This is a genomic window from Cupriavidus sp. DF5525 (assembly GCF_040149425.2).
Classification (GTDB): Bacteria; Pseudomonadota; Gammaproteobacteria; order Burkholderiales; family Burkholderiaceae; genus Cupriavidus; species Cupriavidus pickettii_A.
In genome coordinates this window covers 2382870-2440540 of the sequence record NZ_CP168266.1, presented here as the reverse complement: position 1 = coordinate 2440540, position 57671 = coordinate 2382870, and the positions used below count along the sequence as shown (strand labels likewise).

General features: G+C 67.9%; 45 protein-coding genes and 2 pseudogenes (1 of these 47 only partly in view). 25 read left to right on the top strand and 22 right to left on the bottom strand.

Features of this window, described 5'->3' with window-relative positions; genetic code table 11:
• The 3 genes in view from ABNX08_RS32340 to ABNX08_RS32330 are tightly spaced (at most 37 nt apart) and all read left to right on the top strand, a layout consistent with a single transcriptional unit that may run on beyond the window.
• Positions 1 to 730, top strand: partial view of a polysaccharide biosynthesis/export family protein gene (locus tag ABNX08_RS32340; protein WP_349605200.1) — the 3' portion only. It extends 317 nt beyond the left edge of the window; 730 of the gene's 1047 nt are visible here — the last part of the coding sequence; its start codon lies beyond the left edge, outside the window; its stop codon occupies positions 728 to 730.
• Between the two features lie 37 nt (positions 731 to 767).
• Positions 768 to 1232: a low molecular weight protein-tyrosine-phosphatase gene (locus ABNX08_RS32335; protein WP_022537257.1), complete on the top strand. Its 465-nt coding sequence runs from the start codon at positions 768 to 770 to the stop codon at positions 1230 to 1232.
• Entirely contained in the window at positions 1229 to 3463 is a 2235-nt protein-coding gene (locus tag ABNX08_RS32330; protein ID WP_022537256.1) for a polysaccharide biosynthesis tyrosine autokinase, read from the top strand. The genes ABNX08_RS32335 and ABNX08_RS32330 overlap by 4 nt, the downstream gene beginning before the upstream one ends.
• A 381-nt stretch (positions 3464 to 3844) precedes the next feature.
• Here the strand turns inward: ABNX08_RS32330 and ABNX08_RS32325 are convergent.
• The 8 genes and pseudogenes from ABNX08_RS32325 to ABNX08_RS32290 all read right to left on the bottom strand — a co-directional run.
• A pseudogene (locus ABNX08_RS32325) lies at positions 3845 to 4434 on the bottom strand (transposase); the annotation flags it as partial.
• 333 nt (positions 4435 to 4767) lie between these two features.
• Positions 4768 to 7203, bottom strand: a complete 2436-nt coding sequence (locus ABNX08_RS32320) for a polysaccharide biosynthesis tyrosine autokinase (protein ID WP_022537254.1) — start codon at positions 7201 to 7203, stop codon at positions 4768 to 4770.
• Positions 7204 to 7310: 107 nt separating this feature from the next.
• Positions 7311 to 8033, bottom strand: a complete 723-nt coding sequence (locus tag ABNX08_RS32315; RefSeq protein WP_022537253.1) for a Crp/Fnr family transcriptional regulator — start codon at positions 8031 to 8033, stop codon at positions 7311 to 7313.
• A 357-nt stretch (positions 8034 to 8390) separates the two neighbouring features.
• The gene (locus tag ABNX08_RS32310) at positions 8391 to 10670 is read right to left on the bottom strand and encodes a hypothetical protein (protein ID WP_022537252.1); all 2280 of its coding nucleotides are present in this window, start codon (positions 10668 to 10670) and stop codon (positions 8391 to 8393) included.
• A complete protein-coding gene (locus ABNX08_RS32305; RefSeq protein ID WP_022537251.1) occupies positions 10667 to 11650 on the bottom strand; it encodes a DUF1839 family protein in 984 nt (327 codons plus the stop codon). Before ABNX08_RS32305 ends, ABNX08_RS32310 begins: the two co-directional genes overlap by 4 nt.
• Before the next feature lie 751 nt (positions 11651 to 12401).
• On the bottom strand, positions 12402 to 12680 hold the full coding sequence (locus ABNX08_RS32300; RefSeq protein ID WP_022537250.1) for a hypothetical protein: 279 nt from the start codon (positions 12678 to 12680) through the stop codon (positions 12402 to 12404).
• A gap of 267 nt (positions 12681 to 12947) precedes the next feature.
• Complete coding sequence (locus tag ABNX08_RS32295; protein WP_022537249.1) at positions 12948 to 13427, bottom strand: response regulator transcription factor; 480 nt, start codon at positions 13425 to 13427, stop codon at positions 12948 to 12950.
• A gap of 409 nt (positions 13428 to 13836) precedes the next feature.
• Entirely contained in the window at positions 13837 to 14646 is an 810-nt protein-coding gene (locus ABNX08_RS32290) for a response regulator transcription factor (RefSeq protein WP_022537248.1), read from the bottom strand.
• A 634-nt stretch (positions 14647 to 15280) separates the two neighbouring features.
• On the opposite strand from ABNX08_RS32290, the gene ABNX08_RS32285 reads away from it, so the two are divergent.
• Positions 15281 to 16999 (top strand): phage integrase family protein, encoded by a 1719-nt coding sequence (locus ABNX08_RS32285; RefSeq protein WP_022537247.1) that lies wholly within the window; start codon positions 15281 to 15283, stop codon positions 16997 to 16999.
• Between the two features lie 266 nt (positions 17000 to 17265).
• Here the strand turns inward: ABNX08_RS32285 and ABNX08_RS32280 are convergent, their stop codons facing one another.
• Entirely contained in the window at positions 17266 to 18282 is a 1017-nt protein-coding gene (locus ABNX08_RS32280) for a ParB/RepB/Spo0J family partition protein (protein WP_022537246.1), read from the bottom strand.
• Between the two features lie 2 nt (positions 18283 to 18284).
• On the bottom strand, positions 18285 to 18944 hold the full coding sequence (locus tag ABNX08_RS32275) for an AAA family ATPase (RefSeq protein WP_022537245.1): 660 nt from the start codon (positions 18942 to 18944) through the stop codon (positions 18285 to 18287).
• Positions 18945 to 19324: 380 nt separating this feature from the next.
• Here ABNX08_RS32275 and ABNX08_RS32270 point away from each other — a divergent pair, with 380 nt between their 5' ends.
• Positions 19325 to 19528, top strand: coding sequence for a cold-shock protein (locus tag ABNX08_RS32270; protein ID WP_006159056.1), 204 nt, complete (start codon positions 19325 to 19327; stop codon positions 19526 to 19528).
• Between the two features lie 221 nt (positions 19529 to 19749).
• Here ABNX08_RS32270 and ABNX08_RS32265 read toward each other — a convergent pair whose 3' ends face one another.
• On the bottom strand, positions 19750 to 20844 hold the full coding sequence (locus ABNX08_RS32265; RefSeq protein ID WP_022537244.1) for a replication protein RepA: 1095 nt from the start codon (positions 20842 to 20844) through the stop codon (positions 19750 to 19752).
• A gap of 1701 nt (positions 20845 to 22545) precedes the next feature.
• Positions 22546 to 22749 carry a cold-shock protein gene (locus tag ABNX08_RS32260; RefSeq protein WP_022539866.1) on the bottom strand — a complete coding sequence of 68 codons (204 nt, stop codon included), beginning with the start codon at positions 22747 to 22749 and terminating at the stop codon, positions 22546 to 22548.
• A 409-nt stretch (positions 22750 to 23158) separates the two neighbouring features.
• On the opposite strand from ABNX08_RS32260, the gene ABNX08_RS32255 reads away from it, so the two are divergent.
• The 3 genes from ABNX08_RS32255 (at position 23159) to ABNX08_RS32245 (ending at position 27286) form a co-directional block, all read left to right on the top strand.
• Complete coding sequence (locus ABNX08_RS32255; protein ID WP_022539865.1) at positions 23159 to 24529, top strand: NCS2 family permease; 1371 nt, start codon at positions 23159 to 23161, stop codon at positions 24527 to 24529.
• A gap of 799 nt (positions 24530 to 25328) precedes the next feature.
• Positions 25329 to 25793 carry a hypothetical protein gene (locus ABNX08_RS32250; RefSeq protein WP_022539864.1) on the top strand — a complete coding sequence of 155 codons (465 nt, stop codon included), beginning with the start codon at positions 25329 to 25331 and terminating at the stop codon, positions 25791 to 25793.
• A gap of 125 nt (positions 25794 to 25918) precedes the next feature.
• Positions 25919 to 27286, top strand: a complete 1368-nt coding sequence (locus ABNX08_RS32245) for a sigma-54 dependent transcriptional regulator (RefSeq protein ID WP_041681880.1) — start codon at positions 25919 to 25921, stop codon at positions 27284 to 27286.
• Between the two features lie 123 nt (positions 27287 to 27409).
• Here the strand turns inward: ABNX08_RS32245 and ABNX08_RS32240 are convergent, their stop codons facing one another.
• The 3 genes from ABNX08_RS32240 to ABNX08_RS32230 all read right to left on the bottom strand — a co-directional run bounded on the left by ABNX08_RS32240 (position 27410) and on the right by ABNX08_RS32230 (position 28923).
• Positions 27410 to 27787 carry a hypothetical protein gene (locus ABNX08_RS32240; RefSeq protein WP_022539862.1) on the bottom strand — a complete coding sequence of 126 codons (378 nt, stop codon included), beginning with the start codon at positions 27785 to 27787 and terminating at the stop codon, positions 27410 to 27412.
• 187 nt (positions 27788 to 27974) lie between these two features.
• The gene (locus ABNX08_RS32235) at positions 27975 to 28217 is read right to left on the bottom strand and encodes a hypothetical protein (protein ID WP_349605172.1); all 243 of its coding nucleotides are present in this window, start codon (positions 28215 to 28217) and stop codon (positions 27975 to 27977) included.
• Positions 28218 to 28722: 505 nt separating this feature from the next.
• Positions 28723 to 28923, bottom strand: a complete 201-nt coding sequence (locus ABNX08_RS32230; protein WP_349605171.1) for a hypothetical protein — start codon at positions 28921 to 28923, stop codon at positions 28723 to 28725.
• Between the two features lie 268 nt (positions 28924 to 29191).
• On the opposite strand from ABNX08_RS32230, the gene ABNX08_RS32225 reads away from it, so the two are divergent.
• From ABNX08_RS32225 to ABNX08_RS32210, 4 genes and pseudogenes are all read left to right on the top strand, one after another.
• The gene (locus ABNX08_RS32225; protein WP_051370046.1) at positions 29192 to 30082 is read left to right on the top strand and encodes a YihY/virulence factor BrkB family protein; all 891 of its coding nucleotides are present in this window, start codon (positions 29192 to 29194) and stop codon (positions 30080 to 30082) included.
• Between the two features lie 200 nt (positions 30083 to 30282).
• Positions 30283 to 31884, top strand: a complete 1602-nt coding sequence (locus ABNX08_RS32220; RefSeq protein WP_022539858.1) for a peptide chain release factor 3 — start codon at positions 30283 to 30285, stop codon at positions 31882 to 31884.
• 261 nt (positions 31885 to 32145) lie between these two features.
• Positions 32146 to 33393 carry an MFS transporter gene (locus ABNX08_RS32215; protein WP_022539857.1) on the top strand — a complete coding sequence of 416 codons (1248 nt, stop codon included), beginning with the start codon at positions 32146 to 32148 and terminating at the stop codon, positions 33391 to 33393.
• 587 nt (positions 33394 to 33980) lie between these two features.
• Positions 33981 to 34916 (top strand): annotated as a pseudogene (locus tag ABNX08_RS32210) (mechanosensitive ion channel family protein).
• Between the two features lie 10 nt (positions 34917 to 34926).
• Here the strand turns inward: ABNX08_RS32210 and edd are convergent.
• Positions 34927 to 36825 (bottom strand): phosphogluconate dehydratase, encoded by a 1899-nt coding sequence (gene edd, locus ABNX08_RS32205; RefSeq protein WP_022539855.1) that lies wholly within the window; start codon positions 36823 to 36825, stop codon positions 34927 to 34929.
• Positions 36826 to 36997: 172 nt separating this feature from the next.
• Here edd and zwf point away from each other — a divergent pair, with 172 nt between their 5' ends.
• The 6 genes from zwf (at position 36998) to ABNX08_RS32175 (ending at position 43392) form a co-directional block, all read left to right on the top strand.
• Entirely contained in the window at positions 36998 to 38455 is a 1458-nt protein-coding gene (gene zwf, locus ABNX08_RS32200; RefSeq protein WP_041681878.1) for a glucose-6-phosphate dehydrogenase, read from the top strand.
• 46 nt (positions 38456 to 38501) lie between these two features.
• Positions 38502 to 39182, top strand: a complete 681-nt coding sequence (gene pgl / locus ABNX08_RS32195; protein ID WP_022539853.1) for a 6-phosphogluconolactonase — start codon at positions 38502 to 38504, stop codon at positions 39180 to 39182.
• Between the two features lie 28 nt (positions 39183 to 39210).
• Positions 39211 to 40224: a glucokinase gene (gene glk, locus ABNX08_RS32190; protein ID WP_022539852.1), complete on the top strand. Its 1014-nt coding sequence runs from the start codon at positions 39211 to 39213 to the stop codon at positions 40222 to 40224.
• Positions 40225 to 40226: 2 nt separating this feature from the next.
• Positions 40227 to 40949: a response regulator transcription factor gene (locus ABNX08_RS32185; RefSeq protein ID WP_022539851.1), complete on the top strand. Its 723-nt coding sequence runs from the start codon at positions 40227 to 40229 to the stop codon at positions 40947 to 40949.
• On the top strand, positions 40949 to 42277 hold the full coding sequence (locus ABNX08_RS32180) for a HAMP domain-containing sensor histidine kinase (RefSeq protein ID WP_022539850.1): 1329 nt from the start codon (positions 40949 to 40951) through the stop codon (positions 42275 to 42277). Before ABNX08_RS32185 ends, ABNX08_RS32180 begins: the two co-directional genes overlap by 1 nt.
• A gap of 659 nt (positions 42278 to 42936) precedes the next feature.
• Positions 42937 to 43392: a YccF domain-containing protein gene (locus ABNX08_RS32175; RefSeq protein WP_041681877.1), complete on the top strand. Its 456-nt coding sequence runs from the start codon at positions 42937 to 42939 to the stop codon at positions 43390 to 43392.
• On the opposite strand, the gene ABNX08_RS32170 is transcribed toward ABNX08_RS32175, so the two are convergent.
• The 3 genes from ABNX08_RS32170 to ABNX08_RS32160 are packed head-to-tail and all read right to left on the bottom strand — an operon-like array spanning position 43389 to position 45746.
• Positions 43389 to 43859, bottom strand: a complete 471-nt coding sequence (locus tag ABNX08_RS32170; protein ID WP_022539848.1) for a MarR family winged helix-turn-helix transcriptional regulator — start codon at positions 43857 to 43859, stop codon at positions 43389 to 43391. The two genes, ABNX08_RS32175 and ABNX08_RS32170, sit on opposite strands and share 4 nt — an antisense overlap.
• 35 nt (positions 43860 to 43894) lie before the next feature.
• The gene (locus ABNX08_RS32165; protein ID WP_022539847.1) at positions 43895 to 44074 is read right to left on the bottom strand and encodes a hypothetical protein; all 180 of its coding nucleotides are present in this window, start codon (positions 44072 to 44074) and stop codon (positions 43895 to 43897) included.
• Positions 44064 to 45746, bottom strand: a complete 1683-nt coding sequence (locus ABNX08_RS32160; RefSeq protein WP_022539846.1) for an FAD-dependent oxidoreductase — start codon at positions 45744 to 45746, stop codon at positions 44064 to 44066. Before ABNX08_RS32160 ends, ABNX08_RS32165 begins: the two co-directional genes overlap by 11 nt.
• A gap of 196 nt (positions 45747 to 45942) precedes the next feature.
• Here ABNX08_RS32160 and ABNX08_RS32155 point away from each other — a divergent pair, with 196 nt between their 5' ends.
• The 3 genes from ABNX08_RS32155 (at position 45943) to ABNX08_RS32145 (ending at position 49611) form a co-directional block, all read left to right on the top strand.
• Complete coding sequence (locus ABNX08_RS32155; RefSeq protein ID WP_041682261.1) at positions 45943 to 47739, top strand: OPT/YSL family transporter; 1797 nt, start codon at positions 45943 to 45945, stop codon at positions 47737 to 47739.
• A gap of 121 nt (positions 47740 to 47860) precedes the next feature.
• Entirely contained in the window at positions 47861 to 49018 is a 1158-nt protein-coding gene (locus ABNX08_RS32150) for an acyl-CoA dehydrogenase family protein (RefSeq protein WP_022539844.1), read from the top strand.
• A 32-nt stretch (positions 49019 to 49050) separates the two neighbouring features.
• A complete protein-coding gene (locus tag ABNX08_RS32145; protein ID WP_022539843.1) occupies positions 49051 to 49611 on the top strand; it encodes a hypothetical protein in 561 nt (186 codons plus the stop codon).
• 130 nt (positions 49612 to 49741) lie between these two features.
• Here ABNX08_RS32145 and ABNX08_RS32140 read toward each other — a convergent pair whose 3' ends face one another.
• Both ABNX08_RS32140 and ABNX08_RS32135 read right to left on the bottom strand, forming a co-directional pair.
• Positions 49742 to 50119 carry a hypothetical protein gene (locus tag ABNX08_RS32140; protein ID WP_041681876.1) on the bottom strand — a complete coding sequence of 126 codons (378 nt, stop codon included), beginning with the start codon at positions 50117 to 50119 and terminating at the stop codon, positions 49742 to 49744.
• A gap of 213 nt (positions 50120 to 50332) precedes the next feature.
• Positions 50333 to 53191 carry a pitrilysin family protein gene (locus tag ABNX08_RS32135; protein WP_022539841.1) on the bottom strand — a complete coding sequence of 953 codons (2859 nt, stop codon included), beginning with the start codon at positions 53189 to 53191 and terminating at the stop codon, positions 50333 to 50335.
• Between the two features lie 187 nt (positions 53192 to 53378).
• Here ABNX08_RS32135 and ABNX08_RS32130 point away from each other — a divergent pair, with 187 nt between their 5' ends.
• From ABNX08_RS32130 to thpR, 3 genes are read left to right on the top strand one after another with little or no spacing between them, the layout of a single operon-like run.
• The gene (locus ABNX08_RS32130; protein WP_022539840.1) at positions 53379 to 54878 is read left to right on the top strand and encodes an AlkA N-terminal domain-containing protein; all 1500 of its coding nucleotides are present in this window, start codon (positions 53379 to 53381) and stop codon (positions 54876 to 54878) included.
• On the top strand, positions 54875 to 55435 hold the full coding sequence (locus ABNX08_RS32125) for a methylated-DNA--[protein]-cysteine S-methyltransferase (protein WP_022539839.1): 561 nt from the start codon (positions 54875 to 54877) through the stop codon (positions 55433 to 55435). The genes ABNX08_RS32130 and ABNX08_RS32125 overlap by 4 nt, the downstream gene beginning before the upstream one ends.
• A 28-nt stretch (positions 55436 to 55463) precedes the next feature.
• Entirely contained in the window at positions 55464 to 56033 is a 570-nt protein-coding gene (gene thpR / locus ABNX08_RS32120) for an RNA 2',3'-cyclic phosphodiesterase (protein WP_022539838.1), read from the top strand.
• On the opposite strand, the gene ABNX08_RS32115 is transcribed toward thpR, so the two are convergent.
• Entirely contained in the window at positions 56017 to 56640 is a 624-nt protein-coding gene (locus ABNX08_RS32115; protein ID WP_022539837.1) for a LysE family transporter, read from the bottom strand. The two genes, thpR and ABNX08_RS32115, sit on opposite strands and share 17 nt — an antisense overlap.
• 132 nt (positions 56641 to 56772) lie before the next feature.
• On the opposite strand from ABNX08_RS32115, the gene ABNX08_RS32110 reads away from it, so the two are divergent.
• Positions 56773 to 57660 carry a LysR family transcriptional regulator gene (locus tag ABNX08_RS32110; protein ID WP_022539836.1) on the top strand — a complete coding sequence of 296 codons (888 nt, stop codon included), beginning with the start codon at positions 56773 to 56775 and terminating at the stop codon, positions 57658 to 57660.
• The last annotated feature ends 11 nt before the right edge of the window (positions 57661 to 57671 follow it).

Sequence of the window (57671 nt, the reverse complement as noted above, 5' to 3'; positions counted from 1 at the left end):
GTTCCCGTATGCGGGCGTGATGAAGGTAGCGGGGAGCACCGCCAATGAAGTGCGCGACCGCATGGCCAAGGTGCTGTCGCGCGTGGTGCGCGATCCGCAGATGACGGTGCGCGTGCTGGGCTTCCGCAGCCAGCGCGTCTACGTCGACGGCGAAGTGAAGACGCCCGGCATGCAGGCCATCGACGATGCGCCGATGACGCTGGTCGAGGCGCTGAACCGCGCCGGCGGCGTGCTCAACACCACCGGCGACAACAGCCGCGTGCGCGTCACCCGCGGCGAGCGCTCCTGGCACGTGAACATGCCCGCGCTGCTGGCCAAGGGGGTCGATCCGTCACGCATCCTGCTGCGCTCGGGCGACATCGTGCGCGTCGAGCAGCGCGAGGACAACAAGATCTTCGTCACCGGCGAAGTGGTCAGGCCGACGTCGCTGCTGATGCGCAACGGCCGCATGACGCTGAACGAGGCGCTGGGCGATGCCGGCGGCGTGAACCCGAACTCGGCCAACGCCGAGCAGATCTTCGTGATCCGCAAGCAGCCCGACGGCGAGCCCAAGGTGTTCCACCTGGACGGCAATTCGCCGGTGGCGCTGGCGATCGCCGAAGGCTTCGAGCTCGAGCCCAAGGACGTGGTCTATGTCGATGCGCGCAACCTGGTGCGCTGGAGCCGGGTCATGAGCCTGCTGTTGCCGATCACGCAGCCCGCGATCAGCGCCGGCACGGGCTTCAGGTAAATCGAGCGGAAAAATCGAGCGAGTCACCGAGCCAAACATGGTCAAGACAATCCTGGTCGTCTGCGTGGGCAATATCTGCCGCAGCCCGATGGCGGCCCACCTGCTGCAACAGGCGGTGCCGTGGTGCACGGTCACTTCCGCCGGGCTCGCGCCGCCGGTGGGCGCGCCCGCCGACCCGCGCGCGGCACGCCTGCTGGCGGGTGCCGGCATCAGCCTGCGCGAGCACCGCGCACGCGCCATCACCGCCATCATGGTCAACGCGGCCGACCTGGTGCTGGTGATGGACAACGAACAGCGCGACGAACTCGAGTTCCTGTTCCCGCAGGCGCGCGGCAAGACTTTCCGCCTGTGCGAGTTCCTCAAGTCAGACGTGCCCGATCCGTACGGCTGCTCGATGAGCATGTTCACGATCGTGCTGGAGCTTATCAGGCAGGGCATTGCGTCATGGTCGGCACAGCTCGAGGCCACATCGCCGGTCAACACCCACGGAGAGGCATCATGAGAACGGTTGGAAACCGGGAAGACATCGCTCTTGGCCCGGAAGAGCGCGGCAAGTCGATCGATCTGACGGCATACCTGGACGTGCTGATGCGCTACCGATGGAGCTTCCTCGCCACGGTGGCGCTGGTGGTGGGCGTCGGGCTGGCCTATGCGTTCCTGGCCAGGCCTGTCTACCGCAGCGACGTGATGGTGCAGGTGGAGGAATCCAACAGCACGGGCAACACCAGCAAGCTGACGGCCGGTATCTCGCCGGTATTCGACCTCAAGCCCGCGGCCAGCGCCGAAGTGGAGCTGCTGCGCTCGCGCATGGTGGTGGGCAAGGCGGTGGACAGCCTGCGGCTCGATATCGAGGCGACGCCGCGCTATTTCCCGGTAGTGGGCGCCGCGCTGGCGAGCTTCAACCCGGAGCTGTCCAGCCCGGGCCTGTTCGGCTGGGGCGGCTTTGCGTGGGGGCATGAGTCGATCTCGGTGTCGCGGCTGCATGTGCCGGCCACGATGGAGGGCCGCCAGCTGTTCGTGACCTCCCTGGGCAATGGCAACTACCGGCTGCAGTTCGCCAGCGACAATGCCAGCGCCACCGGCAAGGTCGGCACGCCGCTGGCCGTGGCCACCGCCTCGGGCGAGGTCACGATGCTGGTCGACCGGATCGACGGCAAGGCCGGCGCGCGCTTCGTGGTGCGCCAGCTGCCGCGCAGCGCCGCCATCGCCAAGCTGCAGGACCGGCTGGTGATCAGCGAACGCGGCAAGCAGAGCGGCGTGATCGGGGTGGCGCTGGAAGGCGATTCGCCGCAGATGACCGCCGCGATCCTCAACGAGATCGGCAACGCCTACGTCGACCAGAACGTGCGTCGCAAGGCCGCCGAGGCCGAGAAGTCGCTGGCCTTCCTCGAGCAGCAGCTGCCGCAGCTGCGCCAGCAGGTGGAGACCGCTGAATCGCGCTATAACGCCATGCGGAACCAGCGTGGCACCATCGACCTGAGCGAGGAGTCGCGGCTGATCCTGGCGCAGTCGGTTCAGATCCAGACCCGCTTGCAGGAACTGAAGCAACGCCGCCAGGAACTGGCCTCGCGCTTCACGCCCAACCACCCGGCGATCACGCTGATCGACAACCAGATCGGCAGCCTGACGGGCCAGCTCAACGGCGTCTCCGGCCGCATCCAGAAGCTGCCGGATGTGGAGCAGAACGTGCTGCGGCTGATGCGCGACGTGAAGGTCAGCACGGAGATGCTGCAAGGCCTGCTCAACGACGTGCAGCAGCTGAAGCTGATGAAGGCGAGCAAGGTCGGCAACGCGCGCCTGGTCGATCTGGCGGAAGTGCCGGTGCGCCCGGTGAGGCCGAACCGCGAGATGATCGGTGCGATCGCCGTGCTGCTGGGGCTGATGGCCGGCGTGCTGCTGGTGATCCTGCGCCACTCGTTCGACGGCGGCGTGGCCGATGCCGACGAGATCGAGGAGAAGACCGGCATGACGGTCTACTCGACGATCCCGTTCAGCATGCAGCAGGCGCGGCTCGAGCCGGAGGGCAAGAGCCCGCAGGGACTGCTGGCGCGCGAACATCCGGACGACCCGGCTACCGAGAGCCTGCGCAGCTTCCGCACCGCGATGCAGTTCGCGCTCGCCGGCAGCGGCAACCGGGTGGTGGTGTTTACCGGGCCGGCGCCGGGGGTGGGCAAGTCCTTCGTCTGCTCCAACTTCGCAGCGATCGCCGCCAGCGGGCGCCGCGTGGTGCTGGTGGATGCCGACCTGCGCCGTGGCGAGTTGCATCAACGCTTCAATGACAAGCGCAGCCCGGGCCTGACTGAACTGCTGATGGGCGCGCCGCTGGACCGCGTGCTGCGCCGGCAGGTCGCTCCGGGGCTGGATTTCATCCCGACGGGCACGGAGCCGCCGCACGCGGCCGACATGCTGTCGAGCCCGGGGATGGATGCGCTGCTCAACGAATTGCGCTCGCGGTATGACCTGGTGTTGCTGGATACGCCGCCGGTGCTGGCGGCCTCGGATGCGGGCATCCTGGCCAGCAAGGCGGGGGCGGTGTTCCTGGTCGCGCGGGCGGACAGCACCACGGTGGACGAGTTGCTTGCCTCGCGGCGCGAGATCCAGAAGGCGGGGATCGATGTGAAGGGGGTGTTGTTTAATGGGTTGAAGGTGGAGGGGCGGTGGTATCGGTCTCACTATTACTTCGGGAAGTATCGGTATCTGAGCAAGTATGGAGCGCAGGCTAAGCGGGCCTGATGCCTCTGGTTGCTTTCTTGATGGATTCGCCGCCCCGTTGGGGCGGCGAATTGCATTTTTGGATGGGTGCGGGGCCGTGCCTGGCGGAGAACATCTGGTCGTTGGTCGACAGCACGCGAAGCTGGTGTCATGTTGTCGTCGGTCAACCGCTTGGTTCCGCCCTCCTGGGCTGGTCACTTTTGTCCGAGCGACAAAAGTAACCAAAAGCGCGTCGCCTGCGGGTGGCCTTGCGGTGATTTCCGTTCTATGTGGTCAGCCGTTCAACCCCGCTACGCCAGGTGAGTGAGTGGCAGTGCCTTGCGAAGGCCGGGCCTGTCAGTTTTTTTGTGTGCAGGGCAGTTAAAGGCTCACCATCATTTCGACCGGTGAGCCAGCATTATCTCAACGATGTGGATGGGTGAAGCGTTCCTCATAGAGGATCGCAAACTGGTTCATGGCGGCCTTCCAGTCATGCGTTGAACTGCCCCACTTCCCGGTGATGTTGCGCGGGGCCAGCCACAGCAGCTTGGTCGCCGCCTCATCGCTGGGGAAGTGACCCCGTGTCTTGATGATCTTGCGCAGTTGGGCGTTGATGCTCTCGATCGCGTTGGTCGTGTAGATGATCTTGCGGATCGCCGGCGGGAACGTAAAGAACGGGATCACCTGGTCCCACGCGCGACGCCAGGATGCGGCGATCGGGGTGTACCGCTTGCCCCATTCCCCTTGCTAGAAGGTCGCCAGCTCGGCCAGCGCAGCCTCCACGGTGGGTGCGGTGTACACGGGCTTGAGCGCCGCCGCCACGGCCCGGCGCTCCTTCCAACTGGCATATTCCAAAGGCCATCGGTCACCGCGATCAGGATGTCCTGGGTGCCACGGGTCTTCAGGTCGTTGAACACCTTCATCCAGAACTTGGCGCCTTCGGTGGTCTCGATCCACAGGCCCAGGATGTCGCGGGTGCCGTCTGGCAGCACGCCCAAGGCCAGGTAGGGCGCGTTCATATAAGTGACCCGCCCAGGAGGGCGGAACCAAGCGGTTCAACAGCGAAAACATGTCACCAGCAGCGAAGCCCGTCGAGCATCGACCAGATGCCTGCCTCAGGCACAAGCACACAGACGCGGAGGGTACCGAGCGGTTCAACAGCGACAACATGTCACCAGCAGCGCATGCCGTCGAGCATTGGCCAGATGCCAGGCCGCAGGCACAAGCACACAGTTACAGCCCCAACACCCACCAAAACAAAAACGCCGCTGCCAGCGCAAAAATGCCCCGGCAACGGCGATTCCAATAGCAGTACCCCCTCCGCAGAAACGGGTACGCTTCCCCTCTCACCCCTGTTTTTTCTCCCCTTGTTCGAGGGCCGGCACCCGCACCACACTAGCCGGCAACGGCATCCCCAGATAAGGATTGATCGTATTGAAATCCGTCCGGTTGCTACGCCGTGGCATAACCCCATTGAGGATGCCGCCAGCCAGCCGCGCATTGGCATGCGCCAGCCGCTTGAGCGTCTCATCAACCTGCGCCGTAGCCGTGACATCCGCGCGCACCACTACCAGCGTAGATCCTGCCAGGTTGGCAACAAGCGTGGCATCGGCCACCGCCATCACCGGCGGTGTATCGACCAGCACCAGGTCAAACCGCCCCGCACACAACCGCAGCGTCTCAGCCAGCGCCGGCAGCATCAGCAGCTCCGACGGATTGGCCGGGGCCACGCCACGGGTCAGCAGGAACAGCCCGTTGACCACGCTGGGCTTGACCGCGTCAGCGATCGCGGTGCGGCCTGCCAGCACTTCGGCCAGTCCCGGTTCGACAGGCTGGTCGAACCAGTCGGCCACGCGCCCGCGCCGCAGGTCGGCGTCGACCAGCAGCACGCGCTGGCCGGCTTCGGCGAACAGCACCGCCAGGTTGACCGCCGCAAAGGTCTTGCCGGCTCCGGCAGCAGGACTGGTGACCGCCACCACGCAGTTGGGCGCATCGCGCAGCGTGAAATGCAGTGCCGCGCGCAACGTGCGCAGACCCTCCACCGCCAGCGAATGCGGCGCGCGGCGCGCCAGCAGGTAATGGTCGTGCAGGCCGTGGCGCAGCAGCCGTTCGGCGCGCGCGTGCTCGCTTTCCGGCTCCGCGGCGGTGGTCGCGTCGATCACGCTGGTGGTGGGCTCGGGCCAGCCCAGTCGCGCGTTCGGCGGCAAGGCGAAGCCCGCGGCGATACCCAGGCGGCGCTTGCCCTCGATCTGGCGCTCCAGATCGGTCTGCTCGTTGCTGAAGGCGATATCGCCCAGCATGGCCATGCCCAGGCGCTCCTCCGCGTCGGCGGCGCTGGCCACCGAGGGGCGCAGGCGCTGCCGCAGGTTGATGCCGGCCACGCCCACGCACAGCCCGAGCAACGCGCCCGCAAACGCGAACGGCCAGGTGCCAATCCCGCTCGGCGCGACCGGCGCAATCGCGGCATCGACCACGCGCAGCTGGCTGGAGCTGTCGGAAAGCATCAGCGAGAGCTGCTCGACCTTGTTGCGCAGGGTCATGTACATGTCCTCGGCCACCTTGACGTCGCGCGTGAGCGCCACCGATTCGCGCTCGGAAGCCGACAGGCTCTGCATGCGCGCGTCGATCTCGGCGCGTTCGCGGATCATCTGCTGGATCTGGCTGTCGACGGTGCGCACCTCGTTGGCCTCGGGCGTGAAGCGCTGCAGCAAGCGCGTGCGCTCGATGCGCAGCGCGGCGATCTGGCGCTGGTACTCCATGCTGTTGTTCAGGAAGGACTGCGCGTCGCGGCTGGGCTGCAGCGAGCCGGTGCGGGCGCGGTAGCGCGCGAGCGCTTCCTCGGCGCGGGTGAGTTCGGTCTGAACCCGCGGCAGTTCGCTCGACAGGAACGCGAGCGTGCCGGCCGCGTCCTCGCGCCGCTTGGTGGTCTGGCCGTCGATATAGGCGCGCGTGACACCGTTGACGAGGTGGGCAGCGAGCTGCCGGTCGGGATACTGCCAGCTCACGCGCACGGTGCCGCTGGGCAGTGCGGTTGCCGCGGCAGCGCCGCCAAGGCTGGCCGGGATCTCCGCACTTTCGCTCTCCACCGTGAGCCCGCGGCGCACGGCTTCGGCGGTTTGCGCCAGGTCATGCCGCGTGAGCGTGAAGCGCGTGCCGGGGCCGGCCTCGATCTTGTCCACGCGCAGCATGATGCCATTGCCGCTGGCGGTCTCCCCTACGCTGCCTTCGAGCAGCAGCGCGTCCTGCTGGAAGACGCGGTAGCGGCCCTCGCGGCGCACTTCGAACGTGAGCGGCTGGTCCACCAGCTGCTCGGGCACGGTCATGCTGTCGATGACAAGACGCTCGCCGCCCCAGGAGTAGCCCAGGCTCGCGGGCCAGGTGCCGCCCAGGTGCCCGGGCGTGGAGAAGCGGTCGAGCAGCGCGCCCACCAGCGGCGGGCGCAACGGCTGCGCGGTGATGTCAAGCCGCAGCCGCTCCACCACCGGCCCGACCACGGCGCGGCTCTTGAGCAGGCCCGCATCGAAGCCGGCGGCGCCCTGTGTCTGCGCGACGCTGCGCGCGCCGCCGTCACGGCTCTCCACCTGCACCAGCGCCTGCGCGCGGTACTGCGGCGGCGCCGACAGCGCCACCAGCGTGCCCACGGTCGCGCCGGCTACGCCCACGGCAACAATCCAGCCCATGTGGTCCATCAGTACGCGCGCCTGGCGCGTCCCGGCCGGCTGGGCTTCGCGGCGGGGGGCGACACCTTCGGCCGGTGCACCGGCATATGACAGTCTGCTCACGGGTACTGCTCCTGAAATGGGATCAGCGCGGCGCTTATCGCGCCGCGCGTCGTCAGCCGTGCCTTGCCGGCCTTGCCGGTCGGGCAGGCTGGTCCGGCAGGTGCCGCTCAGGCGGTGGCCAGTGCCGGCAGCAGGCGGTCATATTCGCGCTTGACCAGCTTGTAGCACTCGCATGAGTGCTTCTCCAGCCCGCAACGATCCAGCACGGTGATATGGCCGCGGCTGTGGTGGATCAGGCCCAGGTCCTCAAGTTTGCCGGCGGCTTCGGTCACGCCTTCGCGGCGTACGCCCAGCATGTTGGCAATGACCTGCTGGGTGATCACCAGCTCGTTGGAGGCGAGTCGGTCGATGGCCAGCAGCAGCCAGCGGCACAGCTGCTTGTTGAGCGAATGATGGCGGTTGCAGGCCGCGGTCTGCGCGATCTGCGTGAGCATGGCTTGCACGTACAGCAGCGTCACACGCTGCAGCGTGTGCATGCGCGGCAGTTCGTTGCGCAGCATGCGCGCCGGGATGCGGTAAGCCAGGCCCGGGCTGCGCACTTCCACGCGGCTGGGCATGGTGTCGCCGCCGGTGACCACCGGGATGCCGACCAGGCCCTCGTTGCCGACCGCGGCGATCTCCACCGTCGCGCCGTCTTCCAGCAGCGACAGCAGCGACACCACCGCCGTGGTCGGGAAGTAGACGTGGACGATGCGTTGACCGGAGTCGGTGAGCAACTCGCCGGCGCGCAGCCGGACCAGCTCGAAGTGTTGTGCCAGCGTTTCCCACTCGCCGCGCGGCAATGCGCTGAGCAGGTAATTGACATGCAGATCCGATCGATGCGTAATCATTTTCGTACCCCCCTGTCCAAGCCCCGTGTTCGGGAACCACCTACTGCCGGCACGACGCGCCGCCACGGATGGAACCGGGCCTTTCCGCCTTGCCGCACAGCGCCGGCATGGGCCGGCATGTCTCCTGTCCGACTACTACCGCCCGCGGCGCCGCCGACCCTGGCTGCGGCGCTGAGTGCAAGCCAGTGACTCTATTTAGCGCCATGGCAATGCACTTCGACAGTAGGCGAACGGTTGGGAAGCGCTCATCCATCGGGAGGTTGGCCGGAAAGGCGATCACCGCGCGCGTGCACGCCTGCGGCCATGGGCCGGCAGCAGCTCGAGCATGGCTGCAGCGGGCAAGGAGGGGGGCGAGACTCAGCCGTAGCGCACGGGCGAGGGTTGATTCATGGCCTGAACCTCCCCTGTCGGCATGATCCCGGCGCCGGCGCGGGCCGGGCCATCATGCATAAGGCGGATATGGCGTGTGGCGCCCGGCGCGAGGTCAAACCAGTCCTGTGCCGCGCGCCAGGCGCGATCATCGATATGCACGCGGTGCGCGAAGCAGGTGGCGGAGACTTCCAGCGACCAGGCCTGCGGACCGCCGCGCAATACCGCGTGCAGGCCTGCCGTGGGCAACGTGGGCACGCTGCCGGGCGGCAACCACGTGGCCTCGGCCAGGCGCTCGCCGCTCTCGGCATCGGCAAGCGTGGCGAGCAGGATCGTGCCGGCCGCAGCAGGCAGTGCCAGCGTCGCCATCGCCACGCGTCGCATGCCGCGCGCCGGCAGCGACAGGCGCAGCGCGCGGCGTGCCGTCACGGCCTGGCCATTGCCCACGCAGCACAGGTCAAGCACCACGGCGAGGGCCGAACCGGTTTCATTGCGCAATGTCAGCGCGGGCGTGCCGGCTGCATCGGGCAAGAACACGGCCTGCACCGGTCCGCAATGCTGGCGCACCGCATGCCAGCCAGACTTGGGGCGCCCGCAGGCATCCACCAGCCCCGTGCCGCAGCCCGGCTGCGGATCGCGCAGGCGCGGCAGCAGCAGCAGTCGGGTGGCGGACTGGACGGCGGCCGCGGCGGCATCGGCGAGCACGTCGGCGGCGAGTGCGCGCGACAGCATCAGGTAGCGTTGCGGCGCCTCGCGGCGCAGCTGCGGTGGATCGACGCCGTAGCGCGCGCGCAGGCAGAGGTCGCGCAGGTCTTCCGCATCCCACGCATGGCCTGCCTGGCGCGGGATGCCGGCCTTCCAGCGTGCGTCGTGCGGCGAGGTCGCCGGACCTGCCTCGGCAAGCGTGCGCGGGCATGGCACCGCGGCGATCGGTGCGAGGGTCGACGCGATGGTTGACGAGCCAGCCGTCGGGACGGCCGACGCGACGCTCGAAGCAGCATCGGCCAGCGCCGCGGGCGCGCGCCAGACCAGCATGCCGAGCGCGTCGCAGGCGCGGTAGAAGCCCTCGCCAGGACGGCAGGCCGGATCGTCATCGACCACCACCAGGTTCAGGCCCGCATCGCGTGCGTGCGCGAGCCAGCGCCCGGCGGCCTGCATGTCCGCCACCTGCGGCAGGTCCTGCGCATCGAGCAGCACGCCGCGGCAGAACACCGGCACGCCGTTGACGCGCACGCCCTGCGCCGCCCCGGCACGTGACGGAGCGACGTGTTCGCACCAACCCGGGTGCCGCGCCGCGACCTTGGGAAAGGTCACCGCGCGAAAGCCGGCAAGCCCGCACTCGACGCTTTGTCCTGCCACATGGGCGCGTACCCGGTACAGGAACGGTTCGCCATGCGTATGCGGCCACCATCGCCGCGGGTCATTCACGCGCACGGTGCCGGCCAGCGTGCCGGGGCCCGCCGGCGTGAGCTGCCCAGACACGGGGCGCGCGCCACCAATGATTTCGAAGCGGCCCTGCGCGACAGCGCCTGCGGACACGCACACGGTCAGCGTGAGCGAGCCGGTATCGCCGTCCAGCGCGGTGGCAATCGATGTGGTGATCGCTATCGTGTTCGATGGCGCAACGGCGGCGATGGCCGTGTCGGCGCACCGGGTATCGCCGGGCGGCGCGAATGCCAGCAGCTCGAGCGGCTGGCACGGTCCCACCGCATGGAGCGGCAACGCGTGCGCAACGTAGCCGATGACCTGTGTCGATGGCATCGATGGCGCCGGCCTGCCGCCGCGCCAGACCAGCGCGGCGCACCCGGCATGCATCCGCGGACGTGGCGCGCGAAAGCACAGGTCGAGCGTATTGGCGCCGCACAGTTCGATCTCCGCGTCGCAGATGTCCGGGGCGTGGCCCGCACCGATCACCAGGCGGCCGTTGAACCAGGCCTCGGCGGCGCGATCCAGTCCGCGCAGGCGCAGCAGGCGCCGGCCGTGGCCGGCAAAGCGCAGGCGGTACCAGTAGTCGTGCTGGTGCAGCGGACTGGGCGCGCCCTCGTCCCAGCGGCCCGCGGCGCGCATCGCCGCGGCCACGCTGCCGGGCACCGGCGCCGGCAGCCAGCCGGCCGTGTCGTCCAGCACCGCGGGGGAGTCGGCGGCGCCAGGCAGCGTCTGCAGCCAGCGCCACCGGCCACACAGCGGCGCCGGATCGCCCGCTGGCTGAGGCAACGCGGGCGCGGCGCGCGGCACCGGAAGGGGAGCGGCCGCGCCCGGCTCGTTCACCGTGCGTGCTCACCGAAATGCGCGGCCAGCACCGGCACGCTGGCCTGGTATGAGGCTTCGAGCTGGTCCAGGCAGTCTTCGCAGCGGTCGGGCTTGCGGCTGATCACCGCGCGCATCAGCCGAAACTGCATCACCATCGCTTCCGAGGCCATGGTGTAGCAGGCTTCGGCCGCCTTGTCGGGCACCTCCTGCCCCTGCATCATCAGCCAGCGCAGGTAGCGCGCCAGCAGCTCGAAGTTGGCGCCGAGCTGGCGCAGCACGCCGGACGCGTAATGGTGGAAGCCCGGTTCGCCGCGCGCCATCAGCCGCTCGAGCTGTTCGGGAAAGGCGGCGCGGAACAAGGTCAGGGGGTTGTCCAGCGGACGGTTGCCCAGGTGCAGGCGCAGCAGCGCCAGCGATGCATCGAGCAGGGCCTCGTCGGGGCGCGCGCGCACGCCGCGGCGGACCCTGTCGGCATGCGTGAAGGGCAGCGTCTCGGCGCCGCGCGCCCCGGGAGCAAGGCGAAAGATCGCGGCGTAATCTTCGCCGCTGGCGGTGTGGTAGCCGTCGGTATGGTAGTAGCCGACCGCGCCGGCCTCGGGGATCAGCACATCGATGGCGATGCAGGTCGGCGTGCGATGGCGCTGGTAGCCCGCGCCGGGCGGCGGCGGCAGTTGGCTGCTGTCGAGCTCCAGCACGACGATATGGCCGCGCGCGGTCTGCGCCGCCACGTGCGACTCGAGCGAATCGTATAGCGTGAGTTCATGCATGGTCAGGCCATACAGTCGCTCCAGGTCGGCCGCCGGAAAGCGGCACTGCGTGAAGTGGTCGGCCTCGAAATCCTGACGCACCGCGCAAGGCAGTGCGGCGACCGGTGGCATGTCGAGTCCGTGCAGCAACTCGATCCACAAGTCGACATGGCAGTTGACGTGCGCCCACACTGGGTTGCCGCCGCGCAACCCGGGTCCGCCACGTCCACGCATCTTGGTGTCGCCGTACACTAATGACCTCCGCGCCTGCCCTGCCGTTCCATTTGCGGGTGCGCACGGCAGGCGCCGGGCTGGTGCCCTTGCGCTTGCAATACGGCAGCCCGTGCACTGACTCCTGTCATGCTCGCCTCTCCGCCAAACACCGAGCCAGATACTTGCGCCATCGGTCGTGTTGGCGATCTTGGCGCGCACCATTCAGCGCAGTCTGTTAGACGGCGCACAAACTCATGAAAACCCCGCGAGGCAGGCATCGCAGCGCCGCGGGGCAGCCGCGGCGCATGCAGTGGCTATGCAGACGTGCAGCGGGATACAAGGCATCGCCGCGCGAAGTTCAGATGGTTCAGCCGGTTCAGATGCACTCAGCCGCATGCGTGGGGCGCATGGTGCTTCTGGTTGATGGAGGCGCGCGTGCCGATTGGATATCGTCAAGGGGACGTGTGGGCCGGCAGTATCGCCCGCACGTCTTCAAAGCCCGCATGGTCCCCCGGTCGGCGGGCTTCTTTTTTGGGTTTCGGCATTGACGGGGCGAGGTGTCCGCAAGCGTCGTGCGGGCGTTGCCGCTGCCGCTGTCGTTGCCGATCTTCGCCGCGCAGCGGGCCAGGGCGCGCAGCGTTCAGGTACGCACGCGCAGTGGGCTCACGCAAGTCACGACCAGTGCAAGCGCAAGCCCCGCGGCACGCCTTGCGCGTGTCGCGTTGCATAGGCGTTCAGGGAGCATGCGTGCTGCGTACGCAGCGTTCGCCGTTCGGGGTGCTCAGGGCATTCAGGGAAGAGATGCGCCCGGCAGGCGCAGACGATGCTGGGCGATGATCAGTGCCCTCAGGCTTTCCACGCGCAGCTCGGCTTCACGTTCGCCGGCCTCGCGCGCGGCTTCGGTGGCGGCGTGCTCGCAATCGAATCGCCGTCCATGCAGCTCGCCCCGATACAGCAGCGGCTGGTCGCCCACGCCCGCCAGCCGGATCTCGAAGCAGCAGGCCCACTTGCCACGGCCCTCGCGCACGGCGAAGCCATGCACGACCAGGCATTCCATACCGCCTTTCATACGACCCCCTTGCATCCCGGCACAGTGGGCCTCTTACGGTGGGGCCGCTTACGTGCCTGGCGCTTTCCAGCATAGCTCGCGCGCGGCGTGGGCGCCCTCATCCGCTGGCCGTAATCCTGTTGGTGCAGACAACCAGTGGCCTGCTCTGCAGGGGTTGTCGAACCCAGGGCACGCGCGTGGCGGCGTCAGCGTCGAAGCGATGGCAGCGACGAACTGGGACGCATGGCAGGCATCCCCGCCATGTCATGGCCGTTGCGCAACAGGACGCTAGGCGCTGGTCGCGGCAATGCTGTCCGATGGCGAGGCCGGCAGCAGCGACAGCGCCATGCGCGGGAAGCACTGTCCGCCGGCCCATACCAGCGCGGTCGCGGCGCAGACCAGTTCCGCAGGGGCGGGCACGGCCAGGCAGCCGCTCGCGCCCAGCAGCGCGGCATGCACGATCAGCGAGGCATCGAGGTGGTCTGACAGCACCAGCCAGCGGCGCGGCGCCAGGCGTACCTGCAGCTGATCAAGCAGCTTGCGTGGATCGCCCTCCATCCCGCTGCAATCGATCAGCGCGACGTCGGCGGGGTCGGTGTCTTCGCCCCCGTGCAGCGGGGTCGGATGGGCTGCGGCTGTCAACGGACCGGGCTCGTGCAGCCATTGCGGCGCGCGCCACCGGATTGGGCGCGGCAGGCCGAGCGCTTCCAGGCGCCGCACCAGGGTGCGGCACATCATTTCATTGCTGGCGATGAGGTAGGTCGGCATCGATTCGGCGTGGCATCCGGCTGCCGTTGCGCGCGCAGGTGCGGGCGTGAGCGCCGGATGGTCGAGAGGTCGGATGGTCGGAAGTACGGAGATTCAGACGGCGGCCAGGTCGATCCGGGCCCCGACGGCGGCCCGGCGACATCCGCGGCACCGGGCATAGCCAGGCGCAACGAGTGTCTCCCTGTCAACGTAGCAAGCGCGGACGGGCAGCGCCTCATGCTTTTGGATGAGGCTTGCTCATCAAACGGATGACACTGCGGCGGCTTGACCTCTGGTGGTGCCCTTCCATCCGCCCGCAGCGCTGCGGCGGCGGGGGGATGAGGCTGACGACCGGCCCGAAGGCCGACGATGGGGCGCGCCGTTGCTTCCCGTGCCGCCGCCCCGCCGCTCCCTCGCCGCATCCGATCCTTCAGGCAGCCTGGCAGGTCCCGGCGGGCCTGGCGGCGGCCGGCGGGCCGGCCCAGTCGAGCGTGGCACCGCGCTGCAGCGCTACGTAGACGGCTTCGCCCTTGTTGCGCACATGCAGCCGCTGGTAGAGCGTGCAGGCATGCGTCTTGGCCGTGGCAATCGAGATATTGAGCAGCCGGCTGACGGTCTTGATCGGATAGCCGCGTGCCAGCAGTGCCAGCACTTCGTACTGGCGCTCGGTGATATTGAGCAGGTGCGCGCCTGCCGAAGGCGTCTCGCTCGCCTGCTGAGCCGGCGCGGCGGGTACCGCTGGCCTGCCATCGCCGCGGACCGCATGCAGTGGGATCACCACCGGCGCCTGGGCCGTGGCATCGACCACCAGCGTCGGATGCGCGCCAGCGCCGCCGGGGGCTGTCTCGCACTGCAGCTGGGACGGAAAGCACTCGCCGCCGGCCAGCACCAGCCGTACCGCGGCATCGAGCGCCTCGGCACTGGCGGTCTTGTGCACGCAGCCGCGTACCGGCACGGGCAGCGCCGGGCCGGACAGCACCGCGTTGGGCTGGTCGGTCAGCAGCAGCACGCGCCGCGGCCGCAACTGCTGGCACAGCGCATCGAGCTGGGCCCAGCCGGCGGCAGAGTCGGCCGGAAGTCCGTAGACAAGCAGATCCGCGTCGATCAGCCAGAGGTCGGGGTCGATCGGCGCGAGCGGATCGAAATCGATAAGGTCGCCAGGGAGGTGTGCTTGTGCCAGGAGATGACGAAGCCCCAGGCGCAGTAGTGGATGGTGTTCGACCAAGAGGATGCTGGCCATGGCCGCTCTCCTTCTTATTGATTTCGGCAAGCACAGGCTCTGCGAAGACCTGCGTTTGCTGTTGGAACGGCTGCCGCTATCCTGCGATTGGCCTTTCCATACGATCCCGCCTGGCTCCTGGCCGGTCGCAGCTTCCCGTCGGTTGCCGCTGCCGCCCCTTCCCATGGAGGTGCCGGATCGCCCCGTTTGCGCCCGTTCGGACGTCCCCGCCTGGGCGACGATTCACCCTGACGCTTATCGTTGACTGACGCTTTAGAAACTATTCAAGTCAGATTTAAACAAATCTAATTCTGGTGTTCAGCTTATGAAACAGGCTCTGCAAAAGCAAGGCTCTGTTGCATCGCGGCGGGTTTTCCCCGACCCAGGGCCGGCCGACCCTGAGCCGGCCCATTGGGCTGAGCATACGCACGCAAAGAGACGTTTGGTGCCGCTGCGGGTGCCCCGACTGCACGTAAAGTCGCATAGAATTATCGGCATTGCGTTTTGCTGTGCATTTCGGGTCGGATGGATTTGCGGCAATTTCAGGTGCCTTATAAATCAATAAGTTACCGCAGGTACCGCGCCCAGCACCTGCCAGCCCGAAGTCAGCCAGATTTGCCCCGTTCGTTGCCCTGACCAATTCATTCCGACGCCCATGTTGCCTCGCATCGAGCCGATCAGCCTGACCCGTTCCGAGTTTGCGGCAGTGCGCGCCTACGTCCAGGGCATGCCCGCGCCGATGGTGGTGGGCCGCTACCTGTCCGACGACAGCGACGACGACGATGGCGGCGAATCCGCGCTGCGGGTTCTGCTCGGCCTGCGCGACCGCATGGTGCAGCTGGCCCATCTGCATGGGCGCCAGGATCTGGCCGAACTGCTTGTGGCCGGCCCCGGCCGTTCCAACCGCGGCATGGACCGGCGCGTGGACGCGCTGGCCGAACTCGAACGGCTTGGCACCGCGGCGCCGCGCCCGGCGCATGGCGTCGAACTGTGGTTCGGCCCGGCGCTGGCGCGCCGCCTTCGCAGCGGCCTTATTGTTAGTCTTAAGTCACTTATTGAGCTAGTGAACCGGCGCGGCACCGCCTGGTGGCGCAGCGTGCCGCGGATCGGGGCCCTGGCCGGCCACGCCATCAACCGCTGGCTGGCCGAGCATCGGCAGGCTATCCGGGACGACAAAGGGCAGCCGTTGCTGGCGCAGCATGTCGGCAACCGCGAGCCGCTGGCGCACGGCCCGCTCTCCCCGGCCATGGCCCGGCTGCTGCCGCTCGAACTGATGGCGGCTGCAAGCGACGCGCCGCCGGACTGCCCGTTTGCGTCGGGCGTCGGGATGGTACGGCACTGGCTGCAGGCCAGCGGCGACGCCGGCAGCGCCACCTATGCCGCGTATCGCAGGGAAGGGGAACGCCTGCTGCTATGGGCCGCGATCGAGCGCCGCAAGGGCCTGGCCGTATTGGACGGGGACGATCGCCTGGCGTACCAGGCGTTTCTGGCCTCGCCTGAGCCGGCGTCGCGCTGGTGCGGCCCGCGTGCGTCGCGTCAGCTCGCGGCCTGGCGGCCTTTTACGGGTCCGCTGGGCGAGGCCAGTATCCGGCACAGCCTGCGGGTCCTGGCCGCGTTGTGGAGTTGGATGGAGCGCAGCGGTTATGAGGTCGCAGCGCGGTGGCAGCCACCGGCGGCGCGCGCGCTTGTGGTCGAGGATGTGGGCGCCATGCCAGGGAGCGCCGGTACAGGTGAACCGGGAGAAGGCGCCCCACCGCGCCTCGGTGCTGCTGAGTCGGTTGGTTCGGCCGGACTGGTCGATGCCGCTGCGGCGCTGGATCCCGCTGCTCCGACCGAGCCCGTCGGTCTGCTCGAACCCATCACCGTCCCGGGCTGCCGACGCGCTGACGATGCCGCGCTTGGCCGCTTTGTCGCATGGCTCGACGTGCAATCTCTGCATCCGGACGGCATGCGCTACCGGACGGCTGCGGCGGCGCTGGCGCTGATGCGTGAACTGCAGCCGAGGCTGGCGGAACTGGCCAGCCTGCGTGCGGTGCAATTGCTGCACGATTGCGGCCCGCTTGGCGCCCAGCCGCACAACGCCACCATGCGCGTCAGCGATGGCGCCCTCGCTACGCTGCGCCGGCACTGGCAGGACCGGCATCTGGATCTGGATGCGGCGCTTGCCCCGGACTCCGGGCTGGGGGATGTGCCCCTGCTGGGCCCACCCCGCTCGCCGCCTACCCGACGCGCCCAGCGCAAGCGCGAGGCGGACAAGCATCCGCCGTATTCGGTGCGAGGCCTGCACGCCCTGCTGGCGGCCGCGATTGCGCATTACCGCGAGCAACAGGACGGGGCCTTTCCCGTGCGTTCGCCGCGGGATCTGATTGGGTGATACGGTGATCTGGCTGCAGGCGGAGTTGCCAATGGCGGGCTACCGTTGGGGGATACCGGTGAAGACCGTGGTTGATTCCGCCGTTGGGAGCTGTAGGTGAGGCGCGGCGCTCAGAGTTGGCGCTCCGCCCGGCCGGTAAGCTGCTGTCGGGCTCGCGGTAGTGCTTGGCCGCGCCCCGAATGAAAAACGCCGGCCTCCATGCCGGCGTTTTTCATTCGGGAGCGGTGGGCCGTTGCCAGCCACCCGCGCGGGTCATCCCCTACGATTCAAAGCAAGGTCTTGTCCAGCCCGAAGCGGGCTTTCAATGCTTCCACCAGCGCCTCGCGCGCGCTGCGGTCAGACAGCTGGACGTCGAGCATCACGCGGCCCGAGTCCCATTCCTTGATAGTCCCGAGCAACTGCCCGCTGTCAGTCCGGATCTTGTATTGCCGGCTGATTTCCTTGACTTTGCGCGCCTTGCCTTCCTGCGCGTGCTTGCGGATCGCTTCGACTTCCCGGCTCGATAGGCCGTCATTGATGATCCGCGCCGCCAAGTCCCGCGTACGTTCCTCGCCGACCAGCTTGCAGTACAGCGTCAGCTCATAGCCGGCCGCGATGCCGATGGCGCTCGGGCGTTCGCGCATCACGCCCAGTACGGAGTCCGGCAGGCGCAACAGGGCCAGTGTCTTGTTGACCGTGCCGGCCGACATGCCGGTCAGCTCGCAGATCTCCTCTTCCTTCTGGACCTTGCCTTCGTCCAGCAACTGGCGCCACGCGATCGCATTGTCGAGCGCCGACTGGTCCGAGCGCTGCTCGTTGAGCATGAACGACAGCCGGTAAAAATCCAGGTCGCTCAGATCATCTTCGACAAAACATTCCATCTCGAGCTTGCCGGCGGATGCCAGGGCTCGCTTGCGGTAATGGCCGTCGATCAGGATGTAGTGGCCGGGACGCGCCGGGTCGGGTGCGGCCAGGCCCGGGGTCTTCTGGCCGTGCGTGGCGATCGACGCCGCGCGCTCCTGTACCACGGCGGGGTCGTAGATGCGCCGCGCATTGAGCGGGTTGTCATGCAGCTGGGCCAGCGGAATCCGGACGAGCTGGCGGCCGGAGGCTGCGACATCGCTGAAACTTTCAGCGCTGAAAGCGGGCGAGCCGTCGGCCGCCCTACCCTGCAGCAAACCGTTCGGGTGCTGGGAAATAGCTGCTTCAGCGCGCGCGAAGCGGTCAAGCGTATCACTGCGGCTCTTCTCGGCCGCCATGCCGGCGAGCATGCCGGCCTTGAGGCTTTTCAGTTTTGTAGCCATGCCTATTGCTCTATCAAAGACAACACTTCGTCGACCATCATGTCGACCTCCTGCACCGACTCGCGCGCGCCGACGACGCCGTGCACGGTGCAGCCGATCGCCTGGCATTCGCGGAATGCCGAGCGCGATCCGATCATCGAGTTCATCAAGGGCACTTCGCCGTCGTCGCCAAGAATCTCAAGGGCCTGCCGCGCGATCGAAACGCGTCGCTGGACCATATTGGCCATCACGCGAATAAGCAGCGATTCATTTTGTACCTGCGCATGCTGCGCCAGCGTCTTGGCTGCCACGGCTGCCCACAGATCCGGCGGCGAAGGCACCACGGGAATGATTGCCAGATCCGAGATCAACAGCGCACTGGACGGCGCGGCGGAATGCACCGCCGGCGGGCAATCCACCACGATGTAGTCGTAATCCTGGACGAATTTGCGAACCTCGCGGTGCATGGCGCCGCCCGAGGGGGCCAGTCCGATCACCGACGCAGGGAATGGCCGTTCATCGCTGGCCTGGGCAGCCCAGCGCGTGGCCGTACCTTGTTCGTCCATGTCCACCAGCATCGAGCGTGCGCCGCGCAGCCCAAGGGTGCCGGCCAGGTGCATGCTGACCGTGGTCTTGCCGCAACCGCCTTTCTGGTTGAAGACCGTGATGATTTTGGCTGCCACTGCGACCTCTCTTTCAGCGCTGAAAGCGCGGTTTTGACCTAAGGCGCAACTTTAGCCAAAACCAAGTGACGCTTCAACCGTTTTCCAAATTAACAAAATAAATGTTGCTATATCGAAAATCGGCGAATCTGCGCCGCAATGTATCGCGTCACGCGAAGCACCGTAAAATTGCTTGAAATGCCGGCGGGAATGTGCCTAAAGTATCTGTAGTGCGCATTACGCCGCACATGACACCGCAATGCAAAGTGGTTATGATGCGCGCTACAGTCGAGTCAAGTCGTGTCAACCTCGTCGGCTTCCGTTCGGTATCTACGAGAACTCAACGTGCTTGAACGGTTGTTTGCGTTGTGTACAAGAACTTGCTTCGAAAGGAAATTCCTATGGCAACCGGTACGGTCAAGTGGTTCAACGAGACCAAGGGCTTTGGCTTCATTACCCCGGACGACGGTGGTGCAGACCTGTTCGCGCACTTCTCGGAAATCCAGGGCTCGGGCTTCAAGACCCTGAAGGATGGGCAGCGCGTGACGTTTGAAGTCAAGCAAGGTCCTAAGGGCCTGCAGGCTTCGGCAATCAAGCCGGCCTGATCCAGCCTCGGCTGACCCCCCGCCCGTTGCGGACTTGTCCGCGGTGGGCAAGCAAAAAAGGCAAGCGTTCATCGCTTGCCTTTTTTGCTATCTGCGGCCGCTGTTCACGTTGGCCGGCCACGGCGTGAAGGCCGGCTCGGTCTGGATCGCCCCGCTGGCCCGGCCGATATCGGCCGACCCTTTCCGCCCTGCAGCAACCGCGCAAGCGGTCGCCCGAACTCTCAGCCCAGCTTGCGTACGCTGGTACGCGACGGCTGCAGGATCAGCGCCTTGGACGAGTCCGCATCCACCTTCGCGCCCGGGTACACCACCAGCACGTCTTTCAGTGCCTTGCGGAACAGCGCGCGGAACTTGCGCTCGCTTTCGGTTTCGGTGCCGAACTGCATCTGGAGCGCTTCCCACGGGATTTCGGTGCGGCGCTGGATGGTGAAGAAGCGATACGTCAGCCACGAGTACACGTCCAGCGCGAACGGCGACTGCTTGAGCGCCTTCAGCGCGCGCATGTCGACCGGCACCGGCCGGTTGACCAGCTCGTTGAAGAACGGCTCGGACAGCACCACGAAGCTTTCGAACATCGAGCCCTGGCCGGGCTGCATCGGATCCCACCAGGTCGACAGCTGGTCGGCGAGCAGGTAGCCGACGCGGTCGATCGACAACGGCTCATGGTTGGGATTCTGGTTCTGGGTCGGCGTCGACTTGTTCTGCACGATGGCAATGGTCGCCGAGAACAGCCGGATCATCTGCTGGCGCACCAGCGTCATGGTGCCGCGCTTGCCGCCGGTGGCCATCGGGATGCCGAGGTTGTACATGAACTCGGACAGCGAATTGCCCAGCGAAATGCGCCGGTCCTCCACCGTGCCGGTGAATTCGCCGCGCTTTTTCTTCGCCATGATCTCCTTGCCGATCCAGGCGAGCATCAGCCGGGGATAGGAGCCGTAGGGATAGCCGAGCGAAACGGTTTCCGACACCAGCTTCTGGCGGCCGTTGGCGGCGCGCTCCGAGCGCTGTTGCGTGAAATAGCCCGGCTGGATCATCAGCGAGATATTGCCGCTGGTGCGTGTCCACACTGGCGGCGCGCCCTTGGGCGCGCGGTATGGCAGCGTGACCTGGACGCTGGCGCGGCTCAGGAAGCCCACCTCGCCGCTTTGCCAGGCGTCTTCACGCTCCATGGCCTGGGCCTCGTCGAACAGACGCTGGAATTTCTCGGACGGAATCAGGCTGTTCTCGTTGCCGGGAACAATGATGCGGGAGGACTCGGCGTCCAGGTCGAGGACACTTCGGTCCCCCGTGGCGGCCGGGGAGCGTTTGATGGGCATATTGGCGTGCTTCGGATTACCCGCCTTTGTACTCGAAGCAGCAAGGCTTGTCACGCAGAAACAGGTACGCAAGGTGCTGGCATTGCTTGCCCTGTTTTTTGCAAGCCGGAGGATCCAATGGCTGGTCGCATGGTGGCGGACGGTGGGCAACCCGGCAGGGTTGTCCACGGTTCGCCAGCCATCCACTACCAGTAAACGATACCGATACGGGTTAACTACTTGTAAACCGTATACGTGAAGTTCAGCGCCTTGATTCGTAAGGGAAAAAACAACCCCCGCGAACCCGAATCTGCGGACGAACGTACTCGATTCTGCGAAGGGGCGAACCTGTATCTGCGGCAGGCCGAACCCATATCTGCGGCAGGCGCGTACTGGTTTCTGCGGGGATAACCTGGGTGTCCCACAGGCTTGTCCACAATGGCGAGGGGTGAAAGCGTACCCGTTTCTGCGTGCGGCGGACCGGTATACGCGGTTTACCTGCCATTCCCTGGTCGATTCCGGTGGATATCTGCGCCGGACCCTGGTTATCCCCGCAGAAACTGGTTCGTCGTCCTGTCTGCCGCCGGCGCCGCTGCCGGCAAAGCGTACCTGTTTCTGCGTGCCGTGCCCCGAAAGCGTACCCGTTTCTGCGCGGGTCCTGAATCAGCGTCTCCCGCCACAACTGCGTACCCGTTTCTGCGCCGTACCCATTTCTGCGAAAACGCCACAACACGGGGTTGGCTGCCCAGCGTACCTGTTTCTGCGTGCCCGCAGGGGCGCTCGTTGCACCGACCCGTACCCGTTTCTGCGTGCGCACTTTGGCGAATAGAGCCGGGAGTTGGCCCGAGTTTCTATGATACACATGATTTATAATAAAAGCTAGTACTTACACTCGACGTATACGTAGCTGCTTGCCCAAATAGCGCCGCGTACCCGTTTCTGCGTGTGCCAGCGGCATAACCGCCACAGCCACCCACGATCGCCGCATGCCGCCACGGTTGGCCGTACCCGTTTCTGCGGCTCGCGGCCCAGCTTCCGGACGTTGCCGGCGTACCTGTTTCTGCGAGGCCGTTCGATATCTGTACTGGCAAGGGGGGCTGCCTCGGTACAGCAGCGACCGTACCCGTTTCTGCGTCGGCCGAAGTGTGGATATGTCGGCACAGGCAAGACGGCGTGGCGCGTCTTTGGTGGTGATGGATTTGCAACGCGCTTGAGGCGCGTACCCGTTTCTGCGGGACTGGAAGGTGGTGGCGGCGGTCGCGCGGCAGCTGGGCGTACCCGTTTCTGCGTGTGGGAGTTCTGCGCAAAAGTGGCAATGGCGGCCCGGGCGTACCTGTTTCTGCGAGCAAGAAGGCCAGGGCATGCCACCGGTGCTGCAACAATGCGTACCCGTTTCTGCGTCAGGCTGAGGGTCTAATGCTGAGGGTCTGGAGAACTCAAGTCCCTTGGCAATTCAGGCGGGCCGCCAGGCGTGGCGTGACAGTCTCGCAACAGTGTATTGGCACGCGCGATGCGGGGCCTGTTGACCGGCTGTAGACCTGCAGTTCTGGAAGGGCCAGCCGAAAGCACGCACGAACAGGTGCCGGTGGGAAGAGTGGCGAGCGCCGCCAGACAGCGCCCACTGCCGTACGAAAACGCGGGGCGCTAAAAACAAAAAACCCCGCCACGGGGGCGGGGTTCTCACGTTGTGCGGCGCGCACGGAGCGCGCCGGCGGTCAACGCTTACAGCGGGGTGATGTTCGCGGCCTGCAGGCCCTTCGGGCCATTCTTGACTTCGAACTGCACGCGCTGGTTTTCCTGCAGCGACTTGAAGCCGTCGGAGCGGATTTCCGAGAAATGGGCGAAGAGGTCGTCACCACCCGCGTCCGGCTTGATGAAGCCGAAGCCCTTGGCGTCGTTGAACCACTTGACGATACCGGTTTGCATGATTTGCTTTCCAGAAAAAGGACATAAAAGATCGCATGACGAACACGTCATCCGACACGGGGAACTCAAGGAAAGGACACCATGGACAACCGAAGTACCAGACGGTGGCTAACGAATGAACTGTTGCCTCGTCACTTGAATCTAGCCGGGTTTATACGGGGGATTGCCGCCAGCGTCAAGCTGGGGGCGGCCCCAAGGGCGCATGCGGGAGCGCAGCCGGCTGGCGCTGGCAGCACCGGCGGCCGCTGTGGGATCATCACGCCTTTTGCATATCGCTTATTCGCCCGCGCCAGCGCGCAGCGGGGCTGGCGTGGACCAGAGTACGCTTGCCGCGTAGTGGGCCGATGATGCCATCACCAGCAGGCGCAGCAGCCGTCGCGGACACGATAACGATATCAGGAGACCATTCATGTCGATCCCGGAACCCGCTTCCAAGCCGGGCACGTCTTCCGCCAATCCGCCCCAGCCGCACGCCGCGCCTTCGCTGATCGAGCGCGTGTTTAAGCTGCGCGAGCACCAGACCAATGCCCGCACCGAGATCCTCGCCGGCATCACCACGTTCCTGACGATGGCGTACATCATCTTCGTCAACCCGTCGATCCTGGGCGACGCTGGCATGCCCAAGGACGCGGTGTTCGTCGCCACCTGCGTGGCCGCGGCGATCGGCACGCTGATCATGGGCTTCTACGCCAACTACCCGATCGCGCTGGCGCCAGGCATGGGCCTGAACGCCTACTTCGCCTACACCGTGGTCAAGGGCATGGGCTTTGCGTGGGAGGCCGCACTCGGCGCGGTCTTTATCTCCGGCTGCCTGTTCCTGCTGGTGACGCTGTTCCGCGTGCGCGAGATGATCGTCAACGGCATCCCGCATTCGATCCGCGTGGCGATCACCGCGGGCATCGGCCTGTTCCTGGCGATCGTCGCGCTGAAGAACGCCGGCATCGTCACCGCTAGCCCGGCCACGCTGGTGACCATCGGCGACCTGCACCAGCCCCCGGCAGTGCTTGCCATCGTCGGCTTCTTCGTGATCGTGGCGCTGGACCACCTGCGCGTGAAGGGCGCGATCCTGATCGGCATCCTGCTCACCACGCTGCTGAGCTTCGTCTTTGCCGGCAACACATTCCACGGCGTATTCTCCGCGCCACCGTCGCTCAGCCCCACGCTGTTCAAGCTCGATATCAGCGCGGCCTTGTCGATCGGCATCATCAACGTGGTGCTGGTGTTCTTCCTGGTGGAGCTGTTCGACGCCACCGGCACGCTGATGGGCGTGGCCAACCGCGCGGGCCTGCTCAAGGCCGGGCGCATGGGCCGGCTGAACAAGGCGCTGATGGCTGACAGCACGGCGATCATGGCGGGCTCGTTCCTCGGCACGTCGTCCACCACCGCGTATATCGAAAGCGCCTCGGGCGTGCAGGCGGGCGGCCGTACCGGCCTGACCGCGGTGACCGTGGCAGTGCTGTTCCTGGCGGCGCTGTTCATCGCACCGCTGGCGGGCACCGTGCCTGCCTATGCCACCGCACCGGCGCTGCTCTATGTGTCGTGTCTGATGCTGCGCGAGCTGCTCGAGATCGACTGGAACGACGTGACCGAAGTCGTGCCCGCGGTGATGACCGCGCTCGGCATGCCGTTCACGTACTCGGTCGCCAATGGTGTCGCGTTCGGCTTTATCAGCTACGCGGCGCTCAAGCTGCTGACCGGGCGCGCGCGCGGCGTGCCCGTGATGGTGTGGATCATCGCGGCGGTCTTTGTCTTCAAGTTCTATTACCTGCCGGGTCACTGAGCCATGGGCACGTACGGATGAGACAAAGGGCGGGACATTGCAGGTAGTGCAGGACAAAGAAGGGACGGCGAAAGTCGTCCCTTTTTCCATTGTCTTGATGGCGTCATCCCGATGCAGTACCTATGGCTGGTGCTGGCCGCGTATTTCAGGGGGCTGTCCGAAACCTCATTCCGTACCCGTTTCTGCGTACCCCCTCATCCCCCGCACGGCAAGCGGTGCGTACCCGTTTCTGCGTGCCGCTTGACTTTCCCAAGCGTGCCGCAGCCGCGCTCACTGATTGCGGCAAGCAGCGCCCGGGAAGCTCCGCACGACCGTCCGAAATTCCTCGGCGAGACGGCCGCGATCACCCGTTCGGGGTGCGAAAGCGTACCCGTTTCTGCGTACCATGTAAGCAGACATTTACCTGTCCTATGGTGCGGTGGCGAGGCGGCGCGGATCGGCTTGCGGGGGTGTGCTGGCGGGCTCATACCAAAGTATGAGATTGGGTGTAAGTCACCCACTCAGGGCTGGACAAACCGCCCCAAATGCACTGAACTATAGGCGTGGCAAAGAGGGGCGCGGCAAGGCGCCCCTTCTTGACTCCGGTGCATGCGGCAGGATGCCGGAGATTACCGAGAGCCTTCGGCGCCGTCCGCCAGTACGGGGACATCGCCGGAACAGACCGTCAGACAAGAAGACGGCAAGCCACCAACCGGGAGCGTGCGGGAAACACGCGCGCCACGCGGACAAATATTCCAAGACTGACAAGTGGTAACCGCAGACGTGTAGTGCCGGGGGATGTTGTTCAACGGGGATAATCATGACCGCAGGAGAGATCCGGCGACCCGCCATCGGGCCCATCAGGGAGTCCGTCAACCGATCCATTCATCATCGCGCCTGGGCTGCTCGGGGGGAAGCTGCAGGCGAAGCACCCCTCAGCAAGGCGGCCCATGACGGCGCTACCGCCGACGTGGCGGCCCTGCTTGCCGAAGACAGCGAACTCAGCGATACCGCGCGCGCGGCCGTGCAGAACCTGCTGCGCCGCCATCGCCTGCTCGAGGGCGAGATGGCGCGCCAGCGCGTGCTGCTGCAGGAATGGATCCTGAGCCAGCTGACCTACAAGACGCTCTATTACCAGTATTCCGGCCAGTCGCCCCAGGCGCCGAGCCTGGAGCTGATGCGCGAGAAGGAGGCGGTGCGACGGCGCATCCGCGAGCAACTCCAGGGGGGCGCGGATTACCTTGCCGCGCCTGACGAGCAGTCCCGCAGTCTGTCCAGCTCGTGATACCGACGTCGCGCGCGGGCGCCGGCCCGCAGCCAGTTCAGCCCCACCGCCCGCCACGGCCCCAGGCCGCGGCAGTGCCCACGGGTGCCGGAACCAAGAACAAGCCTAACGTCCGGGAGATCGTGATGGACCGACTGTGCAAGGCGTCACGCACTGCACAGATCGTGGTCGTGTCGCGTCATGAAGATTTTGGTTTTGACCCGTCCAGCTTCGGCGCGGGATGGGAAGTCCGCCGCGTGCAGCAGATCCGCGACCTCGAACGCGTCGTGCGCGCCAGTCCGCCGATGGCCGGCGTGATCGACCTGCAGTCCGACTACAGCGATGCCGAACTCGTGCAGCTCGAGCAGGCGCTGCAGTACCTGCATGTCGCGTGGGTCGCCATCACCACCGATGCCATGCTCGCCGAGGAGCGCGTGCGCCGGCTGATCCGCGACTATTGCATCGACTACGTGCGCGTGCCGTTTTCGGTGGAGGAGCTGCTCTACACGCTCAAGCACGCGCACGGCATGGCTTCGCTGCACGGCGCGCGCGTGCAGGAGCCCGCCTCGCGCGGCACGATGATCGGCGAATGCGCGATCATGCGGGCGATGTTCCGCTCGCTGGCCAAGGTAGCGCACAACGAGGCGCCGGTCTTCATCTCCGGCGAGTCCGGCACGGGCAAGGAACTGGCCGCGCAGGCGATCCACGATGCGTCGAGCCGGCGCAAGGGACCGTTCATTGCCATCAACTGCGGCGCGATTCCCTCGCACCTGGTGCAGTCCGAGCTGTTCGGCTACGAGAAGGGCGCGTTTACCGGCGCGAACCAGCGCAAGATCGGCTGGATCGAGCAGGCGCAGGGCGGCACGCTGTTCCTGGACGAGATCGGCGACCTGCCGCTGGAAAGCCAGGTGGCGCTGCTGCGCTTCCTGCAGCAAGGCACCATCACGCGCCTGGGTGGGCACCAGTCGATCCCGCTGAACCTGCGCATTATCTCCGCCACGCACGTGGATTTGGTGGTGGCGCAAACCGACGGGCGCTTCCGCTCCGACCTGTTCCACCGGCTGTGCGTGCTGACGCTGAGCATCCCGCCGCTGCGCGAGCGCGGCGAGGACATCCTGCAGCTGGCCAACGCAGTGCTGACCGAGCACGGGCACGAGGCGCACCGGCGCATCCGCGGCTTCTCGGCGTGCGCGACGCAGGCAATGATGCAGTACGCCTGGCCGGGCAACGTGCGCGAGCTGATCAACCGTGTGCGGCGCGCCATCGTGATGACCGACAACCGCAAGATCACCGCCGAGGACCTGCAGCTGCATGGCGGCACGGAACTGCCGCGCAAGACCCTCGACGCGATTCGCGAAGAGGCCGAGCGCGAGGCGATCCGTACCGTGATGGCCAGCCACGGCTTTCACGTGGTGCCAGCCGCGCGCGAGCTTAACGTGTCGCGCGTGACGCTGTACCGGCTCATGCACAAGCACAATATCCGCGTGGAGAGCCAGGCCCCGGCAGGGGAATAGAGGTAACAGCGGCGGTAAAACGCGGCGCGCCAGCTTCAGGCGCCAGAGGAAAGGGGAACGGACGACGTCCGCTCGCCAGTTCCACCTTTCCCCGTGCCCGCTGGCACGTCAGCGCACAGCCTGTCAGCGCACAGTCTTGTGGGGTCGCCCGGCCCCGGCGCCGCCGTCCGCATCCGCGGCAGCGAGGTTCATGCTGATCTTGCCGCGCGGATGGCGCGGCGGTTCGTTTTCGTCATGCTGGCGCCACGGCACCGCGTCGCGCCGGTCCAGGATGTCGCGTGCCTGGCGGCCGTCCTGCGGCGCCGGCGCGGTTGTCGGGGCATCGGGGCGCATGAGCAACTCGCCCCATGCCCAGCCCCAGCCGCGCACATAGATATCGTTGCTGACCGCCGCATGGCTGTTGGCACTGGCTTCGTCGGGTCGATCGAACCAGGCGTAGCTCGCCGCCATGGCGCTGCCGGAGCAGACGGCCAGCGCGGCGGCAAAGATTCCGGCTTTCATGGACTGCGCCTCCCTGTGGAAAAAAAGTGCCCGCCGGGGGACGGAGCACAAATCCGTGCAGGTACGCTGGCTCGCGAGCCTGCAATGGTCCTGTTTGCGGTGCCGGGGCACTGAGGCCCTGAGGCAGTGACGCACCGCCGCACGCCCGCGCCCTGCGGCGCCCGAACATGCGGTTGCGCGGGTGCCGTCAGGCGCGCCGCTTGCCCGCATGGCGCCGGCAGGCGGCGCGTGCGAACCCCGCGCCCTTCTCCGTGCCGATGCCCTTGCCGACGCCGATCGCCGCGCACGGCACGGCGGGCGTGGCCGGCGGCGCGTGGATGCGCGGATAGAGCAGCAGCGGCGGCGAAAGCAGGTCCGTCACCGATGGTGGCGGGCCCGCTAGCCGGTATGAGCGCCGGCGCGCCGTCATGCGTGATGGCGGATGACGCATGGCTGGGTAGTCTCCTGCGTGCAAAGTCTGGTTGATGGTCACTGACGCGTACAGCGTCCCTTGCGGATACTGAGCGACAAGTGTGCCAATGGCCGCAAAGCCTTGTGCCACGCGGCTTTGCGGGAGGTGGCCGAATTGCTGCGGGGGACGCTCGCCTGCTGGCGGACCAATCGGTTTCGCCGCTGTAACGCGTGCGGAAAGCGCCCCCGCGCGCGGTGGCCACAACCGTGCAGCGCATGCTGCTCGTGGCACGCGCCGGGTGCGGGATAGCGCGCCCCGGCATCCGCGCCGGGGCGACATTGCACCCCGTTGCACGTTTGAAACTGGGTTACATCAGCCTTGCACTTGCGTAACGGCGTGGACAACGGGCGCGGGCAAAAGCCCCGGCTACAGCGTCGGCAACGGCAAGGCTTTACTTCAACTCACGGGCTTCAGTGGGCCCGGATCGGCGCGTGCGGGCCAGCCCGCGAGCCACGCAGAAACGGGTACGCCCGCGCTGACGCGTTCAGCGGGCCGGACCCGATGCCGGGGGCAAGCTGGACGAGTTCGGGTTGGCGGGCGCGGCGGGTGTGCCCGCGGCAGGGCGGTCGGACGCCGTCCCGGAAATGGGTTTGGGGCCCGGCTGGCTGCGTTCGCAGCCGGCGCAGCCCAGCACGCCGATGATCAGGAGTGCGGCCACCGGGCGGGCGGAGAGAATCGGGGTCACGTGTGCCTCCATGCGCCGGCGCGCGGGCAACGGATGCGCCGGCTGGTGTGCCTGATCTTACTGTAGCAGGTCGCCCCCGGCGCGCCCGCTTGGGCAAAGCCCGCAATGCGCAGTATCATGAACGCAGACGCCCCCGACACGCGGCGGCAGACGCCCCCGGCATGCGGCGCGGGCAAACACACAGGCCGTGACCGACAAGACCGAGCACCCGTCCTCTCCTTCCGCCGGCAGCGGGACCCCGCAGCCCCGGCCCAACCGCCCGTCCTGGCTGCCGGACCGCCATACCGGCACGCGCACGCTGCGCGTGTTCACCGCGGCCGTCAGTTCATGGTTCGACCATCGCGCTGCCAGCAAGGGCGCGGCGCTCTCGTTCTACATGCTGTTCTCGCTGGCGCCCATCCTGGTGCTGGTGATTTCCATCGCTGGCCTGTTCTTCGGCGCAGAAGCGGCGCGCGGCGAGATCTTCGCGCAGATCCAGGGCCTGGTGGGCGAGCAGGGCGCCGCGGCGATCCAGGAGATCCTGGCGGCCACGCACCGCGCCGGTGGCAGCGGCGTGGCCGCACTGATCGCGATGGGCATCCTGATCGTCGGCGCCACCAGCGCCTTTGTGGAGCTCAAGAGCAGCCTGGACGACATCTGGCACGTGCCGGTGCCCAAGACGGCCGGCTGGCGCCAACTGCTGCGCGCACGGGTGCTGTCGTTCAGCGTGGTGCTGGTGCTGGCCTTCATGCTGCTGGTGTCGCTGATCGTCAATGCGGCGCTGGCCGTGGTCGAGCGCATCTGGGGCCAGCTGTGGACCCAGTCGTGGTTTGCGCCGGTCGCGGACGTGATCTCGACCGCCTTTTCCTTTGTCGTGGTGACGACGCTGTTCGCGGTGATTTTCAAGATGCTGCCCAACGCACGCATCGCCTGGCGCGACGTCACCATGGGCGCGGTCATCACCGCGTTGCTGTTTGCAATGGGCAAGCGGCTGATCGGCCTCTACCTGGGCAACAGCGCCGTGGCCTCTTCATACGGGGCCGCGGGCTCGGTGGTGGCGCTGATGCTGTGGGTGTATTACTCGGCGCAGATCTTCTTCTTTGGCGCCGAGCTGACGCGCCAGTACGCGTTGCAGTTCGGCAGCCTGCGCGGCAAGCCGGCGGAAAAGCTGGCGGAGTGATCGGATAGGTACGACGCCGGATCGGATGGATTCGCCGGCCGATTCAGCCCGCGCCCGCGCGCGAACCGGTAAAATAGCGCCCCATTCATTCCCTCGCGTGCCCGCAGGGCCCGGCCCACCGCCGCCCCGCGGCGCTGCCGGACCTGGTTCCGGCCACCCGCCGGGCCACATCCAATATTTCCCAGTCAAACTCCGCTGCCGTGAGCTCGCTCGTTTCTGAAATTGCGCGTCGTCGCACCTTTGCCATCATCTCCCACCCCGACGCGGGCAAGACGACCCTGACCGAAAAGCTGCTGTGGTTCGGCGGCGCCATCCAGGTCGCGGGCGAAGTGCGCGCGCGCAAGGCCGACCGCCACGCCACCTCCGACTGGATGGAACTGGAAAAGCAGCGCGGCATCTCGGTGACCTCGTCGGTGATGCAGTTCCCGTACCGTCGCGAGACCAAGGACGGCAACGCGCAGGAGAACATCGTCAACCTGCTCGACACCCCGGGCCACGAGGATTTCTCCGAAGACACCTACCGCACGCTGACCGCGGTCGACTCCGCGGTGATGGTGATCGACTCGGTCAACGGCGTGGAAGCGCAGACCATCAAGCTGCTCAACGTCTGCCGCCTGCGCGACACGCCTATCCTCACCTTTATCAACAAGCTCGACCGCGAGGGCCGCTCGCCGATCGAGCTGCTCGACGAAATCGAGGACGTGCTGCAGATCCAGTGCGCGCCGATGACCTGGCCGATCGGCATGGGCAAGGCCTTCCGCGGCGTGTACCACCTGATCGACGACAAGGTGCAGCTGTTCGACCCGCACGGCGACAAGGGCACGGCCGCGATCCTGGACGGCCTGGACAATCCCGAGCTCGACCGCATGCTGGGCAGCCAGGCAGAAGAGCTGCGCATCGAAATCGAGCTGGTGCGCGGCGCCTCGCACACGTTCGACAAGGAAGCGTTCCTCAACGGCAAGCAGACGCCGGTCTACTTCGGCTCGGCGATCAACAACTTCGGCGTGCAGTCGCTGCTCGACGCGCTGTGTGAGCTGTCGCCGCCGCCGCTGGCGCGCCAGACCGAATCGCGCGTGGTCGAGCCGCAGGAGCCCAAGTTCACCGGCTTCGTGTTCAAGATCCAGGCCAATATGGACCCGCGCCACCGCGACCGCATCGCCTTCGTGCGGGTATGCTCGGGCCGCTTCGAGCGCGGCATGAAGCTGCTGCACGTGTCGGCCGGCAAGACCGTGGCGATCAACAATGCCATCACCTTCATGGCGCAGGACCGCAACACCACCGAGGAAGCGTACGCCGGCGACATCATCGGCGTGCCCAACCACGGCACCATCCGCCTGGGCGATGTCTTCACCGAGGGCGAGCCGCTCAAGTTCACCGGCATCCCCTCGTTCGCGCCCGAGTTCTTCCGCCGCGCGCGCCTGAACAACCCGCTCAAGGTCAAGCAATTGCAGAAGGGTTTGCAGCAACTGGCGGAAGAGGGCGCCACCCAGATGTTCCGCCCGCTCGCCTCGAACGACCTGGTGCTGGGCGCGGTCGGCATCCTGCAGTTCGATGTGGTGGCGCACCGGCTGGAGCATGAGTACGGCGTCGATGCCATCTTCGAATCGCATGAATGCGCCACCGCGCGCTGGCTCAGGGGCGACTCGGCGGAGATCGAAAAGCTGATCGCCAAGGCCGGACACAACGTTGCGCTGGATGGCGCGGGCGACCACGTCTACCTGGCGCCCAGCATGGTCAACCTGCGGCTGACGCAGGAACGTTTCCCGAACCTGCAGTTTTTGGAGACGCGCGAGATCGTGTGATCGCGCATCGCGCCTGAAATTTAAAACGGCTCGCAATTGCGAGCCGTTTTTGCCTGGTAGAGGCGTAATGCCGACATCTGCGGTCGATATTTGCCCAATCAAGGTGTGCGATTGTCGGCATCTGTATGCAGCAATTCAGCAGGCGCTTTAGAATCTTGCCTTTGTGCACCGCACGCTCGCACCAGACGGCCCAGACGGCCCGGCTGGCGTCCCGGCGGATCGTGACGCACAGCAATCTCCCCGCACCTCCCTCCTGCATCCATGTCTTCCCCTGCCACCGTCCCGGCCGCCGAGCCGGACAGCGTCTTCGGCGACGCCGTTTTTCGCCGCTACTGGTTCGCGCGCCTGTGCACCACCATCGGCTACCAGATCTTTACCGTGGCGGTGGGTTGGCAGATGTACGACCTGACGCGCGACCCGCTGATGCTCGGCATGGTTGGCCTGGTGCAGTTCCTGCCCTCGGTGGTGCTGATCCTGATGTCGGGCCACGTGGCCGACCGCTTCGACCGGCGCCGCATCGTGCGTACCTGCCAGTCGATCGAGGCGCTGCTGGCCGGGGGCATGGCGGTGGCGAGCCTGACCGGCTGGATCGACAGCCACCATATCTTTCTCTTTGTCGCGCTGATCGGCGCCACGCGCGCGTTCGAGAACCCGACGCTGCAGGCGCTGCTACCCAGCGTGGTGACGCCGCGCCAGTTGCCGCGCGCGGTGGCGCTGGCGAGTTCGGCCGGACAGACCGCCATCATCATCGGCCCGGCCATTGGCGGCTTTGCCTATGTGGCGGGGCCGGACGTGGTCTACGCGCTGAGCGCGACGCTGTTCACCATCGCCGCCGTGCTGGTCAGCGGTATCCGGCTGCGCCAGGCCGCGCAGCGCCTGACCGCACCGGTCAGCGTGCGCACGGTCTTTGCCGGTTTTACCTATATCCGCGGCCGGCCGGTGCTGCTCGGCGCGATCTCGCTGGACCTGTTCGCGGTGTTGCTGGGCGGCGCCGCGGCGCTGCTGCCGATCTATGCGCGTGACATCCTGCACACCGGTCCGTGGGGCCTGGGTCTGCTGCGCTCCTCACCCGCAATCGGCGCGCTGGCAATGGCGCTGTGGCTGGCGCGAAACCCGCTGAACCGGCGTGCCGGACGCATCATGTTCGGCGCGGTGGCGCTGTTTGGCGTGGCCACCGTGGTGTTCGGTGTGTCGACCTGGCTGCCGTTGTCGATGGCGGCGCTGGTGGTGCTGGGTGCCTCCGACATGATCAGCGTGGTGGTGCGCTCCACGCTGGTCCAGCTCGATACCCCGGACGACATGCGCGGGCGCGTCGGTGCCGTCAATTCGGTGTTCATCGGCGCATCAAACCAGCTGGGCGAGTTCGAGTCCGGCGTTACCGCGGCGCTGCTGGGACCGGTGGGCGCGGTGATCCTGGGCGGCGTCGGCACGCTGCTGGTGGTGGCGGTGTGGATGCGGCTGTTCCCGGCGCTGGCCTCGCGCGACAAGCTGCACGACCATCCGACCTGAGCGGCTCCATGACCTTGCCTGAGCCGCTGCCACTTGGCGCGGCGAGCGGCAAGCGTACCCGTTTCTGCGTGCAAGCCCCAGGCGCCGCCGGGCCGGTAGCCCGGGGCCGTCCGCCAACTTTCGTCGCTGAAAGTTGGCGCCGGCGCCGGCTGGCTACGCGGCCAGCGCGCTATGCCCACGCACTCCCGCCATATAGCCCGTGCAGCGCGCTCCCACGCCATCACGGGCGACTGGGCGCACCGTACCCAGTGCTTCCTCCCAATACTTCGGCGCTATTCCCCGGACCGCCGCCATCCCTTATTCCATAAGGGATGGCGGGTCCTGCAAGCGGGCCAGCCTCGCAGGCACCGGAAACCAATGTCCGCTCTGCTTGTCACCTGCTCTGTGGTGTGCACCCCGGCTTTGTCGGTGATCGTCTGACATCGTGTATTCAACGTGCATCAATTTGTCAAATTAGACGCCGATCCTTGAGCGGCAGGAGAGCGAACCGACTCCAGTCGCGGCACGCAGAAACGGGTACGCCGCGAAACCCGCGGCAGCGCCACCAGATCCCGACAACAACCTGGACAACAAACGGAGCCGCGCCCATGGACCTCAACTTTATCGACGCCGACAAGCTGGAGGCCGGCTGGACCTACCTGGTCCACTTCGCCATCAACCAGGGCATGAACTGCCTGGCGGCCATCTTGATCCTGATCGCCGGTTGGTGGCTGTCAGGCCGCGTGGCCGGGGCTATGCGGCGCGCCCTCAGCGGCACCCACGTGGATGCAACCATGCGCCCGCTGCTGGCCAATGCGCTGCAGTGGATGGTGCGCGTGCTCACCATCGTGCTGGTGCTGTCGCAGTTGCGTGCAGACCGCCAGCATCATCGCCATGCTGGGCGCCGCGGGCCTTGCCATCGGGCTGGCGCTGCAGGGCACGCTGCAGAACATTGCCGCGGGCATCATGCTGGTGCTGCTGCGGCCGTTTCGCGTGGGGCAGTACATCGATGCGCAGGGCGTGGCCGGCACCGTGCGCGAGACCGGCCTCTTCATGAGCGAGCTGACCACCTTCGACGGCGTCTGCCTGCGCGTGCCCAACGGCAAGCTGTGGGGCAGCGCGATCACCAACTACAGCGAGAACGCCACGCGCCGCGCCGATATCGAGGCCACGGTGACCTTCGACAGCGACCTGCAGCGCGCGGCCTGGAAGCCTTGCGCGAGATGCTGGTGCGTGAGCCGCGCCTGCTGGAGGAGCCCGTGCCGGAGACGATGGTGATCAACTACACGCAGCAGGGCATTACGCTGAACGTGCGCTACTGGACCTCGAACGACGATTACTGGAACGTGCGCTTCGCCTTCTACGAGCGCATCAAGCAAGTGCTGGAAGGCGCCGGCTGCAAGCTCGCCGTGCCGATCCAGGAACTGCACGTGCCGGGTGCGTCGGCCGTGCCCGGCGCGGTGAAGGTGAGCGAGGGGGCGCCCGCCCCCTCCGCGCCACGGCCGGCCGGCGGCCAGCGGCAGCCGGCGCACAACCTGGGTTGAACGCAGGCGCTCAGGCCGCGTGCGTGGCGCGGCCGCGCGCGCCAGCGTGGCCATGCCGGGCTTGGTCGCCCTCGTGGCCTTCACCCCCTTCATCCGAAAAAAGCGTGCAGGCCCCGCTCTCCGCGGTGCTGACATTGCAGCGGAAGGTCGCAAACAGGTCGCGCCCCACACCGTGCCGGTTGGCGCTGAGATCGGGACGAGCCGCTTCGCGTGCCTGCCACTCGTCGGCGGGCACCAACACCTCGAGCACGCCCGCGGGCGCGTCCACGCGCACCAGGTCGCCGGTGCGCACGCGTCCGATGGCGCCGCCGCGCAACGCTTCGGGGCAGACGTGGATCGCCGCCGGCACCTTGCCCGACGCGCCCGACATGCGCCCGTCGGTCACCAGCGCCACGTGAAAGCCGCGGTCCTGCAGCACGGTCAGCGTCGGGGTGAGCTTGTGCAGCTCCGGCATGCCGCACGAGGCCGGGCCCTGCCACGGCAGCACCGCAACGAAATCGCGCTCCAGCTCGCCGCGCTTGAACGCGTGCAGCACGTCGTCCTGGTGCTCGAATACGATCGCCGGCGCCTGCACCACCTGGTGTTCGGCCTTGACCGCCGAGGTCTTGATCACCGCGCGGCCCAGCTTGCCGTCCAGCACCTTGATGCCGCCGTCCGGCGCAAAGGGCCGGTCGGCCGTGCTCACGATGCTGTCGTCGAGCGGCGCCGCCGGGCCGTCGATCCACGTGAGCGTGCCGTCGCGCAGCACCGGCTCGCGCGTGTAGTCCTGCAGCCCGCGGCCGACGATGGTGGTCACGTCGTCGTGCACCAGGCCCAGCGCCAGCAGCCCGCGGATCACCACCGGCAGCCCGCCGGCCGCCTGGAACTGGTTCACGTCGGCCTTGCCGTTCGGGTACACGCGCGCCAGCAATGGCACCACGGCGGACAGCTCGTCGAAGTCATCCCAGCTCAGCACGATGCCGGCCACGCGCGCCATCGCGATCAGGTGCAGCGTGTGGTTGGTCGAGCCACCGGTAGCCAGCAGCCCGACAATGCCGTTGACGAAGGCGCGCTCATCCAGCACGTCAGCCACCGGCGTGTAGCGCTCGCCGCCATGCACCAGCTTCAGCGCCTGGCGCGCGGCCTCGCGCGTGAGCGCCTCGCGCAGCGGCGTGTTGGGGTTGACGAAGGCCGTGCCCGGCAGGTGCAGCCCCATCATTTCCATCAGCATCTGGTTGGAATTGGCGGTGCCGTAGAAGGTGCAGGTGCCCGGGCCGTGGTAGGAGCGGGTCTCGGCCTCGAGCAGTTCCTGGCGGCCGATCTTGCCTTCCGCGTAGAGCTGGCGGATGCGCGCCTTCTCGTCGTTGCTGATGCCGGTGGTCATCGGCCCGCCCGGCACGAACACCGCCGGCAGGTGGCCGAACGACAGCGCGCCCATCACCAGCCCGGGCACGATCTTGTCGCAGACGCCCAGGTACAGCGCGGCGTCGAACATCTGGTGCGACAACGCCACCGCCGCCGCCAGCGCGATCACATCGCGCGAGAACAGCGACAGGTCCATGCCGTCCTGCCCCTGCGTGACGCCGTCGCACATCGCCGGCGTGCCGCCCGCGAATTGCGCGGTGCCGCCGGCTTCGAGCGCGGCTTCCTTGATCCATTGCGGGTAGGCCGCCAGCGGCTGGTGCGCCGAGAGCATGTCGTTATAGGCCGAGACGATCGCCAGGTTGGGCCGCTCGTCGGCCTTCAGGCGGATCTTGGCGGTGTCCGGCATCGCGGCCACCGCATGGGCAAGGTTGGTACAAGAGAGTTGCGCGCGTTCGACCTTCTGCCCAGCCATGGCGCGGGTGCGGTCGAGATACGCCTGGCGCGAGGCGGCGCTGCGGGAGACGATGCGGGCGGTGACCCGCTCGAGCACTGGATGACGTGGCATGGGGTTCTCCTGCGGGGGAGCCTTCAGCCTAGCGCACTTTGCCGCGCACTGCACGGAGTACGCAGAAATGGGTACGCTGCCTCGCCAAGCCGGGGCGACTCACGTAAACTGGCCGCAACTCGGCCTTCGGTCTCAATGGCTGCAACAATGAATCAAGGAGCTCAGCGTGAGCATGCCTGACTTCGACATGGTGCTGTTCGGCGGCACCGGCGACCTGGCGCGGCGCAAGCTGCTGCCTTCCCTGTTCGATGCGCACCACGCGGGCCTGCTGCATCCGGCCGCGCGCATCCTCGCCACCGGCAGCCAGCCGCAGTCGACCGCGGACTACCTCGCTTCGCTGGAGCAGACCGTGCGGCCCGCACTGGCGCATGCGCCGCCTGAGTCATGGGACAAGTTCTGCGCGCGCATCGTCTACGTGCAGGCCGACGCACGCGTGCCCGAGCACTTCGACGCGCTGGCGGAGCAGGTGCTGTCGCGCAAGCCCGAAGTGGTGGTGTGCTATCTCGCCACCGCGCCGCACCTGTTCGTGCCGATCTGCGAGCAGCTGGCGCGCACCGGCCTCAATACCCTGAGCGCGCCCAATGTGCGGATCGTGCTGGAAAAGCCGCTGGGCCACGACCTCGAATCGAACGAGGCGATCAACTCGGCGGTGGCCAGGTTCTTCGCCGAAGAGCAGATCTACCGCATCGACCACTACCTCGGCAAGGAATCGGTGCAGAACCTGATGGCAATCCGCTTCGGCAATGCGCTGTTCGAGCCGCTATGGCGGCGCGAGTGGGTGCAGGACGTGCAGATCACCATTGCCGAAGAACTCGGCGTGGAAACGCGCGGCGACTTCTATGACCGCACCGGCGCGCTGCGCGACATGGTGCAGAACCACCTGCTGCAGCTCTTGTGCATGGTGGCGATGGAGCCGCCTGCGAGCCTCTCCGAAGATGCCATCCGCGACGAGAAGATCAAGATCCTGAAGGCGCTCCGCCCGATCACGCCGCAAGACGTGGCCGAGAAGACCGTGCGTGGCCAGTACCGCGCCGGCGCCATCGGCGGCAAGCCGGTGCCGGGCTACGTGGAAGAAGAGGGCATCGCGCCCGACAGCCGCACCGAGACCTTTGTCGCGATCAAGGCCGAGATCGCCAACTGGCGCTGGGAAGGCGTGCCGTTCTACCTGCGCACCGGCAAGCGCATGCAGGCGCGCGTGGCCGAGATCGTGATCCATTTCCGCGACGTGCCGCACGCGATCTTTCCGCGGCCACTGACGCTGTCGCCGCAGAACCGGCTGGTGATCCAGCTGCAGCCCGAGGAAAGCATTCGCCTGTACTGCCTGGTCAAGCAGCCCGGGGACACGCTGGAGCTGACGCCGACCTCGCTCGACCTGGACTTTGCCAACTCGTTCAAGGTGCGGCGCGCCGGCGCCTACGAACGCTTGCTGCTGGACGTGATCCGCGGTCGGCTGGGTTTGTTCGTGCGCCGCGACGAGCAGGTGCAGGCATGGCGCTGGGTCGAGCCCATCATCGACACCTGGGAAGCGAGCACCGTCCCGCCCAAGCCTTATACGTCCGGCACCTGGGGCCCGGCGGCGTCGTCGGCACTGATGTCGCGCGACGGCGCGCTGTGGCACGAGGAGGCGTGAGCGATGCCACGCCGCAGCGCCCGCCTGAATTGCAAAGGAAACCATCATGCGCCTGTTTGAACATCCCACGCCAATGGACCAGGCCGAGGCGCTGGCCATCTCGATCAGCAATGCGCTGGAACTTGCCATCCGCGTGAACGGCTGGGCGGTGCTGGCGGTCTCGGGGGGGCGCTCGCCGGTGGCGATGTTCGAGCGCCTGCGCTACCGGCCGGTACGTTGGGAAGCTGTGACGGTGACGCTAGTCGACGAGCGCGTGGTGCCGCCGGACCATCCCGACAGCAACGCCGCGCTGGTGCGCGCGCACCTGCTGCGCGAAGCTGCCGGCAGCGCCGCCTTCCTGCCGCTGATCGCCGACGCGCAGGACGCCGCCGAGCCTGAACAGGCGGTGGCGCGTGCCAACCGCGCCTTCCGCCAGCCCAACGTGGTGGTGCTGGGCATGGGCGAGGACGGCCACACTGCCTCGCTGTTCCCGGATGCGCCCGAACTGGAGAGCGCGTTGAGCGATCCCACGCCGGGCTATGTGATCACCCATCCGGCGGCCGCGCCGCACGCGCGCATCACGCTGAACCTGGCCGCGCTGCTGGCGGCCGAGCGCGCGTTCCTGGCGGTCAGCGGCGCCACCAAGGCCGAGGTGCTCGAACGCGCGCTGCAGGGTCCGACGCCCGAGTTGCCGGTCAGCCTGGTGGTGTCGCGGCACCGGCACGGGTTTGATGTGTTCAAGGCCTGATCCCAACGACTGATCCGAGGTGACGCCAATGGCCGCGACTGCTTCCACACCGTCTTCCGCCGCCTTCCCGCGCCTGCTGGGCGACATCGGCGGCACCAACGTGCGCTTCGCGCTGGAAACAGCACCGATGCAGATCGGCCCCGTCACCGCGCTGAAGGTGGTCGACTTCCCGTCGCTCGAAGCGGCGCTGCGCCAGTACCTGGACGGCCTCGCCGCCTCCGGCCAGGCGGTGCCGCGCCACGCGGCGATCGGCTTGGCCAACCCGGTGACCGGGGACCAGGTGCGGCTGACCAACCACAACTGGTCGTTCTCGATCGACGGCATGCGGCGCGCGCTCGGGCTGCACACGCTGGTGGCGATCAACGACTTCACCGCGCTGGCGCTCGCTTTGCCGCACTTGCCCGCCGACGGGCTGGAACAGGTGCGCCCCGGCACGGCGGTACGCGCCGCACCGCTGGCCTTGTTGGGGCCCGGCACCGGGCTGGGCGTGTCGGGCCTGGTGCCCGCGCCGGGCGGGCAGGCCGTGCCGCTGGCGGGCGAGGGCGGGCATATCGAACTGATGCCGGACACCGACGATGAATGGGTGGCCTGGCGCGCCGCCCATCGCAACATCGGGCGCGTGTCGGCGGAGCGGCTTTTGTCGGGCAGCGGACTGTCGCAAATCCATGCCGCACTGGCCGCAGAAACGGGTACGCTTTTGCTCGCTCCGCTGCAGCCGGACCAGGTCACCGCCGGCGCTTTCGAGCGCAATGACCCGCTGTGCCAGCGCACCATGGCCGTGTTCTTCGGGCTGCTCGGCTCGGTCGCGGCCGACATTGCGCTGGTGCTGGGCGCACGTGGTGGCGTCTACCTCGGCGGCGGCATCCTGCCGCGCTTCGTGCCGGCGCTGCAGGCCTCGTCGTTTGCCGAGCGCTTTGTCGCCAAGGGGCGCATGCGCGGGTGGCTGGAAGCCGTGTCGGTCCACGTCATTACCGCACGCCATCCGGCGCTGGCTGGCCTTTCGCGCGCGCTTGACGAGCGGCTCAGCGCCGGGAACAGCTAGCCATGCGCGTATTGCTGGTGGAAGACGACGCCATGATCGGCGACAGCGTCAGAGTGGCGCTGCGCCAGGAAGGCTTTACCGTCGACTGGGTACGCGACGGCGACGCGGGACTGGCCGCGGCGACCACCGCGCAGGACGGCGAAGCGTGCTATGACCTGGTGCTGCTCGACCTCGGCCTGCCGCGGCGCTCCGGCCTCGACGTCCTGCGTACGCTGCGCACGCGCGGCGTGCCCACGCCGGTGCTGATCCTGACCGCGCGCGATGCCGTGGCTGACCGCGTGGCGGGCCTGAACGCAGGCGCCGACGACTACCTGGTCAAGCCCTTCGACCTGCAGGAACTGGCCGCGCGCATGCACGCACTGGCGCGCCGCGCGGCCGGCCGGGCCGAGCCGCTGATCGTCTATGGCGATGTCGTGCTCAACCCCGCCACGCGCGAAGCCACCCACCGCGGTGAACCGGTGCGGCTGTCGGCGCGCGAGTTCGCGCTGCTGTCCGCGCTGATGGCGCGGCCAGGCAAGGTGTGGTCGGTGCCGCAGTTGCAGGAGCGCCTGTACGGCTGGGACGATGAAGTCGGCAGCAATACCGTCGAGGTCTATATCCATGCGCTGCGCAAGAAGTTCGGTGCCGCGCTGATCCGCAATATCCGGGGCGTGGGCTATGTGGTGCCGCGCCTTGACGGCGATACAGCGGCGGACAAGCCGGCGGGCGAAGGGGACAGCCGCTGATGCGCTCCATCCAGCGAACCCTGCTGTGGTGGCTGGCCGCCGGGCTGCTCGCGGGCATCGCCATCGCCACCGCGCTGATCTACGGGCAGGCACGGCAGGAAGCCAACGCGCTGTTCGACTACCAGATGAAGCAGATGGCCGCGGCGCTGCCCAGCCAGTTCGCCAACCCCGTCGCGCCGCCGTTCCTCGGCGCACCCGGCGACCTGGCGCATGCCGACGAGGACGTCGTCATCCATATCTGGGACGGGTCGGGCCGCAGCCTGTACCTGTCGCATTCGCACGCGGCCCTGCCGCCGCGGGCCGAGCTTGGTTTTACCAACGTCACTAACGAGCAGGGCGAATGGCGCCTCTACAGCGTGCAGCTCGGGCCCGCGGTGGTGCAGATCGCGCAGCCGATGAGCGCGCGCCGCACGCTGGCCGCGCGCATGGCACTGCGCACCGTGGCGCCGCTCTTTCTGCTGCTGCCACTGCTGGGCTGGCTGGTGTGGATGGCGGTGGGGCGCGGCCTGCGCCCGCTGCGCGAAATCGCCGCCGAAGTGCGCTCGCGCGACGCCACCACGCTGGCGCCGCTGACGGTGCGCCAGATGCCGGACGAGATCGCTCCGCTGAGCGCCGCGCTGAACCAGCTGCTCGAACGCCTGTCGCACGCCATCGACACGCAGCGCGCCTTTGTTGCCGACGCCGCGCACGCGCTGCGCACGCCGCTGGCCGCGCTACAACTGCAGGCGCAACTGGTCGAGCGCGCCGACAACGGCCCGGCGCGCGACGAGGCCATCGGCAAGCTGCGCCAGGGGCTCGAACGGCTGACCCACCTGGTGACGCAGTTGCTGACGCTGGCGCGGCAGGAACCCGGCGCGGCCACGACGCCGCGAGAACCGGTGGACCTGCGCGAGCTTGCCGCCGGCGTGGTCGGGGAGATGACGCAGGCTGCGCTGGATCGCAATATCGACCTTGGGATTGATGGTGGCGAGGATCTATCGCCGGCGATCGTGCGTGGCGATGCGGATGCGTTGCGGATCCTGCTGACCAACTTGCTCGATAACGCGTTGGCTTATATCCCTTCCGGCAGCCGTATCGATGTGCGGGTGGGGCGTAGTGCCGACGGGCGCTCAGTTGAAATGGTGGTCAGCGATAACGGGCCGGGTATTCCTGCCGGGGAACGGGGGCGTGTGTTTGATCGTTTCTATCGGCTGGCAGATGCGCCGACGGGCGGCAGCGGGCTGGGGCTGGCTATCGTGGCTGAGATCGTGCAATCGCACGGGGCGCGGCTGGCGCTGGAGGATGCGGGGCCGGGGTTGAGGGTCAGGGTTTTGTTTGAAGGGGGGTGAGGGCTGGTTCGTTGTTGGTGCGTCTGGTGCTACGGTTTGCACTGGAAGTGCCCTACGTCCTGCCCTGGGGTTGGCATCTGGTCGGTGCTCGGCGGGCTTCGCTGCTGGTGACATGTTGTCGTTGTTTGAACCGCTGGGTTCCGCCCTCCTTGGCCCGGATAGCCAAGGTAGAAACCAGTTACCTATGTGCTTGAACTGTTTTGTCACCTACGTCGGTGAACCGTATCGGCCTACGCGGGCGGGAATCTGATGCGCCGCGCGCAGCGCAGCCGAAGGCGTTGACGCGATGCCCGTGTTAGAGCCGGGCCGGGCTTGCCGGAGGCAACAGCGGTCGGCGGCTTCAGTAAATGCCCCGCCCTCATAGCGTGCGAGGCGCGCAATACGGCCTTCCTCCTGCCGGTGCCAGTCACGCAGAATTGGGTACGCTTTGCTCTCGCCAGCATGTTTCTGGCTGCGCGTGCGACGGGGTTCGTAGTGCGATTACACCGACGCCATAGCCGATGGGGCCGGTTCCTGAAGGCCGCTTAACGCGCTTCCGGGGATCGCGGCAAGGTACGCAGAAACGGGTACGCTTTCGCTCCGCAACCGCCGTGTGGAGCCGCCCCCGCACCACCATTGCGTATCATGCGTGTTCCCTTCCTCACTCCCGAAAGGCTGGCATGCGCGCAATCGGCAACTTCCTCTGGTTCATCCTTGGCGGCGTGGTGATGGGCCTGGCCTGGTGGCTGGCCGGGCTGCTCTGCTTTATCTCGATCATCGGCATTCCCTGGGGCAAGGCCTGCTTCGTGATCGGCACCTTCACCTTCTTCCCGTTCGGCAAGCAGGCCATCAGCCGGCGCGAGCTGACCGGCCGGGACGATCTCGGCACCGGCGCGATGGGGCTGGTGGGCAATGTGCTGTGGTTCGTGTTTGCCGGCGTGTGGCTGGCGATCGGCCACGTGATGTCGGCGATCGCCAACTTCGTCACCATCATCGGCATCCCGTTCGCGATTCAGCATCTGAAGCTGGCCGGCATCGCGCTGGCGCCGATCGGCCAGACCGTGGTCAGCAACGAGGTGGCCGAAGCCGCGCGCCGCGATGGCGCGCGCACCCAGGTGGACAACCTGCGCCGCTAGGCGGCGCCGTCAACGGTATCTTCCTCTTCCTGCCGGCCGGCGTGCGCCACCAGCCGGTCGAGCAGGCTGCCCAGCAGTGCCTGTTCCGCTTCGCTCAGACAGCCGAAGATCTCTTCATTGCGTTTGGCGATCATCGCGATCGCCTGCCGGTACAGCGGCTTGCCCTGCGCGGTCAGCGACAGCACCACGCCGCGGCCGTCGGCTTCGCTGGTCTCCTTGCTGACCAGCCCGCGCTCCACCAGCGCCTGCGCCGAGCGGCTGGCCTGCCCCTTGGTCAGGTTGGCGCGGTGCGCCAGCTCGTTGACCGACAGCGGCGCAAACGCGCCGATCGCCGCCAGGCAGCGGCCTTCGCTCAGCAACAGGCCGCATTGCGCCAGATAGGCGGCGGCGCTGTCCTTGTCGCTGAGCTTGTTGACCTGGTGCAGGCGGTAGGTCAGGAATTGGTCGAGGCGTGGCAGTGGCTTCATGGCGTTGTCGTGTCAGGCGTCGGAATTGTAGAGCCCTACGCCTTGCTGCGCGCCTCCGCCTCGTCGATCAGCGCGAGCACCGGCGCCAACGCCTCCTGCCGGCTCATCAGGCCCAGGCACACCATCGCCAGCAGCAGCGGGGTGCGCGCTTCGCCGGTGCGGCCCATGGCTTCGCACAGGCGGGTGTAGGCGAGGTCGAGGTCTTCAGCTTGCATGGCGGGCTCCGGTTTGCATCAGGGGGGCGAGGGCGGCGCGCACGGCGTCCCATGCGGGTTCGCGCCAGCGCGCCAGCACATAGCCGTCGGGCCGGATCGCGTAGAGCGTGCCGGGTTGCGCGCCGTAGCGGGCGCAGGCCTGGCCGGCGATGTCGGCCAGCACGGCATCCCCGGGCTCGCCGATGCTTGAGACGATCACACGCGCCTGCAGCGTATCGGAATGCGCCTGCACCAGCGCGGCCAGCGGTTCGGGCAGCGTCGGCCCCTCGCCGAAATACAGCAGCGTGAACGCCTGGCCGAAGCATTGCGTCAGGTGGGCGATGCTGTCTGCGCCCGCGACACGCGCCTCCGGCGCGGGCATGCCGGGCGCCGCACCGGGACAGTCGTCGCCGAAGCCGGACGGCCCGTTCAGCGGCGAACCGTCATAGGCGATCGGCGCCGACTGCCGGGGGTTGATCAGCGAACGCACCGCGCTCTCTTGCTGCGCCAGCCGCAGCGTGGCCTCGCGCATCAGCCGGAAGGCAAAGTCGGGCGGGGCCATGAACTCTGTGCTCTTGGCGCCGTAGGCAATGTTCTGCCGCGTGGCATGCACGCGTTCGGTCGAATAGGAGTCGAGCAGGCTGTCAGGCGCCTGGCCACGCAGCACCCATGCCAGCTTCCAGGCCAGGTTGCCGGCATCGTCCAGCCCCGAATTGAGCCCGCGCACGCCGAAGATCGGCACCAGGTGCGCGGCGTCGCCGGCGAACAGTACGCGGCCGTGGCGGTAGTCCTGCAGCGTGAGGCACTTGGCGTTGTAGATCGAGATCCACAGCGGGCGCCAGGGCTCGGTCTCGCCGATCATGTCGAGGTGGCTCTGCACGCGGGGCAGCACGTTCTCGGGTTTGACTGCTTCGTCCGGGTCTTCGTCGTCGCGGATCTGGTAGTCGATGCGCCAGACGTCGTCGGGTTGGCGGTGCATCAGGATGGTCGAGCCGGGGTTGGAGGGCGGATCGAACCAGGCCAGCCGCTCCACCTCGCGCCTGGTCTTCTGCACGATATCGACGATGACGTAGCGGCCTTCGTACTGGGTGCCTTCCATGCGCAGGCCGAGTTGCTCGCGCACGGTGCTGCGGCCGCCGTCGCAGGCCACCAGCCATTGCGCGTCGACCTCTACCACGCCGTCGCCGGTGTGGATCTGCGCGACCACGCCATCGCCGTGCTGGCGCACCACCTGCACGCGCGCGCCGAAGCGCACGTCGGCCGGCGCGGTCCCGCGCAAGGCGGCGTCATGGGCGAAGGCCTCGAGGTAGTACTGCTGGATATTGACCATCGGCGCGAAGCGCTCGCCCGGCTCGCTCGGCATGCGGAAGTGCAGTACCTCGGTATCGCGGTAGTAGCTGCGCCCGCCTACCCAGGGCAGGCCGGTATCGACGGTGCGCCGGTCCGCGCCGACCCAGCCGAGGATTTCCAGGGAACGGCGCGACATGCAGATGGCGCGGCTGCCGGCACAGTAGCCCTCGTCGGCTTCCACCACCAGCGATGCGATGCCCTGACGAGCCAGCAGCGCGGCGAGCGTCAGGCCGACCGGGCCGCCTCCGGCAATCAGCACCGGTACGCGCCCGGGCCAGGGGTGGGATGGCGTTGGGGGCGGTGCCGGTGGCACGGACGCGTGGGGGGCGTTGGAGTCTGGCATGGCGGGATCCGGTGGGTCGCTGCAATGTGGTTGTGTGCGCAACTATATCGGCCAAATAGTTGCGCACGAAACTAGTGTTTACCCCCGCCCCGGGGGCCGATGCGGCCGTGCGGGCGGCGCAATGCGATACAAGTCGCACATCGGCAAGAGGTGGGCTTCGCCTATGCTTCGCAAGGAGCACAACACGCCTTTCGCCATGCCCACGCTTCCGACCGAAGCCGCGCCCCGCGCTGCCTGGCTGCCCCGTCCTGGCAGCTGGCAGTACCACGCGCTGCTTGGCGCGGCCGGCATGCTGGTGCTGGGGCCGCTGGGCGGCGTGGCGGCGGCGTACATGAATTTCTCGCTCGGTTTCTTCGTGGGCGGACAGGTGCTGGCCGGCATCCTCGGCTCGGTGGTGACGGCGGGCTACGGCGCGCCCGGGCGCCACGGCGCCAACTACATCCAGACCGCGGCGGCGTCGGTGGCGGGCATGGGCGGCATGGCGGTGGTGCTGCAGGCGATGGCGTGGCTGGGCATGGCGCAGCCGCCGCTGTGGCAGCTGGTGCTGTACATGCTGTGCATCGGCATGTACGGCGTGGGCGTGGGCATGCTGTACACGCCGCTGCTGGTGGACCGGATGCAGCTGACCTTTCCATCGGGCCTGGCGGTGGCCAATATCCTGCGCGCGCTGACCGATCCGGTGCTGCTGCGGCGCTCGGTGGCGCGGCTGGCGGGCGGCATGGCGCTGGGGCTGCTCAGCGGGCTTGGCGGCGGACGCGTGCCGTGGCTGGCGGCGCTCGACCTGTCGGCGGCGACCTTCGGCGCCGGCATGATCGTGGGGGCGCGCATCGGCATTGCCGCGCTGGTGGGCGGGCTGGTGGGCTGGGCCATGACGCCCTGGTTCATCGCCGCCGGCTGGCTGGCGCCGGGCGAGCCTTACCGCAAGGCTACCTTTCTGGTGGCGCTCGGCATGATCATGGGCGCGGCCCTGCTGGATGTATCGCTGCTGCTGGCGCAGGCGAGCCGGCAATGGCGGCTGGCGCGGGTGGGACGTGCCGGGCAGCGCCCGGCAGCGCGGCGCGGGCCGGACATGGGCTGGGTGGCGGCATGGGCGCTGCTGTGGGGTGGGGCGACGGTGGCGGCGGGCGTCGCCTGGTTCGGGCAGCCACTGGGCTTCCAGTTGATGGCGGTGCTGCTGGTGCTGGTATTCGCGCTGGTCAACGGGATCTCGGTCGGCATGGTCGACCAGAACCCGATCTCGTCCGCCTTCGTGCTGACCGTGATCCTGATGGCCGCCGCCGGGCTCCGCGCGCCGCACGTCGGCCTGATCGCGGCGACGGTACTGCTGGTGGCTACCGCCGAGGCCAGCGACATGCAGCAGGACCGCTCCACCGGCTGGCGGCTCGGCAGCGACCGCATGGTGCAGTTCGGCTACCAGGTGGCGGGCATTGTCGTGGGCGCGCTGGTGGCGGTGGCGATGGCGCGGCTGTTCATGCACGCGTACCCGGTGCTGGCGCTGGACCAGACCAGCCTGCCGGCCGACCAGCAGCCGGCGCGCTGGACCTCGGCGATGACCTACAAGATCGTGGGCGTGCTGCACGGGCTGGCGCAATCCCGTACCGACCAGCATATTGCGGTGGCGATCGGGCTGGCCATCGGGCTTGTCACCGCGGTATTGCGCAAGGCTATCCTGGGCCGCCCGGCATGGCAGCGCTTTGCACAGTCCGGCCGCCGGGGGCGGGCGGCGGATTTCCTGCTCGATGCGGTGATCCTGCCGTCGCCTTATGCGTCTTCGTTCGGCGGTTTCGTCAACCTGGCGGCAGCCGGCTGGATGGCCGCGGGCGGCGTGGTGGCAAGCGTGGCCGCTGCGATGGCAAGACCGGCAAGACGCGGCCACGGGTTGCCGCCGGATATGAGCACCACGTCGCTAGTCGGCGGTGGTTTGATCGCTGGCGATGCGCTGGCGGCACTAGCGATCGGCATTGCAGGCCTGCTATCGGTCACATGGGATTGAATTGGCGGGATTGTCAAATTGTATTGACGCTTCTGTCTAATCTTGCGTGGATTGTCAAATCACTGGGCAGGCGTACCATTGGCGGCCAGACTGACGTACTGGCTTGACCCGGAGAATCACCATGGCCCTTGACCAAGAATCCTTTGCACTGCTGCGCGCCTCGGTGCAGCGCTTCATCGATGAACGCCTGAAGCCCGCCGAGGACACGCTCGAAGAAACCGACGACGTGCCCGCCGAGATCGTCGCGGACATGAAGGAGATGGGACTGTTCGGCATCTCCATCCCCGAGAACTACGGCGGAATCGGCCTGTCGATGGCACAGGAATGCGATGTGGTCTACGACCTGGGCCATACCGCCTTTGCCTTCCGCTCGGTGTTCGGCACCAATGTCGGCATCGGCTCGCAGGGCATCCTGATGGATGGCACCGAAGAGCAGAAGCAGAACTACCTGCCGCGCATCGCCAGCGGCGACCTGATCATCTCGTTCGCGCTGACCGAGCCCAATGCCGGCTCGGATGCGGCCTCGCTGCAGACCAAGGCCGAGCTGGACGGCGACCACTACGTCATCAACGGCACCAAGCGCTTTATCACCAACGCGCCGCGCGCCGGCGCCTTCACGCTGATGGCGCGCACCGGCGGCGCGGGCGCGTCGGGCATCTCGGCCTTTATCGTGCCGGCCGACACCCCGGGCATTTCGCTGGGCAAGCCGGACAAGAAGATGGGCCAGCGCGGCACCAAGACCTGCGACGTGGTGCTCGAGAATGTGCGCGTGCCGGCGGCCAACATCATTGGCGGCGTGCCGGGCGTGGGCTTCAAGACCGCGATGAAGGTGCTCGACCGCGGCCGCCTGCACATCTCCGCGCTGGCCTGCGGCATGGCCCATCGCCTGATCACCGACGCCGTGGCGTATGCCAAGGAGCGCAAGCAGTTCGGCAAGCCCATCGGCGACTTCCAGCTGATCCAGGCGATGCTGGCCGACAGCCAGGCCGAGCTCTATGCCGGCCTGTCGATGGTGCGCGACTGCGCCCAGCGCTATGACGCCAAGCCCGCCGGCAAGAGCGACCCGGAAGTGAGCATGCTGGCCTCGTGCACCAAGATGTTCTGTACGGAGATGGTCGGCCGCGTGGCCGACCGCGCGGTGCAGATCCACGGCGGCGCCGGCTATATCGCCGAGTACAAGGCCGAACGCTTCTACCGCGACGTGCGCCTGCTGCGCCTGTACGAAGGCACCACGCAGATCCAGCAAGTGATCATCGCCAAGCAACTGCTGCGCGACTGAGAATGCAACGGCCCGGTGCCGCAGGAGTCGACATGAACGATTTGCAGATCCGCGAGCCGGCCGGCCCGCTGCTGGCAGGGCATGACGGCGGCGCGCCGCACCGGCTGCGCGCCGTGGTGGCGACCTATCGCCCGACGCTGCAGGCGTACACGCTGGCGGTGTCGCCCGCCGAGCTGATGACGCTCAGCGCCATGCCGGCGGAGCTGGCGGCGGCACGTGATCCGCGCGCGCATGCGCACCTGGCGCGCCTGCGTGGCGAAGTGCAGGCCAGCGGCATCGCGCTGCCCGGCGCCATCGTGGTCGCGGTCAGCGGCGGGCGCCTGCAGTGCGAGTGCGACCACCTGTACACGCTCGAACTGCATCCGCGCCACGGTGACCGGTTGATCGTGATGGAAGGCTACGAGCGCCTGCTGGCACTCGCGCATGGCGAGCGGCGCCAATGCAAGACGCTGGTGTCGGCGGTGCTGTGGCGCAGCGCGCTGGAGTACGCCGCGGCCACGCCGCCGGCGGATGTGAGCAGCGAGACGCTTGAGCCCGCGGTGGCGCAGTCCTGTGCGGCGCGCTGGGCCAATGCCGCGCGGGTGTGGCACTGATCGTGCCGTCAGGGGCAATGCGCGCTGTGCTGGTGCTCAGCGCGAGCTAAAAAATTACAGTTATGACGAAGCGAAGCCGCCTGCATGGCGGCTTTTCTTTTTGCGGAAGGCGGACGTGTCCGAATGCCGCCTATTGCGGCGGCCACACGCCATCGACATCGCGCAGCAGGTGGCCCGCGAGGATATAGTCTCCGAGCCGCGTAGCCTTGGCTTCGAGGTCGAGCAGTTCATGGTCCGCCAGCGTGCCGAGATCGAACTGGCAATACAGGTTGCGTTGACGGAACGTGGTCTTGGGTTTGGCCAGCCCTTCGATCAGGGCTTCGCGGGAACGGACGGCAATGCTTTCTTGCCCGCGATACTGCACCTTGATACCGCGCTTTTCTCCGAGCCTGCCGAGTTCGACGGCGTCCTGCCATCCGGTCTCGTAGTCCAGCTCAAGCGCCAGCACGTCTTCCGAGGACAGAAGCCTGAGCGCTTCTGCCTTGCTGCCAGCTCGCACGATTGACATCCACACCTCTTATATCGACTTATACTGTACGAATATACAGTCAACCCGGGGTCGCGGCAAGGGCCTTGCGCCGCAGCGGCGCCAGCAATCGCACATTGTTTCGCGCCGCACCCGGTCGGCCTTGCGCTTATCGCGCGCTTATCGCGCTTACTGCGCTTACCACGCTCGCGACACCCGCCAGTGCAGCCGAATATTGTTTCGAACGTATGTATGTCACGGGCGCGCAGCCGGTGTGGCGCCGGTGGCTTCGTTGCCCTGGTTTGCCCCTGCTGCATTGCCCGCGTTCCCGCCCGCGGCGTTGCTGGCGGCGCCGGCCTGCGCCGCCGCGCCGCTGAAGTCGCCCGCATACACGCGTGACAGCCCGCCGGGCTGCATATAGCGGCGGATGGCGGCGTTGACTGCTTCCCGGGTGGCGTTGCGCAACCGTTCTTCGAGTTCGGCGGTGAAGGCCATGGTGCGGCCCAGGTAGAGCTGGTTGGCCAGCGTGCCGGCCAGCGCCGCATCGCTGCTGCGGCTGACCATGCCTTGCTGCAGCAGGCCGCTGACGGCTTCGGCCAGTTCCTGCCCCGTGATGCCGTCGCGTACGAAGTGCTCCAGTTCTTCCGTCACTGCGCGCTGCACGCGCGGCAGGTTTTGCGGCGCGTACTGCGCTTGCAAGCCGAAGCGCCCCGCGCGGTCGAGCGCGCCCACCTGCACCCAGCTGCTCGCGCCATAGCTCAGCCCTTCCTGCTGGCGCAGCCGGTCGGCCAGCCGGCCGCGCAGGCTGGCGCCGCCGAGCACGCGGTTGGCGATCATCATCAGCACATAGTCCGGCGAGTCGTTGGTCAGGTCGATCGGCGTGGAAGCGAGATACACGGCGTTGGCCTTGCCAGGCGAGGACAGGGTGAACTCGGCCGGCGTGATCGGCACGAAGGGGCGGTCCACCCGCGCATAGGGCTGCGGTGCTGTCCAGTCGCCGAACAGCTGCGCGGCCTGCGTCGCGGCGGCCTGTGCATCGAAGTCGCCCACCAGGCTCAGCTGTGCGTTGCCGGCCCCGTAGAAGCGCGCGTGGAAGTCGCGCACCTGCGCCAGCGTGGCGGCCTGCAGGTCGGCGATGCTCTCGGCAAAGGTGCGGGTGTGGCGCGGGTCGCCTGAGGGATAGGGGTCGCCGTGGCGGCCCAGCGCGTTGGACGCCATCACGCCCGGCTGGCGCTGGGTGCTCTCGATCTCGGCGACGCTGGTCTTGCGCAGCGTCTCGAACTCCGCTTCGGGGAAGGTCGGTGCGCGCAGGATATCGCGCAGCAGCGCCAGCACTTCGGGCAGTTGCGCGCGGCGCGTCTCGAAGCTGACCGTCACGCGTTCGGAGCCGCCGAAGATGCCGACGCGCGCGCGCAGTGCCTCGATACGGTCTGAAATCTGCTGGCGGTCCATGCCGGCCGCGCCACGCCGGAGCATCGATGCCGTCAGCGCACCGACCGTAGTCAGCCCTTGCAGGCTCTGCACGTCGCCCATGCGCAGCACCAGCACGCCGTGCACCACGTCGCCGCGCGCGGGCTTGGGCAGCAGTGCGAGCTGCATGCCATTTGCGAGCGTCTGGCGCGTGGTGAGGGCCTCGATATTGGCGGGGCTGGGGTCGAACGGCGCTACCGCGGCCGGTGCCGGCCTGCCCTGGTAGTTGCTGACCATCGCCGCGACGTCCGGCGCCGCCGGCACCTGCGTGCGCTTCGGCTGCTCGGCGGGCACGAACAGGCCAACGGTGCGGTTCGAGGCCTGCAGGTAGTTCAGCGCCACGCGCTGCACGTCGGCCAGCGTGGTGGTCTCGATGCGGTCGCGCGCGACGAAGAACAGGCGCCAGTCGCCCTTGGCGATGGCCTCGGACAGCGCCACGCCGAGTGCGCCGGGATCGTTCATGTAGTGCTCGTACGCGTTGCGCATGCGCACGCGCGCGCGTTCCAGCTCGGCCTCGGTCACGGGCGCCTCGGCAAAGCCCTCGACCTGCGTGATCAGCCCGGCGCGCGCTGCCGCGAGCGGCTGGTCTTTGGACGTCTCGGCCATGAGCAGCAGTGCGCCCGGGTCCTTCATCGCATAGAGCGCGGTGCCGACCGACACGGCCTGGCCGCGCTCCACCAGCGCCTTGTACAGCCGCCCGCCCGGCGTGTCGCCGAGGATGATGGTCAGCAGCGAGAGCGCCGTGCTGTCCGGATGCGCACCCGGGCTGACGTGGTATTGCGCGGCGACCAGGCTGTTGTCGCCGGGCCGCATCACCACCAGCTCGCGCGCGCCTTCCTGCGCGGGCTCGACCGTATGCTCGGGCGGCAGCACGCGCGTCGGGCGCGGGATCGGCCCGAAGTAGCGCTCGATGCGAGTCAGCGTGGCGGCGGGATCGAACTTGCCGGCCACCACCAGCACCGCATTGTCGGGCTGGTAGTAGCGGCGGTAGAAGGCGCGCAGGCTGTCGATGCTGACGTGCTCGACATCGCTGCGCGCGCCGATCGGGGCCTTGCCGTAGTTGTGCCAGCGGTAGGCGGCGGCCATGGTCTGCTGCGTCAGCATGCGCCCCGGGCTGTTCTCGCCCATTTCCATCTCGTTGCGCACCACGGTCATCTCGCTGTCCAGGTCGGCGCGCGAGATCACGCTGTTGACCATGCGGTCGGCCTCCGTGCGTAGTGCCCAGTCGAGGTTGTCGTCGTTGGCGCTGAAGGTGCCGAAGTAGTTGGTACGGTCCTGCGCGGTGGTGCCGTTCACGCTCATGCCGCGGCGCGCGAACTCGGTCGGGATGGTCTTGCCTGGCAGCGACGGCGTGCCCTTGAACAACAGGTGCTCGAGCAGGTGGGCCATGCCGGTCTCGCCATAGTTCTCGTGGCGGCTGCCGACCAGGTAGGTGATGTTGACCGTGGTGGTGGCCTTGGCCGCGTCCGGCGCCAGCAGGATGCGCAGCCCGTTGGGCAGGCGGTATTCGGTGATGCCTTCGACCGATGCGACCTGCTGTGCTCGCGCCGCCGCGGTGGCGGCCGGCGTCTGCACAGGCTGCGCCAGCGCGGGCACGCTGGCCAGCGCGGCGATCACGGACAAGTGCAGGGCAAAACGGCGCATGGCGTCTCCGGTAGAGCCGTAGGCCGGGGCCGCAAGGGAAGTCGGCGGGCCGGCGCGGGCATTGGCGTGAAGTGCAATTCTAGCCGCTGCCTATGCCTCCAACTGTGCCGCAGCCCACGCCCGCATGCCAGAGGGAAATGTCCGAATCCAGCGGGTACGCGCGCGCCTGAAGCGGTAGCATGCCATCATGAACCTCGATCCCGATACCTGCTACAAGGCCGTGGCGTCGCATGACCGCCGCTTCGACGGGCGTTTCTTCGTGGGCGTGTCGTCAACTGGCGTGTACTGCCGGCCGGTGTGCGCCGTACGTACCCCCAAGCGCGAGAACTGCAGCTTCTATGAAAGCGCCGCGGCGGCCGAGAAGCACGGCTTCCGCCCCTGCCTGCGCTGCCGTCCGGAGCTGGCGCCCGGGCACGGGCTGGCGGATATCTCGGGCCGGCTGGCGCAGGCCGCGGCCACGCTGATCGACGAAGGCTTCATGGCCGAAGGCAGCGTGGCCGCGCTGGCCGCGCGCATCGGCGTCACCGAGCGTCACCTGCGGCGCCTGTTCGATGCGCAGTTCGGCGTGTCGGTGCTGGAGTACGCGCAGACACAGCGCCTGCTGCTGGCCAAGCGGCTGCTGGCCGATACCGCGCTGCCGGTGACGGAGGTGGCGCTGGCGGCGGGCTTCGGCAGCGTGCGCCGTTTCAACGATGTGCTGAAGACGCGCTATGGGCTGACCCCGGTGGCACTGCGCCGCCGCGCCGCCGAAGGCGTCGCCGACCGGCTGGTGTTCGAGCTGGGCTACCGGCCGCCACTGGCGTGGGACGCATGGCTGGGCTTCCTGGCCACGCGTGCGGTCGATGGCATCGAACAGGTCCGTGACGGCGCCTACGCGCGCACGCTGCAGGTGGAGGCCGGCGGCAGCACGCATGTCGGCTGGGTGCGCATCGAGCATGTGACGCGCCGGCTGGTGCTGCGCGTGACGCTGTCGGCGTCGCTGGCGCGCGTGATTCCGCAGGCGCTGGGCAAGGTGCGCCGGCTGTGCGACCTGGGCTGCCGCCCCGATGTGGTCGACCGCCACCTGGGCGAGCTGGCGCAGGCGGTGCCGGGCATGCGGCTGCCGGGCAGCGTCGACGGTTTCGAGATCGCGGTGCGCGCGGTGGTGGGGCAGGTGATCTCGGTGGTCCACGCGCGGCGCATCCTGGGCGCGCTCGCCGCGCGCGCCGGGCAGGCGCTGCCGGACACCGCACCGGCGGGACTGCGCTTTGCATTTCCCACGGCCGCGGCCCTTGCCGCGCTGTCGCCGCAGACGCTGCGCGACGCCGGCGTGCCGGCCGGCAAGGCGCGCACGCTGCAGGCGCTGGCGCAGCGCGTGGCAGACGGCACGCTGGCGCTCGATGCCCACGCGCCGCCGGAGCAGACCGTGGCCGCGCTGCGCGCCATCGACGGCATCGGCGACTGGACCGCGCAGTATGTCGCGATGCGCGCGCTGGGCTGGCCGGATGCGTTCCCGGGCACCGACTACGCGCTGCGCAAGGTGCTGGGCGTCAGCACCGTGCGCGCGATGCACGAACGCACCGCGCAATGGGCGCCATGGCGCGCGTACGCGGCCATTCACCTGTGGCATCGCTATGAGGCGCTGAAGGACAACGCGGCCGCGCAGCCGGAAGACGCCGCAGCGACCGAACCGGAGACCATCCCATGACCAGCTATCGCCATATCGACAGCCCCCTGGGCACCATATTGCTTCGCGCCGAAGGCACATACCTGACCGGTGTCTACTTTGCAGGGCAGAAATACCATCCCAAGGGCATCGCCGACAGCCGCGAGGTGCCGCCCACCGAAGCCGCAGTGCTCGACCGCGCGGCGCTTGAACTGGCGGAGTACTTCGCCGGCCGCCGCGACAGCTTTACCGTGCCGGTACGCATCACCGGCAGCGCCTTCCAACAACGCGTATGGCAAGCGCTGCAGGCGATCCCGTGCGGCGCGACTGCGTCGTATGGCGAACTCGCGCGCATGCTGGGGCTGCCGCCGACGCATGCGCGCGCCGTCGGCGGCGCGGTGGGGCGCAATCCGCTGTCGGTGATCGTGCCCTGCCACCGCGTGCTGGGCAGCGCCGGCGCGCTGACCGGCTATGCCGGCGGCGTTGAGCGCAAGCGCGCCTTGCTGCAACGCGAAGGCCTCGGCGCCGCGCAGCAGCTGCCGGTGATGCGCGCGGCGGCGGCGCTCGTGCCGGCTGACTTCGCGCTGGTCCCGGACTGAGCGCGCAGCCATCCGTCGAGCGCTCGCCATGCCGCGTCTGTTCATCGCCGTGGAAGTCCCGCCCGCACGGGCGGCACGGCTGCTGTCGACCCTGCCGGCGGCCAGCGGCATCCGGCCGGTCCCGGCGGCGCAGGTCCACCTGACCTTGCACTTCCTGGGCGAGTCCGAAACGCTTGCCGGGCCTGTCGAAGCCGCACTCGACCGGATTCGCGCGCCCGAGTTCTCCCTGCAGGCACTCGGTACCGGGCGTTTTCGCAGCGGCCAGGGTGCGGTGCTCTGGGCCGGCCTCGCGCCCGGGCCAGGCCTGGACGCACTGCGCGCGCTCCACGCATCGGTCGGGCAAGCGCTGGCCGATGGCACGGGCATCGTGCCGGAGCGCAGGCGCTTCCATCCGCACCTGACGCTGGCCCGGTGCCGGCCATCGGTGCCGGAAAGCGTGCTGCGCGGCTGGCTCGATACGCAGCGCGTGCTGGCGAGCGAGCCGTGGGCCGTGCAGCGCGTGGTGCTGTTCGAAAGCCGGCTCAGCCCGCAGGGCCCCCAGCACCTGGTGCAAGCAGCGTGGCCGCTGATGCCGGCAGCCCCTACGCCAGGTTGCTGAACCCCAGCGCCACCCCCAGCCCGCAGAGCGCCGAGCCGATGGTGCGGTCCAGCAGCCGCTGGCGCTGCAGCATCGCCGCGCGCAGCGCCGGCGCGGTGAACACGCACGCCACCAGGCTGAACCAGGCCAGGTGGGCCACCGACATGAAGGCGCCATAGCCGAACTGCACCGGCACTGGCGTGTGCGCATCGACCACCTGCGTGTAGGTGCTGACCACGAACAGCGTGGTTTTCGGGTTCAGCGCATTGGTCAGGAAGCCCATGCGCAGCGCGGCCAGTGGCTGCAGCGCTCGCGCGCCCTGCAGGTCCACCGCCAGCGCCTGCCGCTTGCGCAGCGTCTGGATGCCGATCCACACCAGGTACGCCGCGCCCAGCGCCTTCACCGCCGTCAGCACGCTGTGCGCGTGCGCCATCAGCACCGCCACTCCGAACATCGTATAGAGCACATGCACTTGTACGCCGAGTGCGATGCCCAGGGCGCTCAGCAGGCCCGCGCGCCGGCCGTACAGGTAGCTGTTGCGGGTGACCATGGCGAAGTCCGGGCCGGGACTGACGACGGCGAGCACGGTCACGGCGGCGACCGCCAGCAATTCAGCGATTGGGATCATTTTCTGTCAGGTTTAGTTGCAGTTATCTACAGATCGGCACATCGGCCGATCCAAGCGTACCCAATTCTGCGTAACGATCCACGCCACCACAACCGATATATACTCGCGCAAATTCGTGAGAAAAACTGACCGATGCACTGGCTGGGCTGGATCCGATTCTTCGAGGCCGCGGCGCGCCACGAGAGCTTTGTCCGCGCCGCGCAGGAGTTGCACCTGACCCATGGCGCGGTCAGCCGGCAGATCCGGCAACTGGAAGAGACACTGGGCGTGGCGCTGTTCGAGCGGCGCAACCGCGGCGTCTTCCTGACCGAGGCCGGGCGCACGCTGTTTGCCGCCGCCACGCAGTCCATGGAGGTGCTGGCCGGCGCCGCCGCGCGCATCCGCACGCAGCCGCCGGGGCGCGCGCTGGTGTTGTCGTGCGAGCCGACCGTCGCCATGCGCTGGCTGATCCCGCGGCTGCCGCGCTTTGCCGCGCGCCACCCGGATATCCCGCTGCACCTGATGGCCGCCGGCGGGCCGATCGACTTCGCGCGCAGCGGCGCGGACCTGGCGTTGCGGCGCGATGACTTTGCTTTCGATACGCGCTGGCATGCGCGCGAGGTGGCGCAGGAACGGGTGGGGCCCGTGTGCCGGCCGGGATCCGGTTCCCCGGTCGTGCCGGTGCGGCTGCATACGCGCACGCGGCCCGACGCGTGGCAGCGCTGGCGGGGCGCCAGCGGGGATGCCGCGGCCTCGCTGCAGCTGGATGGCGACGCCTGGTACGAGCACTTCTACCTGAGCCTGCAGGCCGCCGCTGCAGGACTGGGCTGGGCCATGGCCTCGCAGCTGATGGCGGCCGACGAGGTTGCCGATGGCCGGCTGGCGGCGCCGTTCGGCTTCGTTGCCGACGGATCGGCGTACCATTTATTATCGCCAGCGCCGTTCGAGCTCGACACGCGCCGGCTGGTGCTGCTGGCCTGGCTGCGCGAAGAGGCGCAGGCAACGCTTGGTGCCCCTTCACCAGCGCCGCCGCACGCCTGAAAGCGGCGCCT

Coding starts and splice junctions, on each gene's coding strand:
- ABNX08_RS32215 (WP_022539857.1), top strand. CDS start 32,146: ATGTCTTCCCCTGCCACCGTCCCGGCCGCCGAGCCGGACAGCGTCTTC.
- ABNX08_RS32280 (WP_022537246.1), bottom strand. CDS start 18,282: ATGGCTACAAAACTGAAAAGCCTCAAGGCCGGCATGCTCGCCGGCATG.
- ABNX08_RS32315 (WP_022537253.1), bottom strand. CDS start 8,033: ATGATTACGCATCGATCGGATCTGCATGTCAATTACCTGCTCAGCGCA.
- ABNX08_RS32250 (WP_022539864.1), top strand. CDS start 25,329: ATGACCGCAGGAGAGATCCGGCGACCCGCCATCGGGCCCATCAGGGAG.
- ABNX08_RS32165 (WP_022539847.1), bottom strand. CDS start 44,074: ATGCAAGCTGAAGACCTCGACCTCGCCTACACCCGCCTGTGCGAAGCC.
- ABNX08_RS32180 (WP_022539850.1), top strand. CDS start 40,949: ATGCGCTCCATCCAGCGAACCCTGCTGTGGTGGCTGGCCGCCGGGCTG.
- ABNX08_RS32290 (WP_022537248.1), bottom strand. CDS start 14,646: ATGGCCAGCATCCTCTTGGTCGAACACCATCCACTACTGCGCCTGGGG.
- ABNX08_RS32295 (WP_022537249.1), bottom strand. CDS start 13,427: ATGCCGACCTACCTCATCGCCAGCAATGAAATGATGTGCCGCACCCTG.
- ABNX08_RS32255 (WP_022539865.1), top strand. CDS start 23,159: ATGTCGATCCCGGAACCCGCTTCCAAGCCGGGCACGTCTTCCGCCAAT.
- ABNX08_RS32175 (WP_041681877.1), top strand. CDS start 42,937: ATGCGCGCAATCGGCAACTTCCTCTGGTTCATCCTTGGCGGCGTGGTG.
- ABNX08_RS32245 (WP_041681880.1), top strand. CDS start 25,919: ATGGACCGACTGTGCAAGGCGTCACGCACTGCACAGATCGTGGTCGTG.
- ABNX08_RS32125 (WP_022539839.1), top strand. CDS start 54,875: ATGACCAGCTATCGCCATATCGACAGCCCCCTGGGCACCATATTGCTT.
- ABNX08_RS32185 (WP_022539851.1), top strand. CDS start 40,227: ATGCGCGTATTGCTGGTGGAAGACGACGCCATGATCGGCGACAGCGTC.
- ABNX08_RS32135 (WP_022539841.1), bottom strand. CDS start 53,191: ATGCGCCGTTTTGCCCTGCACTTGTCCGTGATCGCCGCGCTGGCCAGC.
- ABNX08_RS32110 (WP_022539836.1), top strand. CDS start 56,773: ATGCACTGGCTGGGCTGGATCCGATTCTTCGAGGCCGCGGCGCGCCAC.
- ABNX08_RS32150 (WP_022539844.1), top strand. CDS start 47,861: ATGGCCCTTGACCAAGAATCCTTTGCACTGCTGCGCGCCTCGGTGCAG.
- pgl (WP_022539853.1), top strand. CDS start 38,502: ATGCGCCTGTTTGAACATCCCACGCCAATGGACCAGGCCGAGGCGCTG.
- ABNX08_RS32285 (WP_022537247.1), top strand. CDS start 15,281: ATGTTGCCTCGCATCGAGCCGATCAGCCTGACCCGTTCCGAGTTTGCG.
- thpR (WP_022539838.1), top strand. CDS start 55,464: ATGCCGCGTCTGTTCATCGCCGTGGAAGTCCCGCCCGCACGGGCGGCA.
- glk (WP_022539852.1), top strand. CDS start 39,211: ATGGCCGCGACTGCTTCCACACCGTCTTCCGCCGCCTTCCCGCGCCTG.
- ABNX08_RS32330 (WP_022537256.1), top strand. CDS start 1,229: ATGAGAACGGTTGGAAACCGGGAAGACATCGCTCTTGGCCCGGAAGAG.
- ABNX08_RS32260 (WP_022539866.1), bottom strand. CDS start 22,749: ATGCAAACCGGTATCGTCAAGTGGTTCAACGACGCCAAGGGCTTCGGC.
- ABNX08_RS32265 (WP_022537244.1), bottom strand. CDS start 20,844: ATGCCCATCAAACGCTCCCCGGCCGCCACGGGGGACCGAAGTGTCCTC.
- ABNX08_RS32170 (WP_022539848.1), bottom strand. CDS start 43,859: ATGAAGCCACTGCCACGCCTCGACCAATTCCTGACCTACCGCCTGCAC.
- ABNX08_RS32160 (WP_022539846.1), bottom strand. CDS start 45,746: ATGCCAGACTCCAACGCCCCCCACGCGTCCGTGCCACCGGCACCGCCC.
- edd (WP_022539855.1), bottom strand. CDS start 36,825: ATGCCACGTCATCCAGTGCTCGAGCGGGTCACCGCCCGCATCGTCTCC.
- ABNX08_RS32235 (WP_349605172.1), bottom strand. CDS start 28,217: ATGCGTCATCCGCCATCACGCATGACGGCGCGCCGGCGCTCATACCGG.
- ABNX08_RS32140 (WP_041681876.1), bottom strand. CDS start 50,119: ATGTCAATCGTGCGAGCTGGCAGCAAGGCAGAAGCGCTCAGGCTTCTG.
- ABNX08_RS32155 (WP_041682261.1), top strand. CDS start 45,943: ATGCCCACGCTTCCGACCGAAGCCGCGCCCCGCGCTGCCTGGCTGCCC.
- ABNX08_RS32115 (WP_022539837.1), bottom strand. CDS start 56,640: ATGATCCCAATCGCTGAATTGCTGGCGGTCGCCGCCGTGACCGTGCTC.
- ABNX08_RS32270 (WP_006159056.1), top strand. CDS start 19,325: ATGGCAACCGGTACGGTCAAGTGGTTCAACGAGACCAAGGGCTTTGGC.
- ABNX08_RS32300 (WP_022537250.1), bottom strand. CDS start 12,680: ATGAAAGGCGGTATGGAATGCCTGGTCGTGCATGGCTTCGCCGTGCGC.
- ABNX08_RS32335 (WP_022537257.1), top strand. CDS start 768: ATGGTCAAGACAATCCTGGTCGTCTGCGTGGGCAATATCTGCCGCAGC.
- ABNX08_RS32240 (WP_022539862.1), bottom strand. CDS start 27,787: ATGAAAGCCGGAATCTTTGCCGCCGCGCTGGCCGTCTGCTCCGGCAGC.
- zwf (WP_041681878.1), top strand. CDS start 36,998: ATGCCTGACTTCGACATGGTGCTGTTCGGCGGCACCGGCGACCTGGCG.
- ABNX08_RS32130 (WP_022539840.1), top strand. CDS start 53,379: ATGAACCTCGATCCCGATACCTGCTACAAGGCCGTGGCGTCGCATGAC.
- ABNX08_RS32145 (WP_022539843.1), top strand. CDS start 49,051: ATGAACGATTTGCAGATCCGCGAGCCGGCCGGCCCGCTGCTGGCAGGG.